Source organism: Paracoccus versutus, assembly GCF_000763885.1.
In the GTDB taxonomy this organism is placed as follows: domain Bacteria; phylum Pseudomonadota; class Alphaproteobacteria; order Rhodobacterales; family Rhodobacteraceae; genus Paracoccus; species Paracoccus versutus.
Map to the genome: position 1 here is coordinate 55012 of NZ_JRKO01000008.1, position 53743 is coordinate 108754.

58 protein-coding genes and 1 pseudogene (2 of these 59 running past the window's edge) are annotated in these 53743 nt (G+C 68.6%); 13 read left to right on the plus strand and 46 right to left on the minus strand.

From position 1 onward, the window contains the following. Both proC and IT40_RS04845 read right to left on the minus strand, forming a co-directional pair. On the minus strand, nt 1–506 hold the 5' portion of the coding sequence (gene proC / locus IT40_RS04840) for a pyrroline-5-carboxylate reductase (RefSeq protein WP_036751322.1). The gene continues 298 nt to the left of window position 1, outside the view; only the first 506 of its 804 coding nucleotides appear in the window; it begins with the start codon at nt 504–506; the stop codon falls past the left edge of the window. A 38-nt stretch (nt 507–544) separates the two neighbouring features. Continuing rightward, nucleotides 545–1045, minus strand: a complete 501-nt coding sequence (locus IT40_RS04845; RefSeq protein WP_036751324.1) for a type III secretion system chaperone family protein — start codon at nt 1043–1045, stop codon at nt 545–547. A gap of 224 nt (nt 1046–1269) precedes the next feature. On the opposite strand from IT40_RS04845, the gene cobD reads away from it, so the two are divergent. After that, nucleotides 1270–2247: a threonine-phosphate decarboxylase CobD gene (gene cobD, locus IT40_RS04850; protein ID WP_036751326.1), complete on the plus strand. Its 978-nt coding sequence runs from the start codon at nt 1270–1272 to the stop codon at nt 2245–2247. Here cobD and IT40_RS04855 read toward each other — a convergent pair. The 3 genes from IT40_RS04855 to IT40_RS04865 are packed head-to-tail and all read right to left on the minus strand — an operon-like array spanning nt 2231 to nt 4059. Then, entirely contained in the window at nt 2231–3274 is a 1044-nt protein-coding gene (locus tag IT40_RS04855; protein ID WP_036751329.1) for a 5-(carboxyamino)imidazole ribonucleotide synthase, read from the minus strand. The two genes, cobD and IT40_RS04855, sit on opposite strands and share 17 nt — an antisense overlap. Next, nucleotides 3267–3788: a 5-(carboxyamino)imidazole ribonucleotide mutase gene (purE, locus tag IT40_RS04860; protein WP_052095751.1), complete on the minus strand. Its 522-nt coding sequence runs from the start codon at nt 3786–3788 to the stop codon at nt 3267–3269. Before purE ends, IT40_RS04855 begins: the two co-directional genes overlap by 8 nt. A gap of 52 nt (nt 3789–3840) precedes the next feature. Next, a complete protein-coding gene (locus tag IT40_RS04865) occupies nt 3841–4059 on the minus strand; it encodes a YdcH family protein (protein WP_036751331.1) in 219 nt (72 codons plus the stop codon). Between the two features lie 163 nt (nt 4060–4222). On the opposite strand from IT40_RS04865, the gene IT40_RS04870 reads away from it, so the two are divergent. The 3 genes from IT40_RS04870 to IT40_RS04880 all read left to right on the plus strand — a co-directional run bounded on the left by IT40_RS04870 (nt 4223) and on the right by IT40_RS04880 (nt 5585). Next, nucleotides 4223–4813 carry a hypothetical protein gene (locus IT40_RS04870; RefSeq protein ID WP_036751333.1) on the plus strand — a complete coding sequence of 197 codons (591 nt, stop codon included), beginning with the start codon at nt 4223–4225 and terminating at the stop codon, nt 4811–4813. Between the two features lie 120 nt (nt 4814–4933). Then, complete coding sequence (locus tag IT40_RS04875; protein WP_036751335.1) at nt 4934–5344, plus strand: Hsp20 family protein; 411 nt, start codon at nt 4934–4936, stop codon at nt 5342–5344. 13 nt (nt 5345–5357) lie between these two features. Continuing rightward, nucleotides 5358–5585, plus strand: coding sequence for a DUF1150 family protein (locus tag IT40_RS04880; protein ID WP_036751337.1), 228 nt, complete (start codon nt 5358–5360; stop codon nt 5583–5585). A 128-nt stretch (nt 5586–5713) separates the two neighbouring features. On the opposite strand, the gene IT40_RS04885 is transcribed toward IT40_RS04880, so the two are convergent. Continuing rightward, on the minus strand, nt 5714–6532 hold the full coding sequence (locus tag IT40_RS04885; protein WP_036751339.1) for a bifunctional sulfate adenylyltransferase/adenylylsulfate kinase: 819 nt from the start codon (nt 6530–6532) through the stop codon (nt 5714–5716). Next, the gene (gene trxB / locus IT40_RS04890) at nt 6532–7548 is read right to left on the minus strand and encodes a thioredoxin-disulfide reductase (protein ID WP_052095752.1); all 1017 of its coding nucleotides are present in this window, start codon (nt 7546–7548) and stop codon (nt 6532–6534) included. The genes IT40_RS04885 and trxB overlap by 1 nt, the downstream gene beginning before the upstream one ends. Before the next feature lie 163 nt (nt 7549–7711). Here trxB and IT40_RS04895 point away from each other — a divergent pair, with 163 nt between their 5' ends. Beyond that, nucleotides 7712–8212 carry an Lrp/AsnC family transcriptional regulator gene (locus tag IT40_RS04895; protein WP_036751341.1) on the plus strand — a complete coding sequence of 167 codons (501 nt, stop codon included), beginning with the start codon at nt 7712–7714 and terminating at the stop codon, nt 8210–8212. Here the strand turns inward: IT40_RS04895 and IT40_RS04900 are convergent. Then, nucleotides 8209–8832: a recombinase family protein gene (locus IT40_RS04900; RefSeq protein WP_083538973.1), complete on the minus strand. Its 624-nt coding sequence runs from the start codon at nt 8830–8832 to the stop codon at nt 8209–8211. The two genes, IT40_RS04895 and IT40_RS04900, sit on opposite strands and share 4 nt — an antisense overlap. A 257-nt stretch (nt 8833–9089) precedes the next feature. On the opposite strand from IT40_RS04900, the gene IT40_RS04905 reads away from it, so the two are divergent. Further along, nucleotides 9090–9299 carry a hypothetical protein gene (locus IT40_RS04905; RefSeq protein WP_139293892.1) on the plus strand — a complete coding sequence of 70 codons (210 nt, stop codon included), beginning with the start codon at nt 9090–9092 and terminating at the stop codon, nt 9297–9299. A gap of 52 nt (nt 9300–9351) precedes the next feature. On the opposite strand, the gene pgeF is transcribed toward IT40_RS04905, so the two are convergent. The 3 genes from pgeF to lgt are packed head-to-tail and all read right to left on the minus strand — an operon-like array spanning nt 9352 to nt 12051. Further along, a complete protein-coding gene (gene pgeF, locus IT40_RS04910) occupies nt 9352–10116 on the minus strand; it encodes a peptidoglycan editing factor PgeF (protein ID WP_036751345.1) in 765 nt (254 codons plus the stop codon). Further along, nucleotides 10100–11164: a class I SAM-dependent methyltransferase gene (locus tag IT40_RS04915; protein ID WP_036751348.1), complete on the minus strand. Its 1065-nt coding sequence runs from the start codon at nt 11162–11164 to the stop codon at nt 10100–10102. Before IT40_RS04915 ends, pgeF begins: the two co-directional genes overlap by 17 nt. Next, on the minus strand, nt 11161–12051 hold the full coding sequence (lgt, locus tag IT40_RS04920) for a prolipoprotein diacylglyceryl transferase (RefSeq protein WP_036751350.1): 891 nt from the start codon (nt 12049–12051) through the stop codon (nt 11161–11163). Before lgt ends, IT40_RS04915 begins: the two co-directional genes overlap by 4 nt. Nucleotides 12052–12177: 126 nt before the next feature. On the opposite strand from lgt, the gene IT40_RS04925 reads away from it, so the two are divergent. Further along, complete coding sequence (locus IT40_RS04925; RefSeq protein ID WP_036751352.1) at nt 12178–12471, plus strand: accessory factor UbiK family protein; 294 nt, start codon at nt 12178–12180, stop codon at nt 12469–12471. On the opposite strand, the gene IT40_RS04930 is transcribed toward IT40_RS04925, so the two are convergent. Beyond that, nucleotides 12462–12767, minus strand: a complete 306-nt coding sequence (locus tag IT40_RS04930) for a DUF6476 family protein (protein ID WP_240540274.1) — start codon at nt 12765–12767, stop codon at nt 12462–12464. The two genes, IT40_RS04925 and IT40_RS04930, sit on opposite strands and share 10 nt — an antisense overlap. On the opposite strand from IT40_RS04930, the gene IT40_RS04935 reads away from it, so the two are divergent. From IT40_RS04935 to IT40_RS04945, 3 genes are all read left to right on the plus strand, one after another. Next, a complete protein-coding gene (locus tag IT40_RS04935) occupies nt 12766–13791 on the plus strand; it encodes an RluA family pseudouridine synthase (protein ID WP_084196871.1) in 1026 nt (341 codons plus the stop codon). The two genes, IT40_RS04930 and IT40_RS04935, sit on opposite strands and share 2 nt — an antisense overlap. 66 nt (nt 13792–13857) lie before the next feature. Further along, the gene (gene rpoH / locus IT40_RS04940; protein WP_036751355.1) at nt 13858–14763 is read left to right on the plus strand and encodes an RNA polymerase sigma factor RpoH; all 906 of its coding nucleotides are present in this window, start codon (nt 13858–13860) and stop codon (nt 14761–14763) included. A 354-nt stretch (nt 14764–15117) separates the two neighbouring features. Next, nucleotides 15118–16137, plus strand: a complete 1020-nt coding sequence (locus IT40_RS04945) for a hypothetical protein (protein WP_036751356.1) — start codon at nt 15118–15120, stop codon at nt 16135–16137. A 7-nt stretch (nt 16138–16144) separates the two neighbouring features. Here the strand turns inward: IT40_RS04945 and IT40_RS04950 are convergent, their stop codons facing one another. The 6 genes from IT40_RS04950 to IT40_RS04975 form a co-directional block, all read right to left on the minus strand. Next, nucleotides 16145–17236 carry an SPOR domain-containing protein gene (locus IT40_RS04950; protein WP_036751357.1) on the minus strand — a complete coding sequence of 364 codons (1092 nt, stop codon included), beginning with the start codon at nt 17234–17236 and terminating at the stop codon, nt 16145–16147. A gap of 69 nt (nt 17237–17305) precedes the next feature. Continuing rightward, nucleotides 17306–17941 carry a uracil phosphoribosyltransferase gene (gene upp, locus IT40_RS04955; protein ID WP_036751358.1) on the minus strand — a complete coding sequence of 212 codons (636 nt, stop codon included), beginning with the start codon at nt 17939–17941 and terminating at the stop codon, nt 17306–17308. After that, complete coding sequence (locus IT40_RS04960; RefSeq protein WP_036751359.1) at nt 17938–18906, minus strand: adenosine deaminase; 969 nt, start codon at nt 18904–18906, stop codon at nt 17938–17940. Before IT40_RS04960 ends, upp begins: the two co-directional genes overlap by 4 nt. Next, complete coding sequence (locus IT40_RS04965; protein ID WP_036751361.1) at nt 18903–20087, minus strand: phosphopentomutase; 1185 nt, start codon at nt 20085–20087, stop codon at nt 18903–18905. Before IT40_RS04965 ends, IT40_RS04960 begins: the two co-directional genes overlap by 4 nt. Then, nucleotides 20084–21373 (minus strand): thymidine phosphorylase, encoded by a 1290-nt coding sequence (locus IT40_RS04970; protein ID WP_036751363.1) that lies wholly within the window; start codon nt 21371–21373, stop codon nt 20084–20086. Before IT40_RS04970 ends, IT40_RS04965 begins: the two co-directional genes overlap by 4 nt. Next, entirely contained in the window at nt 21370–21765 is a 396-nt protein-coding gene (locus IT40_RS04975; RefSeq protein WP_036751365.1) for a cytidine deaminase, read from the minus strand. Before IT40_RS04975 ends, IT40_RS04970 begins: the two co-directional genes overlap by 4 nt. 173 nt (nt 21766–21938) lie before the next feature. Between IT40_RS04975 and IT40_RS04980 the strand changes: the two genes are divergently transcribed. Continuing rightward, on the plus strand, nt 21939–24218 hold the full coding sequence (locus IT40_RS04980; protein WP_036751367.1) for an NADP-dependent malic enzyme: 2280 nt from the start codon (nt 21939–21941) through the stop codon (nt 24216–24218). 243 nt (nt 24219–24461) lie between these two features. Then, entirely contained in the window at nt 24462–26366 is a 1905-nt protein-coding gene (locus tag IT40_RS04985; RefSeq protein ID WP_036751369.1) for a propionyl-CoA synthetase, read from the plus strand. A 146-nt stretch (nt 26367–26512) separates the two neighbouring features. Here the strand turns inward: IT40_RS04985 and aroA are convergent, their stop codons facing one another. The 26 genes and pseudogenes from aroA to IT40_RS05110 form a co-directional block, all read right to left on the minus strand. Beyond that, the gene (gene aroA / locus IT40_RS04990; RefSeq protein WP_036751442.1) at nt 26513–27844 is read right to left on the minus strand and encodes a 3-phosphoshikimate 1-carboxyvinyltransferase; all 1332 of its coding nucleotides are present in this window, start codon (nt 27842–27844) and stop codon (nt 26513–26515) included. Nucleotides 27845–27901: 57 nt separating this feature from the next. After that, nucleotides 27902–28603, minus strand: a complete 702-nt coding sequence (trmB, locus tag IT40_RS04995; RefSeq protein ID WP_036751371.1) for a tRNA (guanine(46)-N(7))-methyltransferase TrmB — start codon at nt 28601–28603, stop codon at nt 27902–27904. Between the two features lie 20 nt (nt 28604–28623). After that, a complete protein-coding gene (locus tag IT40_RS05000) occupies nt 28624–30300 on the minus strand; it encodes a ribonuclease J (RefSeq protein ID WP_036751373.1) in 1677 nt (558 codons plus the stop codon). After that, complete coding sequence (locus IT40_RS05005) at nt 30293–31072, minus strand: type III pantothenate kinase (protein ID WP_036751375.1); 780 nt, start codon at nt 31070–31072, stop codon at nt 30293–30295. Before IT40_RS05005 ends, IT40_RS05000 begins: the two co-directional genes overlap by 8 nt. A 5-nt stretch (nt 31073–31077) precedes the next feature. Beyond that, nucleotides 31078–31836: a biotin--[acetyl-CoA-carboxylase] ligase gene (locus IT40_RS05010; protein WP_036751377.1), complete on the minus strand. Its 759-nt coding sequence runs from the start codon at nt 31834–31836 to the stop codon at nt 31078–31080. Continuing rightward, nucleotides 31829–33328 (minus strand): NADH-quinone oxidoreductase subunit NuoN, encoded by a 1500-nt coding sequence (gene nuoN, locus IT40_RS05015; protein WP_036751379.1) that lies wholly within the window; start codon nt 33326–33328, stop codon nt 31829–31831. Before nuoN ends, IT40_RS05010 begins: the two co-directional genes overlap by 8 nt. 9 nt (nt 33329–33337) lie before the next feature. After that, on the minus strand, nt 33338–34879 hold the full coding sequence (locus tag IT40_RS05020) for an NADH-quinone oxidoreductase subunit M (protein WP_036751381.1): 1542 nt from the start codon (nt 34877–34879) through the stop codon (nt 33338–33340). A gap of 1 nt (nt 34880) precedes the next feature. Continuing rightward, nucleotides 34881–36980: an NADH-quinone oxidoreductase subunit L gene (gene nuoL / locus IT40_RS05025; protein ID WP_036751383.1), complete on the minus strand. Its 2100-nt coding sequence runs from the start codon at nt 36978–36980 to the stop codon at nt 34881–34883. Between the two features lie 6 nt (nt 36981–36986). Beyond that, entirely contained in the window at nt 36987–37292 is a 306-nt protein-coding gene (gene nuoK, locus IT40_RS05030) for an NADH-quinone oxidoreductase subunit NuoK (RefSeq protein WP_010392916.1), read from the minus strand. A gap of 99 nt (nt 37293–37391) precedes the next feature. Then, on the minus strand, nt 37392–37994 hold the full coding sequence (locus tag IT40_RS05035) for an NADH-quinone oxidoreductase subunit J (RefSeq protein WP_036751385.1): 603 nt from the start codon (nt 37992–37994) through the stop codon (nt 37392–37394). Further along, a complete protein-coding gene (locus tag IT40_RS05040; protein WP_036751387.1) occupies nt 37991–38395 on the minus strand; it encodes a carboxymuconolactone decarboxylase family protein in 405 nt (134 codons plus the stop codon). Before IT40_RS05040 ends, IT40_RS05035 begins: the two co-directional genes overlap by 4 nt. Further along, nucleotides 38392–38883 (minus strand): NADH-quinone oxidoreductase subunit NuoI, encoded by a 492-nt coding sequence (gene nuoI / locus IT40_RS05045; RefSeq protein ID WP_011748524.1) that lies wholly within the window; start codon nt 38881–38883, stop codon nt 38392–38394. Before nuoI ends, IT40_RS05040 begins: the two co-directional genes overlap by 4 nt. Further along, entirely contained in the window at nt 38883–39065 is a 183-nt protein-coding gene (locus IT40_RS05050) for a hypothetical protein (protein WP_036751389.1), read from the minus strand. The genes nuoI and IT40_RS05050 overlap by 1 nt, the downstream gene beginning before the upstream one ends. A 3-nt stretch (nt 39066–39068) precedes the next feature. After that, a complete protein-coding gene (gene nuoH / locus IT40_RS05055) occupies nt 39069–40106 on the minus strand; it encodes an NADH-quinone oxidoreductase subunit NuoH (protein ID WP_036751391.1) in 1038 nt (345 codons plus the stop codon). 18 nt (nt 40107–40124) lie between these two features. Continuing rightward, nucleotides 40125–40892, minus strand: coding sequence for a hypothetical protein (locus IT40_RS05060; RefSeq protein ID WP_036751444.1), 768 nt, complete (start codon nt 40890–40892; stop codon nt 40125–40127). 5 nt (nt 40893–40897) lie between these two features. Beyond that, a complete protein-coding gene (gene nuoG / locus IT40_RS05065) occupies nt 40898–42916 on the minus strand; it encodes an NADH-quinone oxidoreductase subunit NuoG (RefSeq protein WP_036751393.1) in 2019 nt (672 codons plus the stop codon). 130 nt (nt 42917–43046) lie between these two features. Continuing rightward, nucleotides 43047–43187, minus strand: coding sequence for a hypothetical protein (locus IT40_RS28375; protein WP_157034059.1), 141 nt, complete (start codon nt 43185–43187; stop codon nt 43047–43049). Nucleotides 43188–43195: 8 nt separating this feature from the next. Next, complete coding sequence (locus IT40_RS05070; RefSeq protein WP_036751395.1) at nt 43196–43594, minus strand: DUF5333 domain-containing protein; 399 nt, start codon at nt 43592–43594, stop codon at nt 43196–43198. Between the two features lie 171 nt (nt 43595–43765). Beyond that, a complete protein-coding gene (gene nuoF, locus IT40_RS05075; protein WP_036751396.1) occupies nt 43766–45061 on the minus strand; it encodes an NADH-quinone oxidoreductase subunit NuoF in 1296 nt (431 codons plus the stop codon). A gap of 4 nt (nt 45062–45065) precedes the next feature. Continuing rightward, complete coding sequence (locus tag IT40_RS05080) at nt 45066–45329, minus strand: DUF5337 domain-containing protein (RefSeq protein ID WP_036751398.1); 264 nt, start codon at nt 45327–45329, stop codon at nt 45066–45068. Continuing rightward, the gene (locus IT40_RS05085; protein WP_036751400.1) at nt 45329–45976 is read right to left on the minus strand and encodes a hypothetical protein; all 648 of its coding nucleotides are present in this window, start codon (nt 45974–45976) and stop codon (nt 45329–45331) included. Before IT40_RS05085 ends, IT40_RS05080 begins: the two co-directional genes overlap by 1 nt. A 45-nt stretch (nt 45977–46021) precedes the next feature. Beyond that, nucleotides 46022–46720 (minus strand): annotated as a pseudogene (nuoE, locus tag IT40_RS05090) (NADH-quinone oxidoreductase subunit NuoE); the annotation flags it as partial. Further along, complete coding sequence (locus IT40_RS05095; RefSeq protein WP_036751404.1) at nt 46720–47958, minus strand: NADH-quinone oxidoreductase subunit D; 1239 nt, start codon at nt 47956–47958, stop codon at nt 46720–46722. The gene IT40_RS05095 and the pseudogene nuoE, both read right to left, overlap by 1 nt. 52 nt (nt 47959–48010) lie before the next feature. Then, nucleotides 48011–48637: an NADH-quinone oxidoreductase subunit C gene (locus tag IT40_RS05100; protein WP_036751406.1), complete on the minus strand. Its 627-nt coding sequence runs from the start codon at nt 48635–48637 to the stop codon at nt 48011–48013. Nucleotides 48638–48640: 3 nt separating this feature from the next. Further along, the gene (locus IT40_RS05105) at nt 48641–49174 is read right to left on the minus strand and encodes a NuoB/complex I 20 kDa subunit family protein (RefSeq protein WP_024843170.1); all 534 of its coding nucleotides are present in this window, start codon (nt 49172–49174) and stop codon (nt 48641–48643) included. After that, nucleotides 49165–49530 (minus strand): NADH-quinone oxidoreductase subunit A, encoded by a 366-nt coding sequence (locus IT40_RS05110; protein ID WP_036751408.1) that lies wholly within the window; start codon nt 49528–49530, stop codon nt 49165–49167. The genes IT40_RS05105 and IT40_RS05110 overlap by 10 nt, the downstream gene beginning before the upstream one ends. Before the next feature lie 382 nt (nt 49531–49912). On the opposite strand from IT40_RS05110, the gene IT40_RS05115 reads away from it, so the two are divergent. Continuing rightward, nucleotides 49913–50263: a DUF488 domain-containing protein gene (locus tag IT40_RS05115; RefSeq protein ID WP_036751410.1), complete on the plus strand. Its 351-nt coding sequence runs from the start codon at nt 49913–49915 to the stop codon at nt 50261–50263. Here the strand turns inward: IT40_RS05115 and ggt are convergent. After that, the gene (ggt, locus tag IT40_RS05120; protein WP_208021260.1) at nt 50257–51996 is read right to left on the minus strand and encodes a gamma-glutamyltransferase; all 1740 of its coding nucleotides are present in this window, start codon (nt 51994–51996) and stop codon (nt 50257–50259) included. The two genes, IT40_RS05115 and ggt, sit on opposite strands and share 7 nt — an antisense overlap. Before the next feature lie 206 nt (nt 51997–52202). Further along, a protein-coding gene (gene topA, locus IT40_RS05125; protein WP_036751414.1) for a type I DNA topoisomerase crosses the window boundary here: on the minus strand, nt 52203–53743 show its 3' portion. 1015 nt of this gene lie beyond the right edge of the window; only the last 1541 of its 2556 coding nucleotides appear in the window; the start codon falls outside the window, past its right edge — the gene reads right to left on this strand; its stop codon occupies nt 52203–52205.

Genomic DNA, 53743 nt, shown 5'->3' on the forward strand with positions numbered 1-53743 from the left:
GAAAGCGCCGTCACCGCATCCATCTGATCCTCGCCCTCCAGCCGCACCACGCGGCCGACGGCGGACAGCAGCGCCTCGGCCAGGGCCATCTCGGCCTCGCCGGCCCTGGCGTTGCCGATGATGGCGGTGATGCCCTGGCCGATGGCCGCCGGCGTGTTCGGCATGGCGCGCACGATCGGCGCCGCCGGAAAGGCCGCCTCATAGGCGCCCAGCGTCACCCCCGCCGCGACCGAGATGACCAGCGTCCCCGCCCCGACCGACAGCCGCGGCAGCACATCCGCCATCATCTGCGGCTTGACGGCGATCACCAGCACGGCGGGCGCCTCGGGCAATTCTCCGTTGATCCAAATACCCAGACCCGACAGCTCCGCCCGCGGCTGGGGGTCCACCACATGCACCGCCCGCGCCGCCAGCCCGTTCTTCAGCCAGCCGTCCAGCAGCGCGCCGCCCATGCGGCCGCAGCCGACCAGCACCAGCCCGCGCGCATTCAGATCCGAGAAATCCATGTCCTGCCCCCTGACTTGGCCCGCGCAAAGGCGGGAATTCAGGCGCGACCGTAGGCCTCGGACATGGCGATGTCCATGGCGGCCTCGGGCGTGGCGTCGCCCCAGCAGGCCAGCTGGAAACAGGGATAGAAACGCTCGCAGGCCAGGATGGCATTGCCGATCATCTGGTCGATCTGCTCGGGGCTGGCGATGGCGTCGCCCGAAAGCACCAGCCCATAGCGCCAGACCATCAGCCTCTGCGGCCCCCAGAAGGTGAAGCCGCCGTCCCAGACCTGGTCGTTGGCCAGGTTCAGGACCTCGTAGAGCGCCGGCAGCTTCTCGGCCGGAGGGTCCATGTCGAAGGTGCAGATCAGCCGCAGCACCTCTTCGCGCGGCGACCAGGCCAGCGTGATGGAATAGGTGCGCCATTGGCCCTCGACCGCCATGGCGATCTGGTCCTCGGCCAGACGGTCGAAATCCCATTCGTGATGCGCCGCGACGGTTTCCACGATGTCGATGGGATGGATGTCATCGCTATGGATGAAGTCCAGCTGTGCCATGTCCTGTCCCCCTGCCTGTCTGAGAGCGGGGCAAGGTCGAAACCCCAACCCTTGGTGGCCCAGACTACACCCGGCGTAGTTTCCGGGATGCGCCTACAACATATCGTGTGCCGGTTCCACGAGGGTGTAAAGCGAAAATTCCGTTACCGGATCGCGACAGCCAGGCTCCGCCGCTTGACCGCCGGCTTTCGTGCAGGTTCAAGGGCGGCCAGGGAGGATTGCCCATGCGCGACCACGGCGGCGACATCGACAAGGCGGCCAGCCGCTTCGGCCGGGCGGACTGGATCGACCTGTCCACGGGAATCAACCGCCGGCCCTGGCCAAACCCGGCAAGTTCGGCGGGGCCGCTTTCGGCCCATGCCCTGACCGCGCTGCCGACGGCCGCCGATACCGCCCGGCTTTGCGCCGCGGCCGCCGTCCGATTCGGCTGCCCGCCAGAGCAGATCCTGCCGCTGGCCGGCGCCTCGGCGGCGATCCAGCTTTTGCCGCATGTGCTGCCGGGGCGGCGCGCGGCGGTGCTGTCGCCGACCTATAACGAACATGCCGCCAGCCTGCGCGCCGCCGGCTGGGAGGTGGCCGAGCCCGCCGACCCGGCCGCGCTGGCCGGCGCCGATCTGGCGGTGATCGTGAACCCGAACAACCCGGACGGGCGCGAATTCCTGCCCGCGCAGGTCGCCGCCATCGCCGCGACGATCGGGCAACTGGTGGTGGACGAAAGCTTTGCCGATCCCCGTCCCGACCTGTCGGTGGCGGGCTCGCGGCCCGATAACGTCACCGTGCTGCGCAGCTTCGGCAAGTTCTGGGGCCTTGCCGGGCTGCGCCTGGGCTTTGCCATCGCCGCGCCCGAGACGCTTGCCCGCTTGGCCGAGCGCGCCGGCCCCTGGTCGGTCAGCGGCCCGGCGCTGGAGATCGGCACCCAGGCGCTGGCCGATGCGCCATGGATCGACGACACCGTGGTCTGGCTGTCCGAGGCCGCGCTGCACCTGGACCAGATCGTCACCCCGCATTGGCCGCTGGTGGGCGGCACGCATCTGTTCCGGCTCTACGACACCCCCGACGCGCCGGCCGCATGCGACCTGCTGGCCCGCGCCGGCATCTGGAGCCGCATCTTTCCCTGGCATCCGCACTGGATCCGCCTGGGCATTCCCGGCAATCGCGAGGAATTCGACCGCCTGGCCGGTGCCTTTACGGCAGCCGGTTGACATGCCCCATCTTTCGGCCGGGGCGCGCCTCGCCCTTGCCGTAAAGATGAAGCTGCACGCGCGGCTGCTTCAGCAGTTCCGGGATGCGCAGCACGTCGTCGCCGATCAGGTTCTCCATCTCGACATCGGCGTAACGCTGGCCGTCGCCCAGCGGCAGGCCGGCCACGGCGCGGATATGCTGCTCGAACTGGTCCACGGCGCAGCCCGCCTGCGTCCAATGCCCCGAGTTATGCACCCGCGGCGCGATCTCGTTCACCACCAGCCCGTCGCGGGTCACGAACAGTTCGACCCCCATGACGCCGATATAGTCCAGCGCATTGACGATGCGGCCCGCGACCAGCACCGCATCGGTCAAGAGGCCGGCCGGAAGGCCGCAGGGCACGGTGGTGGTGCGCAGGATGCCGTCACGATGAACGTTCAGCCCCGGATCATAGGCCGCGACCTGCCCGTCGGCGCCGCGCGCGACGATGACGCTGATCTCGGCCGAGAAATCCACGAAGCCCTCCAGCACCGAGGGCGCGCCGGTCCAGTCCCGCTGCCCCGCATCGGAAAAGCGGATCTGCCCCTTGCCGTCATAGCCCAGCCGCCGGGTCTTGAGGATCGCGGGCGCACCCAGCGCCGCCAGCGCCTCGGGCAGGTCGGCCTCGGTCTCCACGCTGCGATAGGGGGCGGTGCGCAGGCCGATGCCGGCCAGGAAATCCTTTTCCGCCAGCCGGTCCTGCGACACGGCCAGCGCGCGGCGGTTCGGCCGGATCGGGCGCAGCGATTCCAGCAGGTCCAGCGCCGCCGTCGGCACGTTCTCGAATTCATAGGTGATGACGTCGACCGATTCGGCAAAGGCGCGCAACGCGGCCTCGTCCTCATAGGGCGCGGTGGTCAGACGATGCGCCACGTCACCCGCCGGCGCGGCGCCCGGCTCGTAGACATGGCAGCGATAGCCCAGCCGGCTGGCCGCGACCGAGAGCATGCGGCCCAGCTGGCCCCCGCCCAGGATGCCGATGGTGGCGCCGGGTTTCAGTTCACTCATCCTTCGGCTCCTCGGGGATGGAATCGGACAGCGCCTGGCGCCAGGCATCCAGCCGCGCGGCCAGATCGGGATCGGACACCGCCAGGATGCCGGCCGCCATCAGCCCGGCATTGGCGGCACCTGCCGCGCCGATGGCCATGGTGGCGACCGGATAGCCCCTGGGCATCTGCAGGATGGAATAAAGCGAATCGACGCCCGACAGCGCCCTGGTCTGCACCGGCACGCCGATCACCGGCACCCGCGTCTTGCTGGCCATCATCCCCGGCAAATGCGCGGCCCCGCCGGCGCCGGCGATGATGACCTTGAGCCCGCGCGCCACCGCGGTCTTGCCATAGTCCCACAGCCGGTCCGGCGTGCGATGGGCGGAAACGATCCGGGCCTCGTAGGCGATGCCCAATTCGTCCAGGATGGCGGCGGCCTCGCGCATGGTCGGCCAGTCGGACTGGCTGCCCATGATGATTCCGACAGGTTTCCCGGCGGGTGTTTCGGCGGGCTTTTCGGCGGCTTTTTCCATGGCTCGACCCCCTTTTGCGCCCCGCCCTACAGCGCCGGGCGGGATCATGCAATCAGGCGATGATATCGGGGGTCAGCTCGTCCTCGAGCCGGGCGATGCGGTCCTTCAGCGCCAGCTTCTGCTTTTTCAGCCGTTGCAGGGTCAGCGAATGGGTCAGGCTCTGGCTCGACAGCGCGGCGATCGCCTCGTCGAGATCCCGATGCTCGCGCCGCAGCACCTCCAGCTTGGCGCGGGTGATCTCTTCATGGGACATCTCATGTTGGGCGTTCATCTCGGGCCTCGGGCTGGATCGCCTTGGTTATAGCGCGGCCTCCGGGCGTTGTTAATGGTTTTGCGGGAACGCGTTAACGCGGACCGGCCGGTTCGGAAAAACGCTTGCCCCGAAGCGGCCTTCGGCCCGAAACTTGCAGCCGAACCCCATGCAGGAGAAGCCAATGCCCCGCACCGCCCCCCTCAGGCCCTGCGCCCTTGCGCTTGCGCTGCTGCTGGCCCCGCTTGCCCCGGCCCATGCGCAAGCCGAGGGCGAGCAGATGCAGCTTTGCGTCAACTCCTGCCTCTATCACTTCGGCCCCGCCTCGAACCCGCGCTATCACGCCTGCGTGGCCGAGCAATGCGAGCAGGCGGCACCCAGCCGCCAGCCCGCCCAGCCACCCAGCCAGGGCGCGGGCTGGCGCAACGGCACGGCCGATGGCGGCAGGACGCATTACGCCCGCGTGCAATCCGGGCGGTTGGCGCTGAGCTACATGTGCCAGCGCGGCAGCGAGGGGCTGGTCGCCGTCGAGGGCATGGCCGGCTCGCCCGGCTCGCTGGTGCTGCGCATCGACGGGCGGCGGATGGCGCAGCCCTTTGCCGCAAGCGGCGGCATGCGCGCGACCCAGGCGGCGCGCGGCTCGGCGATGCTCGCGGGGCTGCTGGGCGGCAGCGGGGTCGAGCTTGCGGACGACCGCGGCCGCGGCAGCCTGCCACTGGCAGGCTCGGGCCGGGCGATCCGGGCGGCGATGGCCGCCTGCGGCCTGCGGCCGTGACGCCGCGCGGCTGCGACGCGGCAAACCCTTGTTTCCGGCGGCCTCCGTCCACATATTGGTCTTGCCGGATCGCCGTTCCGGGGTCCGGCCGACAGTCGCTTTGATGCAAAGGGCTTGGGAATGACCAAGATCAGTCTGGCCGCTCATCCGTTCCTGCTGGGGTTCGATCAGTTGGAACGCCTGGCCGAACGGGCCGCCAAGGGCGCCGAGGGCTATCCGCCCTACAACATCGAACACCAGGGGCCGAACGGCTTTCGCATCACGCTGGCCGTGGCCGGCTTTTCCGAGGACGACCTGTCGATCACGCTCGAGGACCGCCAGCTGGTGGTTCGCGGCCGCCAGGCCGAGGCCGAGGAAGGCCGCGTCTTCCTGCACCGGGGCATCGCGGCCCGCGCCTTCCAGCGCAGCTTCGTGCTGGCGGACGGGGTCGAGGTGGTGTCGGCGGGGCTTGAAAACGGGCTTCTGAACATCGACCTGCGCCGCTCGGTGTCCGACAGCATCGTGCAGACCATACCGATCAGCCGCAAGTGAAAGGGGATCGCAAATGAACGAGAAATTCGATTTCGGCCCGGAAAGCGCGGGCAACATCGTCTACATCCGCCGCGTCGCGATGGACAGCCTGCCCGACGAGGTGCGCCGCCAGGTGCCCGGCGCCGATGCGCTTTACGCCGTGCATGGCGCGGATGGAGAGCGGCTGGCCCTGGTCAAGGATCGCAGCCTGGCCTTCCTGCTGGCCCGCCAGAACGAACTGACCCCGGTCAGCGTCCACTAAGCCGCAGGATGCCGATGCCGCCGCCGGGCAAGGCGGCGGCGATGGCGACATGCGCGCCGCCCGTGTGGCGGCCACCCACCCTTCCGATAGCATCAGGAAATGCCGATCCCGCCGCGCGGCAGGGGCCGTTATCGGCTGTGCGCCTGGCCGTCCCCGGCCTCGACCAGCTCCAGCCCGATCTCGTCCCGGTATTGCCGCAGCAGCGCCTGCGCGGCCGGATCGGCGGGCAGCAGCAGATGCGTCGCGCCATGGTTGCGCCGGACCAGCGCCTGCCACAGCGCCTCGCGCGGGCCGGCATGGCGCGGCTCGGCCCCGACCGTCAGCAATTCGGCGCCAAGCTCGCCGGCCAGCCGCGCCGCCGCGGCCGCATCGGCGGGATCGCAGGCCAGCACCCGCTCGCAGCCCTGCGCACGGAAACGCGCCCGCCAGGCGTTCGGCCCAGGATGGGCGTCGCCCGCACCTTCCAGCCCCGCGCCTTCCAGCCCCCCACCTTCCAGCCCCTCGACTTGCAGCCCCTTGACCGGCCCGCCCAGGCAGACCGGCCCGGCCGCGCCCGGCAGATCCGCGCCTTCGACCCCGTCCGGGCTCCATTTGTCCGTAACCGACAGGATGGCCATGACCGCGCCGCCGGGACTGCGCATGGCGATGTCCTCGCCCGGCTCGACCCTGGCCGCGAAATCCGCATCGACCTCCAGCACCAGCGGCATGGACCAGAGCGCGCCCGAGGCCAGCCGCATCCCCGCCAGCACCGAATCGTAATCCGCCTGGGTCAGAAAGCCCCGCAGCGGAAGGAAGCCGCCGCCGATCAGCAGGCCCAGGTCGGCCGATTGCCGGGGCGTCAGATCCCAGGCGGCCATGCGCGCCGCCTCGGCCCGCAGCTTCTGCCCGGCCTCGGGGCTGACCAGAAGCGCGCGGATCGGCTGGTGATGCGGCAAGGGCCCGGCCATCAGGCCGGGATCTCGGCCGCGTGCGGGTTCGGCTCGCCGGCCATGTCATGCTCGGCCAGGTAGCGCTCGGCGTCCAGCGCCGCCATGCAGCCCATGCCGGCGCTGGTCACCGCCTGGCGATAGACATGGTCGGTCAGGTCGCCGGCGGCAAAGACGCCGGGGATCGAGGTCCGGGTCGTGCCCGGCTCGACCTTGACATAGCCGCCGTGATGCAGCTCCAGCTGGTCCTTGACCAGTTCCGAGGCCGGCGCATGGCCGATGGCGATGAAGACGCCGTCCGCCGGCACCACCTGCTCGGTCCCCTGCCGGACATGGCGCACCCTGACGCCGGTCACGCCGGGCGGCTGGCTCTCGCCCTGCACCTCGACCAGCTCGTGATCCCACAGCACGCTGACCTTGGGATTGCGGAACAGCCGGTCCTGCAGGATCTTTTCGGCCCGCAGGCTGTCGCGGCGATGGACCAGCGTCACCTTGCTGGCGAAATTGGTCAGGAACAGCGCCTCCTCGACCGCGGTATTGCCGCCGCCCACCACCACGACCTCGCGGCCGCGATAGAAGAAGCCGTCGCAGGTCGCGCAGGCCGAGACGCCGAAGCCCTTGAACTTCTCTTCGCTGGGCAGGCCCAGCCAGCGCGCCTGTGCGCCCGTGGCCAGGATCACCGCATCCGCGGTGATGCGCGCGCCCGAATCAAGTTCCGCCACGAAGGGCCGCCGGTCCAGGTCCAGCCGCGTCACCGTATCGACGAAGACGCGCGCGCCCATGGCGCGGGCATGCGCCTCCATCCTGACCATCAGGTCGGGGCCCTGGATCTCGGTCTCGCCCGGCCAGTTCTCGACCTCGGTGGTGATGGTCAGCTGGCCGCCCGGCTGCATGCCCTGGATCAGCACCGGCGAAAGCATCGCGCGCGCGGCATAGACGGCGGCGGTATAGCCGGCCGGTCCCGAGCCCACGATCAGCACGCGGCTGTGGGCGGGCAGGCTGGCATCGGCGGCGATCTCGGCGGGAACATGGGACATGGCAGGAAACCTCTCGCTTGGCGCAGCCTTAGCTAATCACCGCCGGCCCCGCATGCAATCCATAAGGCCCCTTCGCGCATCGGTGGAAAGAATGTTGCGCAATCCGGCCCCGCGGGATAGTTTCCGGCATGTTTTTTGCCCGCAAGGCAAACCAGGGGATGCGATGACCGCCGCCAGACTTGACGAAATCGACCGCAAAATTCTGGCAGAGTTGCAGGCCGACGGCCGCATGACCAATGTCGAGCTGGCCCGCCGCGTCGGCATTTCCGCCCCGCCCTGCCTGCGCCGCGTCCGCGCGCTGGAGGAGATGGGCTATATCCGCGGCTACCATGCCGACATCGACGCGCGCGAGCTGGGCTTCGAGGTGCAGGTCTTTGCCATGGTCCGGCTGATGAGCCAGTCCGAGCGCGACCTTTCCGCCTTCGAGGCGCTGGCCTGCGAATGGCCGCTGGTCCGCGAATGCCACATGCTGAACGGCGAGATCGACTTCATCCTGAAATGCGTCTCGCCCGACCTGACCAGCTTCCAGCGCTTCCTGACCGAGAAGCTGACGGCGGCGCCGAACGTGGCCTCGGTCAAGACCTCGCTGGTGATCCGCTGCGCCAAGGACGAGCCGGGCGTGCCCTTCAGCATCGTCGAGGAACGCGCGGCGATGGTCGGCTAAGGCGGGGGCAACCGGCCGGGCACGAAAATTCCCCGCGGCGGCGCCGCTTCCTGCGCAGTTCGGTCGGTTCCCTGCACCTTGCGGAACTGGCGCTGCAAGGTGCGGGCGTGGATGCCGTATCGGGCCGCAATGCTCTTGATCGACTCGGTCTCGACGGCGCGGATCGCCTCGGCCACCTGCTGTTCGGACAGGATGGGCGGGCGGCCGACATGGCTGCCGCGGCGCTGTGCCTCGGCCATGCCGGCCTTGGTGCGCTCGCTGATCAGGGTGCGCTCGAACTCGGCCAGCGCGGCCATGATGTGAAAGACCAGCCGCCCGCCGGGCGAGGCGGTATTCACCTCTTCGGTCAGCGACTGGAAGTCGATGCCCCGCCGGCCCAGTTCGTCGACGATCTCGACCAGGCCGACCAGCGACCGGCCCAGCCGGTCAAGCCGCCAGACGACCAGCGTCTGCCCGGACCGCAACGAGGCCAGCATCCGCTTTAGCCCCGGCCGGGCCATGGCCGAACCGGACAGGCCATGGTCCTTGAATACCTTGACGCATCCCGCGCGTTTCAGCGCCGTCAGTTGAAGATCCAGCCGCTGGTCCTCGGTCGACACCCGTGCATAGCCAATTTTCATGCGAAATCCCCAGGTTCGGCCCGGTGCGATACGTTTCGCCCGCCGCATCGCCCGCCCCGAACGCATTGACAAAACGGAACCCTTTTGACACGGCACCTCGCAACCTGATTTACTCCAGCGAAAGCTGGATTTCTTACGGGGCTTCTCCCCTTTTGTCCATTATGTGCAAAGGGTTCCGTTTTGCCGCACCCGTCAGGGACGGATGCGAGGGGGGCGAGGAAAACGGCCGCTTCCATGGCGGCGAGGTCGTCTTTTATATGCTCGCCGGGGTTGCGGGCGGCCTGGCCGGCGCCGGGCTGGCGCTGGGGTTCAAGCTGTCGCTGGGCTGGATTTTTCTATCCTACTCGCTGGGCGGGGTGGCCTTTGTCATGGCCGCGGCGCTGGTGCTGTCCTTTGCCCGGTCGGTGCGCCGCTCGACCGCCATCGCCATGGCGCGCAACCGGCACGGATACCGCCCCGAGGAATGACGGCCGCAGCCGACGGCTTGGTGCAGCGCCCCGGGCAGCCCTGGCCAGCGCCCTACAACGCAATCGCCGAGATCAGCCGGCCGTAATCCGCCTGGTTCTGATGCGTGCTGCGGCGATAGGAAAAGAAGCGGTCCGGGTCGGAATAGGTGCAATGCCGCGTCCATTCCGCCTCGACCCCGGCCTCGCGCAGGCGCATCAGGCCGAACGAAGGCAGGTCGAACATCGGCCGCCCGTTGGGCCCGCCGGCGAAGAAGCGGTGATAGCCGGGTTCCTCGGCCAGGAACTCGTCCATGAAATCCTCGCCGACCTCATAGGCGCGCTGGCTGATCGTGGGGCCGATCACCGCGCGGATGCGGCTGGCGCCCAGGTCGTTCATCGCGCCGACCGCCGCCTCGATCACGCCGGAAAGCGCCCCGCGCCAGCCGGCATGGACGGCGCCGATCACCCCCGCCTCGGGGTCGGCCAGCAGGATTGGCTGGCAATCGGCGGTCAGCACCGCCAGCGCCACGCCGGGCTGGTCGGTGACGATGCCGTCGGCGCGCATCCCGGCGACGGCGGCCGGGTCGTCGCCGGCGCGCAGCACCGCGATCTCGGCGGAATGGACCTGATGCACGGTGGCAAGCCCGGCGGGCGGCACGCCCATCGCCGCGGCCACGCGGGCGCGGTTGATGCTGACGATCTCGGCCTGGTCGCTGGAGCCGTAGCCGCAGTTCAGCCCCGAAAACAGCCCCGAGGAGGCGCCGCCGCGCCGGGTGAAGAAGCCATGCCGCACCGAGGCGAGCAGCGGATGGGTCAGGATCTCAAGCGTCGTCTGCATCGTCGTCCAGGGGCTCGAATCCGGCGGGGACGGGCGCATGGCGAGCCCATAAGGCCAGCACCTTGAACAAGTGTCCCATTTCATCGGGTGCGGTCAAGCGATGAAGCGCGGCCATCGCACCCGCATCGCCCAGACGCGCCAGGCGCTGCGCGCGCGCCTCGATCCCCAGCCGCTTCAGCCAGTCGCCCTGCGTCGCCATGCGCGAGACGCGCGCCCCCGCCCCGCGCGCCGCCGCGGCCAGGGGGGCGAAATCGACATGCGCGGTCAGGTCGGCCTCGCCCGGATTGGCCAGCGGATCTTCGGGCCGGTGGCGGCGCAGGGCCTGGAAGGTGTCGCCCTGCCCGTCCCAGCCGCCATAGTCGACAAGGATGGCGCAGCCGCCATGCGCGGCGATCCGCCCGGCGACCTGCGCGACGATCGGCAGGGCCTCGGGGCAGGTTTCGCGGATCACGCCCTGGGGCGCGGCAGGCAGCGCGGCATCGGCCGCCGGGACCAGCCCCATCTCCAACCCGCCCTGGGCATTCAGCGCCACCACCCGCTCGGCCCAGCCCTGCACGCCGCGCTGGAACTGGCGGATCGGCAGGGCGTCGAAGAACTCGTTCGCGACCAGGAACAGCGGCGCCTGCGGCAGCTGCGACACATCGTCCAGGTGGGCGATGTCGCCCAGCCTGTCGCGCTGCACCCGGCGCAGGTGCGGCGAGACCTCGACCAGCGCCACCCGCGCCGCCTCGGCCATGCCGGGCACGATGCGGATGGCGCGCAGGATGTCGGCCATCAGCGTGCCGCGCCCCGGCCCGATTTCCGCCAAGGTAAAAGGCGCGGGACGGCCCTGGTCCAGCCAGGCCTGCGCCAGCGCCAGGCCGATCATCTCGCCGAAGATCTGGCTGATCTCGGGCGCGGTGGTGAAATCGCCGCCCGCGCCGAAGGGGTCGCGGGTGGCGTAATAGCCATGCTGGGGATGGAGCAGGCAAAGCCGCATGTATTCGTCCAGGGCCATGGGCCCCGACAGCCGGATCTGCGCGGCGATCAGGCGTCCGAGCGGCGTCATGCCGCGCCTTGCGGCACCGCCGGCCGGGCGCGGGCGCGCGCCAGGAAGGCCAGCCCGACCAGCACCATCGGCAGCGACAGCAGCTGGCCCATGGTCACGCCCCAGACCGCCCCGCCCAGCACATGGCCCAGCGGATTGTCGGGGGTGATGAATTGCGCATCGGCCTGGCGGAAGAACTCGACGACGAAACGCGACAGGCCATAGCCGGTCAGGAACAGCCCCAGCGCCTGCCCCGGCCGGCGCAGCCCCCCGGCCCGGACCAGCAGCAGAAGCAGGGCGGCCAGCAGCACGCCCTCCAGCCCGGCCTCGTAAAGCTGGCTCGGGTGGCGGGCGCAGGGGCCGGTGACGCCGGGGCAGTTCTGCGCCGCCTCGCCGGGAAAGACCACGCCCCAGGGCGCATCGGTCGGCCGGCCCCACAGCTCGGCATTGATGAAATTCGCCACCCGGCCCAGGCCCAGGCCGATCGGGGTCGCCACCGACAGCGCATCCGCCAGCCGCAGCGCCGGGATGCCGTGGCGCCGGCAATACCACCAGGAAGCCAGCACCACGCCCAGGAAGCCGCCGTGAAAGGACATGCCGCCCTGCCAGAGCACCGGGATCTGCCCCGGATTGGCCAGGTAATAGCCCGGCTCGTAGAACAGCACGAAGCCCAGCCGCCCGCCCAGGACCACGCCGACGATCACCCAGGTCAGCAATTCCTCGACCCGCTCGGGCGGCATGGGCGCCGCGTCGCCCCAAAGCCGCGGCCGCCGCATCAGCGCGACGATGATGCGCCAGCCGATCAGCAGCCCGGCCAGATAGGCCAGCGCATACCAGCGCAACGAGAATTCCATGCCGAAAAGATGGATGGTGAAGATCTCGGGCGAAATGTCGGGAAATGGGATCATGGGCTCCTCGTTTCGGCGCGGGCAGGCTACGCGGGGGCGGCCGGGTGTCAACCGGCGCTGTCAGGCAATTGAACAGCCGCGCCCCGAGCGCCATATAGGGGGTCTCGCTGAACCGAAAGGCCCGCCATGACCGCGAACAACCGCTTTCTCGACGATCTCTCGAAATTGATGACCAATGCCATGGGCGTGGCCCAGGGCGCCAAGGACGAGGCGCAGACCGCCTTCAACGGCTGGATCGACCGCTGGCTGGCCGAGCGCGATTTCGTCACCCGCGAGGAATTCGAGGCGGTGCGCGAAATGGCGATCAAGGCCCGGTCCGAGAATGCCGAGCTGCGCGCCCGCCTCGACGCGCTGGAGGGCAAGGGCGTGGCCTCGGTCAGTTCGACCGGCCCGCTCGGCACCGGCGAGGGTCAGGGCTGAACCGTTTCGCGCAGCCGGCCCTGCCTGTCGTAAAGCAGCACCTCGCCCGCCTCGGTCACCACCACCAGCCAGTCGCGGGCAAAGGTGACGGCGGCGGGCACCGCGCCCTCGGGCAGGGCGACCTGCTCGGGCAGTTCGGGCAGCGGCGGCTGCGACAGGCGCAGCCACAGCAGCGCCGCGATCACCAGCATGCCGATGCCCATCACCGCCGCCAGGGCCGTCACCAGGATGCGCAGCCAGCGCAGCATCGGCAACGCTTCCTCTGGTCCCGCATCCAGCCTATCATCCCGTGCCATGGCCGAAATCCTCATCACCATCCCCGAAGGACTGTCCGAGCGCCTTGATAAGGCGCTTGCCCTTGCCGCGCCAGAGCAGGCGGCGCTGTCGCGCTCGCGCCTGGCCCGGCTGATCGCCGAGGGTGCGGTCCGGGGGCCCTCGGGGCGGGTCACGGACGGCAAGGCGCGGGCCGAGACCGGCGACTACCTGGTCGAGATCGGCGCGCCCGAGCCCCTGGACGCGCAGCCCGAGCCGATCCCGCTGTCGATCGCCTACGAGGACGGCGACCTGATCGTGGTGGACAAGCCCGCCGGCATGGTGGTCCATCCCGCGCCCGGCGCGCCCAACGGCACGCTGGTCAATGCGCTGCTGGCCCATTGCGCGGGCAGCCTGTCGGGCATCGGCGGCGCGGCCCGGCCCGGCATCGTGCATCGCATCGACAAGGAAACCTCGGGCCTGCTGGTGGTGGCCAAGACCGACCGCGCGCACCAGGGGCTGGCGCGGCAATTCGCCGACCACACGGCGCGGCGGCGCTACCTGGCCGTCGCGCATGGCATGATCGACCCGGCCGATGCGCGGCTGCGCGGCCTGCCGGGCGTGGGGTTCGAGCCGGGCGGCGTGCTGCGCATCGCCACGCTGATCGGCCGCCATCCCGGCGACCGGCAGCGCCAGGCGGTCAGCTTCCAGAACGGGCGCCATGCCGTGACCCGCGCCCGCGTGATCGAGACCTTCGGCACGCCCCCCGCCGCCATGCTGGTCGAATGCCGGCTGGAGACGGGGCGGACGCATCAAATCCGCGTGCATATGGCCCATGCGGGATTGGGCCTGGTCGGCGACCCGGTCTATGGTGGCAACAGGCGGGCCTCGGTCCGGGCGCTGGGGGCGGATGCCGCCGCGGCCGTCGCCGCCTTTCCCCGCCAGGCCCTGCACGCGGCCGAGCTGGGCTTCGACCACCCGGTCAGCGGCCAGGCGCTGACCTTTGCCAGCCCGCTGCCGCCCGACATGGCCGGCTTGCTGGCGACCTTGCGCCGGGCACCGGGCTGACGGAACCCGGAGCGCACCGACAGCGTTCACAATTACCCGCCCAAGCGCGGGACAGGGAATTTTCAGATGGCGAACTACACCAACCTTCCGGCACCCAGCCCCGAACAGGGCCTGAACCGCTATTTGCAGGAGATCCGCAAGTTTCCCCTGCTGGAACCGGAAGAGGAATACATGCTGGCCAAGGCCTGGGTCGACCACCAGGACGCCGAGGCCGCGCAGAAGCTGGTGACGAGCCACCTGCGGCTCGCCGCCAAGATCGCCATGGGCTATCGCGGCTATGGCCTGCCGCAGGCCGAGGTCATCTCCGAGGCGAACGTGGGCCTGATGCAGGCGGTCAAGCGCTTCGACCCGGAAAAGGGCTTTCGCCTGGCCACCTATGCGATGTGGTGGATCCGCGCCTCGATCCAGGAATACATCCTGCGGTCCTGGTCGCTGGTCAAGATGGGCACCACCTCGGCGCAGAAGAAGCTGTTCTTCAACCTGCGCAAGGCCAAGTCGCGGCTGGGCGCGCTGGAGGAAGGCGACCTGCGCCCCGAAAACGTCGCCCAGATCGCCCATGACCTGAACGTGACCGAGCAGGAGGTCATCGACATGAACCGCCGGCTTTCGGGGGGCGATGCCTCGCTGAACGCCACGGTCGGGTCCGGCGACGGCGAATCGACCGCGCAATGGCAGGACTGGCTGGAGGACGAGGACGCCGACCAGGCCCAGGCCTTTGCCGAGGCCGACGAGCTTTCGGCACGGCGCGAGATGCTGCTTGCCGCCATGGACGTGCTGAACGACCGCGAAAAGGACATCCTGATGGAGCGCCGGCTGCGCGACGACCCGATGACGCTCGAGGATCTTTCGACGCGCTACGAGGTCTCGCGCGAGCGGATCCGCCAGATCGAGGTCCGCGCCTTCGAGAAGCTGCAGAACCGCATCCGCGAACTGGCCCGCGAGCGCGGCATGACCGTGCCCGAAACCGCCTGACCCGGCCTTGGCGCCGGCCGGCCCGCTCCCTTCCCCCGCAGCCGCTGGCGACCCCTTGCGCAAAGGCCGCGCAGGGGGTTCGGCGCCGTGCCCTCTCTTGCCGGCGCCCGCCTTCCCGGCCGAAGGCGCCCGAAGGCCGCGGGGCGGCGGGCAGGACGGGCCCGCGGACCCGTCCCGGCCGGGCGCGCGCGGCCTGGGGCTGGCCATGTCCGCGCAGGCCGGTCGGTTTTCCGGCGCGACGCCCCTTGCAAGCCGTGGCCCCGGCGGGGAAATTATCGTGACAGCGGGCAGAGTTGACCGCCGCCCGGCTTGGCTTATGGTCGGGACAGGACAGCAAGGGCCGATGGCGCGCAAATGACGGCGCTGAACCAATATCAAAGGCTGGAAGCCGCAGGAATCTGGCGCGAATCGCCCAGATCGCAGCTGCGCGACGTCATCGTTTCCTTCGGGGATGCGACCTTGGTGTTGACCGATCCGCGTTCCGAGGTGCCGCTGGCGCATTGGTCGCTGCCCGCCGTCACCCGGCTCAACCCCGGCAAGCTGCCGGCGCGCTATGCGCCGGGCGGCCTCGATGCCGGCGAAGAGCTGGAGATCGACGACGAGCTGATGATCTCGGCCATTTCCAAGGTGCATCAGGTGATCGAGGCCAGCAAGCCGCATCCCGGCCGGCTGCGCGGCGGGCTGATGCTGAGCGCCGCCGGGGCCATGGCGCTGCTGGCGGTGTTCTGGGTGCCGCCGGCGCTGGTGCGCCACGCCGCCGACATCGCCCCCCCGGCGCAGCGGGCCGAGATCGGGCGCATTGTGCTGGCCGAGATCGCCAAGACCACCGGCAGCCCCTGTTCGCGCCCCGCGGGCGACATGGTGCGCCAGAAGCTGGCGATGCGGCTGATCGGCCCGGATGCGCAGATCGTGGTGGTGCCGGCCAGCCTGCGCGGCGCCCTTCGCCTGCCCGGCCCGATCACCGTCATCGGCGAAGACCTGATCGCGGGCCAGGTGACGCCCGAGGTCGCGGCCGGCCATATCCTGGCCGCCCAGGCGGCGGCGGTCCGCGACGACCCGCTGCTGGCGGCGCTGCGCCATGCCGGGCCGCGCGCCACCTTTCACCTGCTGACCGCCGGGACGCTGCCGGCGAAATCGCTGTCGGGCTATGGCGAGAAACTGCTGGCCGGCCCCCTGCCCCGCCCCGAGGACGAGCCGCTGCTGGCCTATTTCACCCGCGCCGGCATCTCGAGCGAGCCCTATGCCCGCTCGCTGGATCCGACCGGAGAGGCGGTGCTGGGCCTGATCGAGGCCGATCCCTTTCGCACGGCCGAGCCGCGCCCCGTGCTTGCCGACCGCGAATGGATCGCGCTGCAGGAGATCTGCGACCAGTGACCCCCGGTCAGCGGGGAAAGGCATCGCGGAACCCGGCCTTGCGGATGGCGTCGAGCGCCCGGACGATGCTTTCCCGGTCCGGGAAGGGGCCGGCGACAAGGAACTGCACCTCGCGCCCGCCGGCCTGGTCCTTGCCGCGCAGCAACGGATAGCCCATCTGCGCGATGCGCGCGGCTGCGCGTTCGGCATTGCGCGGATCGGCGAAGGTGCCGACCTGGACATAGCGCGCCCCGGCGGGGATCATCCCGACCGCGGGCGGCGCGGCAGGGGATGCCGGCGCCTTGCCGCGCGACGCCTCGGGGGCCTTGGCCACGGGTGCGGATACGGGTGCAGGCTTGGCGGGAGCCGGCTTTTGCGCCGCCGGCCGGGCGGCAGGAGGCGGCACCGGCCGGGCGGTTTCGACGGCGGTTCCGGCGGCGGTTCCGGCGGCGGTTCCGGCGGCGGTTTCGCTGACAGGGGAGGCGGTCGGCCCGGCTCCCGCCGCACTGCTCACCGGGCGCATGAAGCTGAGCCGCGACAGTTCGGACTTCGGCATCCCCGCGCAATAGCCCTGCGTCGGATCGTCCAGCCCGGCCGCGCCCGGCCCGTCGTCATAGCCCAGCAACTCGCACAGCCGCCGGTTCGGATGCAGGGCGGCGCCCATGCCCTGGCGCAGCGCCGGCGCCGCCGCCAGCGCCGCCCGCAGCGCATCGGCCGGGGCGGGGGAATGCGGCTCGGGGCCCAGATCCGGCAGATGCTCCATCGGCCGGGGATCGCTGGCCAGTTCGCCGGGGCGCAGGTTGGTGACGACTTGCTGCGACAGCGCCTCTTCCAGCAGTTCGGCCCGGCTGCGCCCGGCCGCCGGGGCGAGTGCCCGCAGCTTCGGCTCGCCCTGGGCGCCGCGGGCGGAAAGCGTCGGCGGATAGCCGCAGATCGGCGTGCCGTCGCGCGCCAGCCGCGCGGCCCAGCCGCCCAGATCGTCGCGTAAAAAGACGCAGCCGCGGCTGTCGATATATTGCCGCGCCGGGAAATCCGCCGGCGGCTCTTCGGCCGGGCGCGGCGCTTGCGCCAGCGCAAGCCCCGGCAGCAGCGCCAGCATCAGCCACAGAATTGCCCGCATGGCCCCATCCTCGAATCACCCATGACCCGGTGATAGGCCGAAAGCCCTGAAGGCCCGGTTAACGCGGCCTCATTTCGTGCCGAACATGCGGTCGCCGGCATCGCCCAGGCCGGGCACGATATAGCCATGCTCGTCCAGTCGCTCGTCCAGCGCCGCGGTCACGATCGGCACGTCGGGATGGGCCTCGCGCATCCGCGCCACCCCTTCGGGCGAGGCGAGCAGGCACAGGAAGCGCAGGTTGCGCGCCCCCGCCGCCTTGAGCAGGTCGATGGCCGCGACCGAGGAATTGCCCGTCGCCAGCATCGGATCGACGACGATGGTCATGCGTGCGTCCAGCGCGCTGGGAACCTTGGAATAATACTGCACCGGCTGCAGCGTCTCGGGGTCGCGGTAAAGCCCGATGAAGCCCACGCGCGCGGCCGGAATCAGCTCAAGGATGCCGTCGAGCAGCCCATTGCCGGCCCGCAGGATCGAGATCAGCGCCAGTTTCTTGCCTTCCAGCGTCGGCGCCTGCATCTCGCAAAGCGGGGTCTCGATGCGGATGGTGGTCATCTCCAGCTCGCGCGTGACCTCATAGGCCAGAAGCAGGCTGATCTCGCGCAGCAGGCGGCGGAAACCGGCGGTCGAGGTGGTCCTGTCGCGCATGAGCGTCAGCTTGTGCTGCACCAGCGGGTGATCGACGACGGTCAGATGCGCTTGGGTCATGTCAGTTCCTTTCGCAGGCGGGTTCGGGTGGTCTGGTCGCAGAAAGCCGCGTCGACGGCCCAGAGGTTCATCTGGCGGAACTCGGCCTCGGCCCAACCAAAGGCATCGGCAAGCCGCTGATATTCCTGCGACAGCGTGGTGTGGAAGAACGGCGGATCGTCGGTCGAGACGGTGACGCGCACGCCCGCGTCGGCAAGCCGGGCGATGGGATGGGCGGCCCAGTCCCGCACCAGCCCCAGCGCGACGTTCGAGCCGGGGCAAACCTCCAGCGTGATCCCACGTTCGGCCAGGTCGCGCAGCAGCGCCGCGTCCTCGACGGCGCGGATGCCGTGGCCGATGCGGGTGACGCCCAGGGCCAGCGCATCGCGGATGGATTGCGGCCCCCGCCATTCGCCGGCATGGGCGGTCAGGCCCAGCCCGGCCTCGCGCGCGCAATCGAAGGCCCAGGCGAAATCGCCAAGCTCGCCCACGTCCTCGGCCCCGGCAATGCCGAGGCCCGCGACCCAGCCGCCCGAGGTCTCGGCGGCGCAGATCGCGGTCTTGCGGGCGCGCTCGGGGCCGAAATGGCGGATGCAGGTCAGCACGGCGCGGCTGGCGATGCCGTCGCGCTCGGCCTGGGCCGCGGCCTCCTCCATGGCGGCCAGGTAGTCGCGCCATGCGGCAAGATCCGCGCCGCCGCAGAACTCGGGCGAGACGAATAGCTCGACATAGATCGCGCCCTGCTCGACGCATTCCGCCAGCACCTCGGACAGCAGCCGCGCATAGTCCCGCGGCGTCGCCAGGACCGAGGTCGCGGCTTCATAGACGCGCAGGAAATCCCTGAAATCGCGATACGCATAGGCGCCGCGCTCGTCGAAGATGCCGGCGATGTCGCGGTGCTTTTCGGCCGCAAGCGCGCGGATGAAGCCGGGGGGCGCCGCGCCCTCCAGATGCAGGTGCAGCTCGATCTTCTTGAGCGACTTCACAGGAACGACCTCCCCGGCCCGACCGGCGGCAGGCGAAGGTGCGCGGCGACCGAGGCGGCGATGTCGGCGAAACCCACCTGGCCGATTTCGCGCACGCCACAACCCCAGCCCAGCACCGGCACGCGCTCGCGGGTGTGGTCGGTGCCGTGCCAGGTCGGGTCGTTGCCGTGGTCGGCGGTAAAGATCGCCAGATCCCCCGGCCGCAGCCGCGCCATCAGCGCACCGGCCACCCCGTCGAACCATTCCAGCGCCGCCGCATAGCCCGCCACGTCGCGGCGATGGCCATAAAGGCTGTCGAACTCGACGAAATTGGCGAAGGTCAGGCTGCCCGGTTCGGCCTGATCCGCCAAGGCCAGCAGATGGCCGGCCAGGTCGGCGTCCGACCGGCCCTTGTGCAGGGCCGAGATGCCGCGATGCGAGAAGATGTCGCCGATCTTGCCCACCGCATGGGTCGCCCGCCCCGCCTCCTGCGCCACGTCCAGCAGCGTCGGGCCCGGCGGGGCGATGGCATAGTCGCGGCGGTTCGGGGTGCGGGCGAAACTGCCCTCGGCGCCCAGGAAGGGCCGGGCGATGACCCGGCCCACGCGCATCGGATGGACCATAGCGGCCACATCCTGACAAAGCCGATAGAGCCGGTCGAGGCCGAAGGCGTCCTCATGCGCGGCAATCTGCAACACGCTGTCGGCCGAGGTATAGCAGATCGGCCAGCCGCTGCGCAGATGCTCGGCCCCCAGCCGGGCGATGATCTCGGTCCCCGAGGCATGTTCGTTGCCCAGGATGCCCCCGGTTCCCGCGGCCTGGGCGATGCGCTGGGCCAGATCGGCCGGAAAGGCCGGGCGGGCGTCGGGGAAATAATGCCAGTCCCAGGGCACCGGCACGCCCGCGATCTCCCAATGGCCCGAGGGGGTGTCCTTGCCGCGCGAAACCTCGGTCGCCGTACCCCACAGCCCCTGCGGCCGGGCGCCGAGGCCCGGTGCCGCCTCGCCGCTGGCCAGCCGGATCGCGGCGCCAAGGCCAAGCGCGTCCAGATGCGGCATGATGAGCGGCCGCGCCTGGGCGATATGGGCCAGCGTGTTCGCGCCGGTATCGGGCAGGCCGTCGTTGAAATAGGCGCCCGCGTCGGGCGCGCCGCCGATGCCGACCGAATCCATCACGATCAGGAAGGCGCGTCTGTCGGTCATGTTACCTCGCTGCGGATCAACGGCCCCGGCTCCGGGCCATCGCCCAGCAGATAGGCGGCCGCGACGGTGGCGGCCGCCGCATCGGCCGCCGCCTCCGAGGCGGCATGGACCAGCGCCAGCGGCCGCCCCTCGCCCGCCTCTTCGCCGATGCGCAGCATCTGCGCAAGCCCCACGCGCGGGTCGATCCGGTCGCGGGCATGCAGCCGCCCGCCGCCAAGCGCGACCACGGCATGACCCAGCGCCTCGGTGTCGATGGCGGCGACGCGGCCATGGCCGGGCACGGCGCGGATCACCGGCGCGGACGGCAGGTGGCGGTCGGGATGCTCCAGCAGGTCGGCCGGCCCGCCCTGGGCCGCGACCATGCGGGCGAAACGCTCGGCCGCGGCGCCGCTTTCCAGCGCCTGCAGGGCCCCCGTCAGCCCGACCAGCTCCAGGCAGGCCGAGGAGAGCGCCAGCGACAGGTCGCGCAGCGCACCCTGCCCGCCGGTCAGCACGGCGATGGCCTCGCGCAGTTCCAGCGCATTGCCGGCGGCGCGGGCCAGGGGCTGGTCCATGTCGGTGACATAGGCGCGGGTGCGGCAGCCGGCGCCGGTCGCGGTATCGACCAGCGCGCGCGCCAGGGCCAGCGCGGCATCGGGGCCGCGCAGAAAGGCGCCGCTGCCCTGCTTGACGTCCAGCACCAGCGCATCAAGTCCCGCCGCCAGCTTCTTGGACAGGATCGAGGCGGTGATCAGGTCGATCGAGCCCACCGTCGCGCTTTCGTCGCGGATCGCGTAAAGCCGCGCATCGGCCAGCGCAAGCTCGCGCCCCGCCGCGACGATGGCACAGCCGACCTGCCCGGTGACGCGGCGGAACTCGGCCTCGGGCAGCGCGGTGTGGAAACCGGGGATCGCCTCGAGCTTGTCCAGCGTGCCGCCGGTATGGCCCAGCCCGCGCCCCGAGATCATCGGCACATAGGCGCCGCAACAGGCCACCAGCGGCGCAAGGACCAGGCTGACCGTATCGCCGATGCCGCCGGTCGAATGCTTGTCCACCACCGGCCCCGGCAGATCCCAGCGCAACACGTCGCCGGAATCGCGCATGGCGCGGGTCAGCGCCACCCGGCCCGCCTCGTCCAGACCGCGCAGCAGCACCGCCATGGCAAAGGCCGCGGCCTGCGCGTCGCTGACCGAGCCGTCGGCCAGGCCGCGCGCGATCAGCGCGGCCCCCGCCGCGTCCAGCCCGCGCCCGTCGCGCACGGCGGCGATCACCGGACGCGGATCGGGGCGGGGATCGGCAGGGCTCATTCGGTGCCCGACATGTGGCTGATGCCGAAACGGCCGGGCAGCAGCTCGCCGATGGTCGTGGCCAGTTCGTCGCCGCGGGTCGTGGCCAGCAGCACCGGCGTCTCGGGGCGGCCGAACTCGGCCAGCTTCTGCCGGCAGCCGCCGCAGGGCGGCACCGGGCCTTGCGAGTCGGCGATGACGGCGACCTCGACGATCTCGGTCTCGCCCGCGGCGACCATGGCGGCGATGGCGCCGGCCTCGGCGCAGGTGCCCTCGGGATAGGCCACGTTCTCGACGTTGCAGCCGGCATAGATCCGCCCCGAGGCGCCGCGCACCGCCGCCCCGACCTTGAAGTTGGAATAGGGCGCATAGGCCCTTTCGCGCACCTCGCGCGCCGCATCCAGAAGCGCCATCGACCCCACCTTTCGCCTGCCCGTCCGACCGGATCAGGAGTTTGCGCGCGCGCCCCGCACGATGCAAGAGCGGCGCAAGAGCGGCGCATCCCCGCCCGCTTCCGCGATGCCCCCTGTTCCCCGGCAAAAAAATAGTTTAACGCTGAACCATCTTGAGAGGAGAGGGTCTGGCGATGGAAGAACGCAGGCAGGACAACGCCCGGCAGGCGGCACTGGATTATCACGAGTATCCGCGCCCCGGTAAGCTCGAGGTCCGGGCGACCAAGCCCCTTGCCAACGGCCGCGACCTGAGCCGCGCCTATTCGCCCGGCGTGGCAGAAGCCTGCCTGGAGATCAAGGCCGACCCCGCCACGGCCGCCCGCTATACCGCACGCGGCAACCTCGTCGCCGTGGTCTCGAACGGCACCGCCGTGCTGGGACTGGGCAATATCGGCGCGCTGGCCTCGAAGCCGGTGATGGAGGGCAAGGCGGTCCTGTTCAAGAAATTCGCCAATATCGACTGCTTCGACCTGGAGCTGAACGAGCCCGACCCCGAGAAGCTGGCCGAGATCGTCTGCGCGCTGGAGCCGACCTTCGGCGCGATCAACCTGGAAGACATCAAGGCCCCCGACTGCTTCATCGTCGAGAAGCTGTGCCGCGAGCGGATGAACATCCCGGTCTTCCACGACGACCAGCACGGCACCGCCATCGTCGTCGGCGCCGCCGCGACCAACGCCCTGCACATCGCCCACAAGCGTTTCGAGGACATCAAGGTGGTCTCGACCGGCGGCGGCGCGGCCGGCATCGCCTGCCTCAACATGCTGCTGAAGCTGGGCGTCAAGCGCGAGAACGTCTGGCTTTGCGACATCGCCGGCCTGGTCCATGAGGGCCGGACCGAAGAGATGACGCCGCAAAAGGCGGAATATGCGCAAAAGACCGACCTGCGCACGCTGGACCAGGTGATCGAGGGCGCAGACCTGTTCCTGGGCCTGTCCGGCCCCGGCGTGCTGAAGCCCGAGATGGTGGCCCGGATGGCCAAGCGGCCGATCATCTTCGCGCTGGCCAACCCCACGCCCGAAATCCTGCCCGAGGATGCCCGCACCGTCGCCCCCGACGCGATCATCGCCACCGGGCGCAGCGACTATCCGAACCAGGTCAACAACGTCCTGTGCTTTCCCTTCATCTTCCGCGGCGCGCTGGACGTGGGCGCGACCACGATCAACGACGAGATGCAGCTGGCCTGCATCGAGGGCATCGCCGCGCTGGCCCGCGCCACCACCAGCGCCGAGGCGGCGATGGCCTATCGCGGCGAGAAGCTGAGCTTCGGCGCGGATTACCTGATCCCCAAGCCCTTCGACCCGCGGCTGATCGGCGTCGTCTCGACCGCCGTCGCCCGCGCCGCGATGGAGACCGGCGTCGCCACCCGGCCGCTGGAGGACGTGGCCGCCTACAAGCGCAAGCTGGACGGCTCGGTCTTCCGCTCGGCGCTGATCATGCGCCCGGTCTTCGAGGCCGCCGCCACCGCCAAGCGCCGCATCGTCTTTGCCGAGGGCGAGGACGAGCGGGTGCTGCGCGCGGCAAACGCCATGCTCGAGGAAACCACCGACGCGCCGATCCTGATCGGTCGCCCCGAGGTGATCGAGATGCGCGCCGAGCGCGCCGGCCTGCCGATCCGCCCCGGCCGCGACTTCGAGATCGTGAACCCGGAAAACGACCCGCGCTATCGCGACTACTGGGGCACCTATCACGAGTTGATGGCCCGGCGCGGCGTGACGCCGGACATCGCCCGCGCCATCATGCGCACCAACACCACCGCCATCGGCGCCGTCATGGTGCATCGGGGCGAGGCCGACAGCCTGATCTGCGGCACCTTTGGCCAATACAGCTGGCACCTGAACTATATCACCCAGATCCTGGCCCGCGACGGGCTGCGCCCGCATGGTGCGCTGTCGCTGATGATCCTCGAGGACGGGCCGCTGTTCATCGCCGACACCCAGGTCAACCACGCCCCCACCCCCGAACAGGTGGCCGAGGCCGCCATCGGCGCCGCCCGCCATGTCCGCCGCTTCGGCGTGACGCCGAAGGTCGCGCTGTGCAGCCATTCGCAATTCGGCAACCTCGACACCGAGTCGGGGCGCAAGATGCGCGCCGCGCTGGCGATCCTCGAGGCGCGCGGCGTCGATTTCATCTTCGACGGCGAGATGCATGTCGATTCCGCGCTCGACCCCGCGATCCGCGAACGCCTGCTGCCGCGCTCGCGCATCGAGGGGGCGGCGAACGCGCTGGTGTTCTCGGGCACCGACTCGGCCTCGGGGGTGCGCAACGCGCTCAAGCTCAAGGCCAACGGGCTGGAGGTCGGGCCGATCCTGATGGGCATGGGCAACCGCGCCCATATCGTCACCCCCTCGATCACCACCCGCGGGCTGCTGAACATGAGCGCCATCGCCGGCACCCCGGTCGATCATTATCGCTAGGCGCAGGCGGGCGGGGGCGCGGTGATTCTGCCGCCGCCCCGCCCGGCCGGCCGGTTTTTGCAAAACGGCACGGGTTTTTCAGCGCGCAGCAAAGTCCCGCGCCCTTTGCAAACTATTTCACGCCGCGGCGCGGCATTCTGCAAAACTTTCCGTCGCACCCCGCGACTGTGGGCGATAACATCCTTGCGCCCTGGCCTCGGGCGCGCATAACTCCGGCCCATTCATCCGGGGAGGAGTTGGTTCATGGGATATCGTGAGATCTATTCCGCCTGGCAGGCAGATCCCGAGGGTTTCTGGATGCAGGCGGCCGGGGCGATCGACTGGGAGCGCGAGCCCTCGAAGGCGCTTTTCGACGACAAGGCCCCGATCTACGAATGGTTCTCGGACGGGATGGTCAACACCTGCTGGAACGCGGTGGACCGCCATGTCCTGGCCGGCCGCGGCGACCAGGTCGCCATCCAGCACGAAAGCCCGATCACGCTGTCGTCCAAGGGCATCACCTACAAGCAATTGCAGGATCGCGTCGCCTCGCTGGCCGGCGCGCTGCGCATGCGCGGCGTCGAAAAGGGCGACCGCGTCATCATCTACATGCCGATGATCCCCGAGGCGCTGGAGGCGATGCTGGCCTGCGCCCGGCTGGGCGCCATCCATTCCGTGGTCTTCGGCGGCTTTGCGGCGAACGAGCTGGCGGTGCGCATCGACGATTGCCAGCCCAAGGCGATCATCGCCGCCTCCTGCGGGCTCGAGCCGAACCGGGTCGTCCATTACAAGCCGCTGCTCGACGCCGCCATCGACATGGCCCAGCACAAGCCCGAGTTCTGCGTGATCTTCCAGCGCGAGCAGGAGGTGGCCAAGCTGGTCGAGGGCCGCGACTTCAACTGGCACGGCTTCCAATACGGCGTGAAGCCCGCCGAATGCGTCCCGGTCGAGGGCAACCACCCGGCCTATATCCTTTATACCTCGGGAACCACCGGCCAGCCCAAGGGCGTGGTGCGCCATACCGCCGGCCATCTGGTGGCGCTGCAATGGTCGATGACCAACATCTACAACATCGCCGCCGGCGACCGTTTCTGGGCCGCCTCGGACGTGGGCTGGGTCGTCGGCCACAGCTATATCTGCTACGGGCCGCTGATCGCCGGCGCGACCACCGTGGTCTTCGAGGGCAAGCCGGTCGGCACCCCGCATCCGGGCGTCTTCTGGCGCATCATCCAGAACCACCGCATCAAGAGCTTCTTTACCGCCCCCACCGCCCTGCGCGCCATCCGCCGCGAGGATCCCGAGGGCGAATGGATCCGCCGCTACAAGCTGCACGACCTGCAAGCCCTGTTCCTGGCCGGCGAGCGCGCCGACCCCGACACGGTGAAATGGGCGCAGGAACATCTGGGCGTGCCGGTGGTCGATCACTGGTGGCAGACCGAGACCGGCTGGGCCATCGCCGCCAATCCCATCGGCATCGAGACCCTGCCGACCAAGCTCGGCAGCCCCTCGGTGCCGATGCCCGGCTATGACGTGCAGGTGCTGGACGAGGCCGGCCACCCGGTGCCCGCGGGCACGCTGGGCGCCATCGCGGTCAAGCTGCCCCTGCCGCCCGGCACGCTGCCGGGGCTGTGGAATGCCGAAAGCCGCTTTCGCAAGTCCTATCTCGACCATTTCCCCGGCTATTACGAGACCGGCGACGCCGGCTATATCGACGAGGAGGGCTATCTCTACATCATGGCGCGCACCGACGACGTGATCAACGTCGCCGGCCACCGGCTGTCGACCGGCGCCATGGAAGAGGTGCTGGCCAGCCATCCCGCCGTCGCCGAATGCGCGGTGATCGGCGTGGCTGACAGCCTCAAGGGCCAGTCGCCCGTCGGCTTCCTGTGCCTCAAGGCCGGGGTCGCGACGCCGCATGAGCAGGTGGTGCGCGAGGTGGTCAAGCTGGTGCGCGACAAGATCGGCCCGGTCGCGGCCTTCAAGTCGGCTTGCGTGGTGGACCGGCTGCCCAAGACCCGTTCGGGCAAGATCCTGCGCGCCACCATGGCCAAGATCGCCGATGGCGAGCCCTTCAAGACCCCCGCCACCATCGACGACCCGGCGATCCTGGACGAGATCCGCGAGGCGCTGGCAGGGATCGGCTATCCCGAAGCCGCCAAGGCGGGCTAGACCCCGCCCGGCGGCACTGTCGCATGGGTATTTGTGCAACGGAGAAAGACCACAGGCGGCGCCCCATCCGGCGCCGCCTGTGCTTCTTTCGTGCATAAGCATCCTCGGGGGTCCGGGGGCAGACAGCCCCCGGCTTCTGCGCGGTTTCAGTCGATCCGCGCACCGAGGCCGCGCATCAGCGGCAGGAAATCCGGGAAGGAGGTGGCGATCGGGCCGCCGTCGTCCACCGTGATCGGCTGCTCGGAGGCAAGGCCCGCGACCAGGAAGGACATGGCGATGCGGTGGTCGAGATGCGTGGCGCAGGTGGCGCCGCCCGTCAGCCCGCCCTTGCCATGGACGGTCATGGTGTCCGGGGTGGTCTCGACAGCCGCGCCATTGGCGACAAGGCCGGTGGCCATGGCCTCGATCCGGTCGCTTTCCTTGACGCGCAATTCGTGGACGCCCTGCATGACGGTCGTGCCCTCGGCAAAGCAGGCGATGACCGAGAGGATCGGGAATTCGTCGATCATGCTGGCGGCGCGTTCGGGCGGCACGGTCACGCCCTTCAGCGGGCCATGGCGGACGACAAGGTCGGCGACCGGCTCGCCGCCCTCTTCGCGCTGGTTCTGGAAGCTGATGTCGGCGCCCATTTCCAGCAAGGTGACATAGAGCCCGTCGCGGGTCGGGTTGCGGCTGACGCCGGGGACGCGGATCTGCGAGCCGGGCACGATCAGCGCCGCCGCCACCGGAAAGGCGGCGCTGGACGGGTCGCGCGGCACCGCCACCGGCTGCGGCTTCAGTTCCGGCCGGCCTTGCAGGGTGATGACATGGCCTTCATCCGTCGTCTCGCTGCGGATGCTGGCGCCGAAGCCCGCGAGCATGCGCTCGGTATGGTCGCGGGTCGGTTCGGATTCGACCACCACCGTCTCGCCCGGCGCATTCAGGCCGGCCAGCAGCACCGCCGACTTGATCTGGGCGCTGGCGACCGGGGTCTTGTAGCGCACCGGCACCGGATCGGCCGCGCCCCTGATGGTCAGGGGCAGGCGCTTGCCTTCGCGGGCCGTCACCTGAGCGCCGAACAGCTCCAGCGGGTCGGTGACGCGGCCCATCGGCCGGCGCGACAGGCTGGCGTCGCCGGTAAAGGTGGCGGTGATCGGCGTCGTGGCCATGGCGCCCATGATCAGCCGCACGCCGGTGCCGGAATTGCCGCAATCGATCACGCCCTCGGGCTCGGCGAAGCCGCCGACGCCGACGCCCCTCACCCGCCATTCCCCCTCGCCCAGGCGTTCGACCTGCGCGCCGAAGGCCCGCATCGCCGAGGCCGTGTCCAGCACGTCCTGGCCCTCCAGCAGCCCGGTGATATGGGTCTCGCCCACCGCCAGCGCGCCCAGGATCAGCGCGCGGTGGCTGATCGACTTGTCGCCCGGCACCTTGGCCTCGCCGGCCAGGGGGCCCGAGCGGCGGGCGGTCATCGGCAGCGGTTCGGCGGAATGTGACATGAAGGCCCCCTGGTGCGTGTCGCGCAAGGTGATAGCGGTCACGGGCGGGGGTTGCAATCAGCCCTTGCGGCGGAAAGTGACGTAATGCGGCGCCCGCCCCTCGCGCAGGGCCTTTTGCTCATAGCGGGTGCTGGGCCAGTCGTCCCAGGGCTCAAACCCCTCGGCGATCAGTTCGAAATCGGCCTGCGGCACCTCTTCCAGCGTCTGGCGAACGTAATCGGGGATGTCGGTCGCGACGCGGAACTCGGCGCCCGACCGCATGACGCGGGCCAGCGGGATCAGATGCTCGGGCGTGACGAAGCGGCGGCGGTGGTGGCGCGCCTTGGGCCAGGGGTCGGGATAGTTCAGGAAAGCGCGCGAGATCGAGGCATCGGGCAGCACGTCCATCAGGTCGCGCGCATCGCCGGGGTGCACGCTGACATTGCTGACGCCCGCCGCGCGGATCTTGCCCAGGAGCATGGCGACGCCGTTGATGAAGGGCTCGCAGCCGATGATGCCGATTTCGGGATAGCGGGCGGCCATGTGGACCATGTGCTCGCCGCCGCCGAAGCCGACCTCCAGCCAGACCGGGCGGTCGTCGCCGAAGATCGCCGCCGGGTCGATGGGCTTGCGCTCGGGGTTGTCCTGGACGGTGATGCCGCGCGGGCGCAGGCTGCCCAGATCCTCGGACAGGTAGCCCTTTTGCGACTGGCGCAGGGTCTTGCCGTGGCGGCGGCCATAGAAATTGCGGCGCGGCGGGGTCGGGTCGAATTCGCTCATGCTTGGTCCAGCCGGTCCGGTCACTCGGCGGCGAGGCGCGAGATCACCACCGTCACCTCGGGCTTCTTGCCGATCTCCTCCATCGAGACCTGGCGGGTGATCTTGCGAATCGCCTCTTCCAGGCGGTCGTCGTCCATCACCGTGCGGTCGTCGGCGCGTTCCAGGAACTCGGCCAGCTCGCTTTCGATATTGCGGGCCAGCGGCACGCCGGCGCGGCCCAGTTCCGGCAGGCCGGACAGTTCCACCCAGGCGTCGGGCAGGGGCGTGTCGTCCTCGTCGATGATGACCGAGACCATGGCATGGCCGTTCAGCGCCATGCGGATGCGATCGCGCACCACACCGTCCATGGCGCCGATCAGCACCGTGCCGTCCAGGTAAAGCCGGCCGGTGTCGATCTGGTCCACCACCCGCGGCACCGGGCCGGTCAGGTCCAGCATGGTGCCGTTGGTCGCCACCGCCGCGGGAATGCCGCGCGCCTGCGCCAGCTTGGCATGTTCGCGCAGGTGCATATGCTCGCCATGCATCGGGATGACGATCTGCGGCTTCAACAGGTCGTGGACCGCCTCGATGTCCGGGCGGTTGGCATGGCCCGAGACGTGATAGGTGCCGTCGTCCCCGTCATAGAGGTCCACGCCCATTTCCGACAGCGCGTTCATGATGCGGATCACCCCGCGCTCGTTTCCGGGGATGGTGCGCGAGCTGAAGAGGAAGCTGTCCCCCTCTTTCAGCTCGATCCCCAGGTAGCGGCCGCGCGACAGCTGGGCGCTGGCGGCGCGGCGTTCGCCCTGGCTGCCGGTCACGATCAGCATCACCTTGTCGCGCGGCAGTTCCGAGGCCTCCTCGGGGCCGATCACCGGCGGGAAATTGGTCAGGATGCCGGTCTCGACCCCGACCGCCACCATGCGGCGCATGGCGCGGCCGAGCAGGCAGATCTTGCGGCCGGCGGCAAGGCCGGCCTCGGCCAGGGTCTTGAGGCGGGCGATGTTGCTGGCGAAGGTCGTCGCCACCACCATCTGCCGCTGCGCCATGACGAAATCCAATAGCGGATTGGCCAGCACCGCCTCGGACCGGCCGGGATGGGGGGAAAAGACATTGGTGGAATCGCAGGTCAGAACCTTGACCCCCTGCCCTTCGCCCGCGATGTCGTGCCACAGGATCGGGTCGAAGGGCTCGCCCACCACCGGGGTGCCGTCCAGCTTGAAATCGCCGGTATGCACGATGCGGCCCGCCGGCGTGTCGATGATCAGCGCCGAGCTTTCCGGGATCGAATGGCTGACCGGCACGAACTGCACCCGGAAGGGACCGGCCGTCACCACCGCGGGGCGCGGGGCGTGGATATGCAGCTGGTCGACGGGCTGGCCGGCCTCTTCCAGCTTCAGCCGCGCCAGCGCGCCGGTGAAGCGGCGGCAATGCACCGGCTTTTGCAGCTTGGGCCACAGCAGGCCAAGCGCGCCGACGTGATCCTCGTGCCCGTGGGTGATGAAGATGGCGTCGATGCGGTCACGGTTCTGCTCCAGCCAGGCGACATCGGCCATGATCAGGTCGATGCCCGGCGCAGAATCCATGTCGCCGAAGGTCACGCCCAGGTCGACGACGATCAGCCGCTCGCGCCCCGGCTGGCCGTAGCCGTAGACATAGGCGTTCATGCCGATTTCGCCCGCGCCGCCCAGCGGCAGATAGATCAGGCGCTCAGCCATTGCCCATCTCCTTGTTGTAATCATGGATCAGGCGCAGGCCGTGCATGGTCAAATCGTCCTCGATCGCGTCGAACAAATCAAATCCCTGGTCGAACAGCGGTGCAAGCCCGCCCGTTGCTATAACCTTCATCGGCCGCCCGCGTTCCTCGCGGATCTTGTCCACCACGCCCTGCACCAGGCCGATATAGCCCCAGTAGATGCCGGACTGGATGCAGGCCACCGTATTGGTGCCGATCACCTTGGGCGGCATGGTCACATCGACATGCGGCAGGCTGGCCGCGCCCATGTGCAGCGCCTCGAGCGACAGGTTCACCCCCGGCGCGATGACGCCGCCCACATAGGCGCCGTCGGTATCCACCACGTCGAAGGTCGTCGCGGTGCCGAAATCGACCACGATCAGGTCCGGCCCGTGCCGCTCATAGGCGCCCCAGGTGTTCACCAGCCGGTCGGGGCCGACCACGGTGCCGAAATCCACCCGCGGCGCCACCGGCAGCAGGCAGTCCGGCTTGCCCACCACCAGCGGACGGGTGTCGAAATAGCGGTTGCACAGCACGCGCAGGTTGAACACCACCCGCGGCGCGGTCGAGCTGATGATGCAGGCGTCGATGTTCAGTTCCAGCTTCTGCAGGGAAATCAGCGTGGACAGCCAGACGAAATATTCGTCCGCCGTGCGCCGGTGGTCGGTCGAGATGCGCCAGAGGCCGACGAATTTCTCGCCGTCCCAGACGGAAAAGACCGTGTTGGTGTTGCCGGTGTCGATGCAAAGCAGCATGGCGATCAGCCTCCGAAATAGACTTCGGCGGCGGGGATGACCTGCCGCCCCGCCGGACCGCGCAGGACCAGCGCGCCGCTGTCGTCGATGCCCTCGAAGATGCCGCGGCTTTCGGTCGCGCCGGTGCGGGCGATGATCGGCTCGCCCAGCCGGGCGGCGCGGGCCAGCCAGGCGTTGCGGATCGGGGCGAAGCCATAGGCGTCCAGCTGCGCCTGCCAGCGCGCGAAGGCCGGGGCCAGCAGGTCCAGGAATTCCTCGGGATCGACGGCGTGGCCGGTCTCGCCCTGCACGGAAACCGGCGGGGTCGCGCCGGGTTCGACCGCGCCGGCATCGGGCGCCGCCGCCAGGTTGACGCCGATGCCCACGGCCACCGCCTGCACCCCCGGACCCGAGCCCGAGCTTTCCAGCAGGATGCCCGCCACCTTGCCGCCGTTCAGCAGCACGTCGTTGGGCCATTTAATCGCCAGCCGCGCGGCCGGCCCGCAGGCCAGGCCAAGCGCATCGTAAAGCGCCAGCGCCGCGACGAAGGACAGCTGCGCCGCCGCCATCGGCCCGCCCTGCGGGCGCAGGACCAGCGTGCCGGCGAAATTCCCCGCCGGCATGACCCATTCGCGCCCGCGACGGCCACGGCCCGCGAATTGCTCGCGGGCCAGCACCCAGGCGGGACCGGAAAGGCCGGGCTCCAGCTTCAGCGCCTCGGCATTGGTGCTGTCGGTACGGGCCAGCACATGGCGAGCCACGCCCTCGGGCCAGGCGTCACTCACCTTGCGCGGGCTCGGCTTGCAGGGTCTCGGCGGGCTGTTCGACAGCGGCGACCGGGCCGACCAGGGTCTCGGCGGCACGGCCGGCGGCGGCATCGACGCCGAACATGCTGATCGCGCCCACCAGCATGGCCAGGGCCGGCAGCATCAGCGCCAGGTATTGCACCGCGCCCATGCGCGAACTCATCCCCTCGGATTCGCCGCCGAAATACATGTAATAGACGATGCGCAGGTAATAGAAGGCGCCGATGACCGAGGCGATGACGCCCAGCACCGCGAGCCAGCCCATGCCGGCATCGACCGCCGCCGTCAGCACGCCGAACTTGGCAAAGAAGCCCAGCGTCGGCGGCACGCCCGCCAGGCTGAACATCAGCACCAGCATGGCCAGCGCCTTGACCGGATCGGTCCAGGCGAAACGGTTCAGCGAAGCGAGGTCGGTGACCGGCACGCCGTCGCGCTCCATCGACAGGATGAAGGCGAAGGTGCCGATGTTCATCACCGCATAGATGGTCATGTAAAGCAGCATGGTCTGCACGCCGATGGCGGTGCCGGCGGCCAGGCCGACCAGGGCAAAGCCCATATGCGCGATCGAGGAATAGGCCATCAGCCGCTTGATGTTGGTCTGGCCGATCCCGGCGATCGAGCCCAGGAACATCGACATCACCGCCAGCGCCGCGACGATCTGGCTCCAGTCGCCGATGACATGGCCGAAGGCGTCGAAGACCAGCCGCGCGATCAGCGCCATGGCCGCAACCTTGGGCGCGGTGGCGAAGAAGGCCGTCACCGGCGTGGGCGAACCCTCGTAGACGTCGGGCGTCCACATGTGGAAGGGCACGGCCGAGACCTTGAAGCTCAGGCCGACCAGCATGAACACCAGCCCGAACAGCACGCCCAGGGACAGATGCCCGCCCTGGATGGTCGAGACGATGCCCTCGAACCCGGTGGTGCCGGCAAAGCCGTAGACCAGCGAGGCGCCATAGAGCAGCAGGCCCGAGGAAAGCGAGCCGAGGACGAAATACTTCAGCCCCGCCTCGGACGAGCGCACCGAGTCGCGGCGCATGGCGGCGACGACGTAAAGCGCCAGCGATTGCAGCTCCAGCCCCATGTAGAGCGTCAAGAGGTCGCCGGCCGAGACCATGAACATCATGCCCAGCACCGCCAGCGCCACGATGATCGGGAACTCGAAGCGCAGCATGTTGCGGCGCTGCATGTAATCGGCGCTCATCGCCAGCACGACGGCGGCGGCAACCAGCGTCACCACCTTGGCAAAGCGCGAGAAGCCGTCGTCGATGAACATGCCGTGGAAGGCGGTGCCGTCGGCATGGCTGCCCAGGCCCACCATCGCCGCGACAAGCAGGAAGGCCGCGACCGTGACCCAAAGCAGCGTCCGGGCCAGCCTGTCCTTGCCGAGATAGGCCCCCGCCATCAGGGCGGCAAGGGCGTATCCGGCCAGCACCACCTCGGGCAGAATGGTCGAGAAATCGAGCGAGGTCATGTCCGTCCCCTAGTGGCTGGCTTGGGCCGTGGCGACGGGTGCCGCCGGCTGGCTCTGGTTGTAGTCTTGGACGAGCGCTGCGACTGCCGGGCCGGTCACGTCGGTGACGAACCGCGGATAGACGCCCAGGATCAGCGTCATCGCGATCAGCGGAATGAACACCCAGCGCTCGCGCGGGGTCATGTCGGTGATCGACTTGAGGCTTTCCTTGATCAGCTGGCCCAGCGTCACCCGGCGATAAAGCCAAAGCGCGTAGGCCGCCGACAGGATCACCCCCGAGGTCGCGACCAGCGCCACCCAGGTGTCGACGCGGAAGACGCCCATCAGCGTCAGGAACTCGCCCACGAAACCCGAGGTGCCGGGCAGGCCCACGTTCGCCATGGTGAAGAACATGAACACCGCCGCATAGGCCGGCATCCGGTTCACCAGCCCGCCATAGGCGTCGATTTCCCGCGTGTGCATGCGGTCGTAGATCACGCCGACGCACAGGAACAGCGCGCCCGAGATGAAGCCGTGCGACAGCATCTGGAAGATCGCGCCGTCGACGCCGATCTGGTTCGCGGCAAAGACGCCCATGGTCACGTAGCCCATGTGGGCGACCGAGGAATAGGCGATGACCTTCTTCATGTCCGACTGCGCCAGCGCCACCAGCGAGGTGTAGACGATGGCGATGGCCGACAGCCAGAAGACATAGGGCTGGGCCACGCCGCTGGCGACCGGGAACATCGGCAGGCTGAAGCGCAGGAAGCCGTAGCCGCCCATCTTCAGCAGCACCGCGGCCAGCAGGACCGAGCCGGCGGTCGGCGCCTGCACGTGCGCGTCGGGCAGCCAGGTATGGACCGGCCACATCGGCATCTTGACCGCGAAGCTGGCAAAGAAGGCCAGGAACAGCAGCATCTGCATGCCGCCGACCACGGTCATGCCCAGCAGGCGGAAGTTGTCCGACGGGAAGTCGAAGGTCAGCAGCGTCGGGATGTCGGTGGTGCCCGCCATGCGATACATGGCGATCATCGCGACCAGCATCAGCACCGAGCCGAGGAAGGTGTAGAGGAAGAACTTGAAGGACGCATAGATGCGGTCCTTGCCGCCCCAGATGCCGATGATCAGGAACATCGGGATCAGCCCCGCCTCGAAGAACAGGTAGAACAGCACCAGGTCGAGCGCGGTAAAGACGCCGATCATCAGCCCTTCAAGGACCAGGAAGGCGATCATGTATTCCTTGACCTTGTCCTCGACCTGCCAGGTCGAAAGGATGGTCAGCGGCATCATGAAGGTGGTCAGCAGCACGAACAGCACCGAGATCCCGTCCACGCCCATCTTGTAGCGCAGGCCCATGATCCAGGCGTGATCCTCGACGAACTGGAAGCCGGTGTTCGCCGGGTCGAAGCGGAACAGCACGAAAAGCGAGATCACGAAGGTCGCCGTCGTGGTCAGCAGCGCCAGCCACTTGGCGTTGCGCGCCGCGGCCTCGTCCTGGCCGCGCAGGAACAGCGCCATGATGATGGCGGCGACGATCGGCAGGAAGGTGATGATGGAAAGAAGGTTCGTCATGTCAGTGCGCGCCCCGCATCATCACCCAGATCAGCAAGCCCACGATGCCCAGAACCATCGCGAAGGCGTAGTGGAACAGATAGCCCGATTGCACCCGGACCGCCGCGCGGGTCAGCCGCGGGATCAACCCCATGGCCACCCCGTTGATGGTGCCGTCGATGACGGCGCCGTCGCCGCCCTTCCACAGCACGCGGCCAAGCCATTTCGCCGGCCGGACGAAGATGAAGTCGTAGATCTCGTCGAAGTACCATTTGTTGAGCAGGAACTGATACAGCGCCGGCTGCTGCGCCGCCAGCCGCTTGGGCAGCGACGGGTTGGCGATATAGAAGGTCCAGGCGGTGATCAGCCCCAGAACCATGGCGATGAAGGGCGAGACCTTGACCCAGGCCGGCGCATGATGCGCCTCGTCCATGATGTGGTTGTCGGGATGCATGTAGATCGCACCGCCGACCGGCGCGGCAACCTCGGCATGGGCGGCCTCGGCGGCGGGCTCGCCCTCGGCGGCCGTATCGGCAGCGGGGGCCTCGGTAGTCGCGTGTTCCGCGGCCTCCTCGCCCTCGGCGGCCTCATGCTGCGCGCCGGCGATGTGGAAATATTCCGTGACCTTGTGGTGGTCGCCGAAGAAGGGACCATACCAGACCATGCCGGCAAAGACCGCGCCCACGGCCAGCACGCCCAGCGGGATGGTCATGACCGGCGGGCTTTCATGCGCATGGTCATGGGCATGATGGTCGCCGCGCGGCTTGCCATAGAAGGTCAGGAAAATCAGCCGCCAGCTGTAGAAGCTGGTGAAGCAGGCCGCGATGACCAGCAGCCAGAAGGCATAGCCGCTGCCCGCATAGGCGCTTTCGATGATCGCGTCCTTGGACAGGAAGCCGGCGAAGCCCAGATGGGTCAGCGGGATGCCGACGCCGGTGATGGCGAAGGTGCCGATCATCATCGCCCAGAAGGTCAAGGGAATCTTCTTCCGCAGCGCGCCATAGTTCCGCATGTCCTGTTCATGGTGCATGGCATGGATCACCGAGCCGGCGCCCAGGAACAGCATGGCCTTGAAGAAGGCGTGGGTCAGCAGGTGGAACATGGCCGCCGAATAGACGCCGACGCCCGCCGCCACGAACATGTAGCCCAGCTGCGAGCAGGTCGAATAGGCGATGACGCGCTTGATGTCGTTCTGCACCAGGCCCACGGTCGCGGCGAAGAAGGCGGTGGTGGCGCCGATGATGACGATGAAGTTCTTGGCGTCCGGCGCGAATTCGTAAAGCGGCGACATGCGGCAGACCAGGAACACGCCCGCCGTGACCATGGTCGCGGCATGGATCAGCGCCGAAACCGGGGTCGGGCCTTCCATCGCGTCCGGCAGCCAGGTGTGCAGCAGAAGCTGCGCCGACTTGCCCATGGCGCCGACGAACAGCAGGAAGCCCAGCAGGTTCGCCGCGTTCCAGTCGCGCCACAGGAAATGCATGTCGGTCTGCGCAAGCTGGGGCACCTGGCGGAAGATCTCGTCGAACTGGACCGAGCCGGTCAGCCAGTAAAGGCCGAAGATGCCCAGCAGGAAGCCGAAGTCGCCGACGCGGTTGACGATGAACGCCTTCATCGCCGCGGCATTGGCGCTGGCCTTCTTGTAGTAGAAGCCGATCAGCAGGTAGGAGGCGACGCCCACGCCCTCCCAGCCGAAGAACATCTGCAGCAGGTTGTCCGCCGTCACCAGCATCAGCATGGCGAAGGTGAAGAACGAGAGATAGGCGAAGAAGCGCGCCTTGTAATGCTCGTCATGCGTCCAGTTGTCGTCATGGGCCATGTAGCCCAGCGAATACATGTGGACGAGCGCCGAGACCGTCGTCACCACGATCAGCATGATCGCGGTCAGCCGGTCCATGCGGATGGCCCATTCGGCATGGAAGTCGCCGGTCACGACCCAGTCCAGCACCGGGATGTGCCGCGGCACGCCGTCGAAGGACAAGAACAGATACCAGCTGATCAGGCAGCTGAGGAACAGCACGCCCGTGGTCAGGTATTGCGCGGCCTTCTCGCCGATCGCGCGCCAGCCCAGCCCGGCGATCAGCGACGCGATGAGCGGCGCGAAGAGGACGAATTTTTCCATGCTCGCTTATCCCTTCATCACGTTGACGTCTTCCACCGCGATGGTGCCGCGGTTGCGGAAGAAGACCACCAGGATCGCCAGGCCGATGGCGGCCTCGGCGGCGGCGACGGTCAGCACGAACATGGTGAAGACCTGCCCGGCCAGGTCGCCCAGATGGGTCGAGAAGGCGACGAAGTTGATGTTCACCGCCAGGAGCATCAGCTCGATCGACATCAGGATGACGATGACGTTCTTTCGGTTCACGAAGATCCCGAAAATGCCGGTGACGAACAATATCGCCCCCACAACAAGATAATGAGTCAATCCGATCATCGTCCTGGTCCCTCCGGGTCGTTCACCCGTTGAAATATCCGTTTGCTACTGGGACCGCAGTAGCGATCCCGATGGCTGTCGCGGCCCAGCTTGCCGCGTTCAAAGCCCCTGCCCCGGCTTGACGTCCTTCAGCTCCATCGTCTTGGCCGGGTCGCGCCACATCTGCTCCAGCACGTTCTGGCGCTTGACGTCCTTGCGGTGGCGCATGGTCAGCACGATCGCCCCGATCATCGCCACCAGCAGCACCAGCCCGGCCAGCTGGAACATCAGCACATAGCGGTCATACAGCACCAGGCCCAGGCCGAAGGTGTTCTCGACCGCCGAGTCCACCGGCGCGGCGCGCAGGCTTTCCGCCTGGTCCGAGGGCGTCCAGCCCGAAAAGGCGATGCCCAGCTGCGCCAGCAGCACGACGCCGATCACCAGCGCCAGCGGCAGGTAGCGCGCAAGCTCGCCCTTCAGCTCGGCGAAATCCACGTCCAGCATCATGACGACGAACAGGAACAGCACCGCCACCGCGCCGACATAGACCACGACCAGCAGCATGGCGACGAATTCCGCACCCTGCAGCACGAACAGCCCCGCCGCGGACAGGAAGGCCAGGATCAGCCACAGCACCGAATGCACCGGGTTGCGTCCGATCACGACCATGAAGCCCGCGACGCAGGCGCTGATCGCGAACAGGTAGAAAGCGAAGGTCATCATTCCTCGTCCTCCTCGGCATAGACGCTCTGGGCGATTTCCAGCGCCTTCTGCATCGCGGGCAGCCCGCCGAACATGCTCATCTGAAAGATCGTCTCGGCGATCTCGCGTTTGGTGGCGCCGGCCGCCAGCGCCTGGCGCACAGTCATGCGCAGCTGCGGCTCGGCCAGCGCGCCCTGGACGGTGATCGCGCCGATGGTGAGAAGCAGGCGCGTCTTGGCGTCCAGCCCCTCGCGGTTGAAGGTCTTGCCGAACCACATTTCCAGCATGTCGGCGGGAATCGTCGGCACCAGCTTTTCCATGGCGCGCATGTCGAAATGCTCGAGCGCCGGGTTGAAGGCGCGCGCCATCTCCTGCCCCGAGGCCATCATCTGTGCGAAAAGCTTGGTGAAGGCATCGGTCATCGGTAGGGCGCATCCAGCTGCAGGTTGCGGGCGATCTCGGCCTCCCAGCGTTCGCCGTTCGCAAGCAGCTTCTGCTTGTCGTAGAACAGTTCCTCGCGGGTTTCGGTCGCGTATTCGAAGTTCGGCCCCTCGACGATGGCATCGACCGGGCAGGCTTCCTGGCAGAAGCCGCAATAGATGCACTTGGTCATGTCGATGTCGTAGCGCGTGGTGCGGCGCGAGCCGTCCTCGCGCGGTTCGGCGTCGATGGTGATGGCCTGGGCCGGGCAGACCGCCTCGCACAGCTTGCAGGCGATGCAGCGTTCCTCGCCGTTGGGATAGCGGCGCAGCGCGTGTTCGCCGCGGAAGCGCGGCGACAGCGGGCCCTTTTCGTGGGGATAGTTCAGCGTCGGCTTGGGCGAGACGAAATAGCGCATCCCCAGGCCGAAGCCCTTGATGAAATCCCACATCAGGAAATACTTGGTGGCACGGGCGAAATCGAAGGCCATCAGAACTGCTCCCCTTCCCGCGGCGCCGCGAAACGGTCGAACGCGGCGACATAGTCGCGGATGCGGGCGCTGTCCCGCGCTTGTTCCGCACTGTCCAGATTGTTGGCGAGGAAATGCGCCAGCTCCACCTTGTCGGTCTCACTGGCTTTGGCAAATGCCTCGGCTAGCTTGTTGGAATACATGGCTTATCCTCCGACCGTGAAGCGGGCCCAGAAGCTGCCCAGCACTTCGTAGCGCGCCAGGATCGCCACCAGCACCACCCAGCCCAAGGACAGGGGCAGGAACACCTTCCAGCCGATCCGCATCAGCTGGTCGTAGCGATAGCGGGGCACGATCGCCTTGACCATGGCGAACATGTAGAACCAGAACCACATCTTGATGACCATCCACCACCAGCCGTCGGCGATGAACGGCACGGGCGACAGCCAGCCGCCGAAGAACAGCAGCGACAAGAGCGCGCACATCAGATACATGGCGATGTATTCGCCCGCCATGAACAGCAGGTAGGGCGTGGACGAATATTCGGTCATGAAGCCCGCGACCAGTTCGGATTCGGCCTCGACCAGGTCGAAGGGCGGGCGGTTGCACTCGGCCAGGGCCGAGACGAAGAACAGCACCACCATCGGCAGGTGCGGCAGCCAGTACCAGTTCAGCAGGCCGTAGTCGCCGCGCTGCGCCTCGACGATGGCGGTCAGGTTCATCGAGCCGGTCGAGATGATGACGCCGATGATGATCAAGCCCAGCGACACCTCGTAGGAGATCATCTGCGCCGCCGAACGCAGCGAGGCGAGGAACGGGTATTTCGAGTTCGAAGCCCAGCCGCCCATGATGACGCCGTAGACTTCCAGCGAGGAGGCGGCAAAGATGAACAGGATGCCCACGTTGATGTTCGCCATCACCCAGCCCTCGTCGAAGGGGATGACGACGAAGGCGAACAGCGCCAGCATCATCGACAGGAAGGGCGCCAGGAAATAGACGAACTTGTCGGCGCCGGCCGGGACGACGATTTCCTTGACGATATATTTCAGCGCGTCGGCAAAGGTCTGCAACAGGCCCCAGGGACCGACCACGTTCGGGCCGCGGCGCATCTGCACCGCCGCCCAGATCTTGCGGTCGCCATAGACCATGAAGATCAGCGAGCCCATGACGAAGGCGATGACCGCCAGACCCTGCAAGAGCAGGCTGAGTGCGAAACCGTAGGGCGAGGCCCAGAATTCAGCCATGATCTTTCGTCCCTCTCATCACGCCGCGGGAATGCCGCGTGCCTTGCATTCCTGCAAGGTCTGTTTCGTTGTCATCACCGTCAGGCCCATCGGTTTTCTTTCGGAAAGCGTGAAGACCGAGCCGACGACCATCTTCCCGCCCCGCTTGTCGCGAAGCGTGCGGATGTGGCGGGCATAGGGCGCCCCTTTCGCATCGGCCCAGCTGGCCAGCGCGCATGTGGCATAGGCGAAGGCGGTGTCGGCGTCCACCCCGCCGCGCAGGTTTGCCGTCACTTCCACCAGGCTGTCCGTGCCCTTGCGCGAACCGGCCAGCGAGGCGACCTGCGCCCCCTGGAAATCCCGCGGATCGGCCTCGAAACTGGTGGGCAGGTTCAGCCGCAGCGGCCGCGTGCGCGCCGCGAATTCGGCCAGCGCCTTTTCCTGGGCCGTGGGCTCGCGCTTGCGCACCGGCGCCATGTCCGGCAGGCCCGACAGGTCCAGGTCCAGATTCGCGTTCAGCGCCATCAGGTCTGCCTCGGTCACGGCAAAGGCGTCGCGGCCCTCGGGGCTGTCCAGCGCCATTTCGCTGACCGAGCCGTCGGGCTCCAGGATCAGGATCTCGCCCGACTTGGTCGAGATCCGGCCCCTGGTCAGCACCTTCTTGTCCGGGGCGCCTGCGTCGCTTTGCAGCACCGCGACGCCCAGCTCGGCCGGCTTGGGCTGCGGGCGCGCGTCCTTGGTCGCGCCGCAGCCGGCCAGCAGCGCCAGGGCGCCGGTCGCGGCCAGCAGGGCAAGACGGACCCGCATCGCGCTCACTCCGCCGCCAGCGCCGGGGCCTTGCGGGCCGCGGCCATGGCCGAAAGCTCGCCCATCAGCGGCGACGAGCGGGCGATGGGGTTGGTCAGGTAGAAATCCTTGACCGCATAGCGGAAGCTCGCCTGCCCCAGGTCAAAGCGGTCGAGCGGCTGCCATTCGTTCTGCGGCACCTGGTCGATCTGCGCCAGATGCGGCACGGCCTCGACCAGCTTGCGGCGCAGCCCGGCCAGGCTGTCCCAGGGCTGGGTCTTGCCCAGTTCGGCCGAAAGCGCGCGCAGGATCGCCCAGTTCTCTTTGCCCTCGCCCGGCGCGAAATTGGCCCGCATGGCCAGCTGCGGCCGGCCTTCGGTGTTCACGAACAGCCCGCTTTCCTCGGTATAGCAGGCGCCGGGCAGGATGATGTCGGCGCGATGCGCGCCGCGGTCGCCATGGCTGCCCTGATAGATCACCAGCGGCCCGGCAGCGATGTCCACCTCGTCCGCGCCGAGGTTGTAGATCACCTCGGCCCCTTCGATGGCGGCCAGCAGCCCGCCCTCGGTCACGGCGCCGACGTCCATCGCGCCGACGCGGCCGGCGGCGGTGTGCAGCACCAGAAGCTTGCTGTCGCCGCGCTCGCAGATGCGCATGGCATGGGCCAGCACCGCCTCGCCATCCGCCTCGCGCAGGGCGCCCTGGCCGACGATGACGATACCGGGCGTGCCGTCCTTGTTCCACAGGTCCTCGTCCGCCAGCTTGGCCAGCGCGGCGCGGTCGTTGCCGAAATGGTGGTAGTCATAGGTCAGGTCCGCCGGCTCGCCGATCAGCGCCACCTGCGCGCCATGCGCCCAGGCCTTGCGGATGCGGGCGTTCAGCACCGGCGCCTCGTCGCGCGGGTTGGTCCCGATCAGCAGGATGCGCTTGGCATGGTCGATGTCCTCGATCCGCGCCGTGCCGACATAGGCCGAGCGGTTGCCGATGGGCAGCCGGGCGCCGTCGGTGCGGCATTCGACGCGACCGCCCAGCCCCTCGACCAGCTGCTTGAGGCTGAAGGCGGCTTCGGCCGGGACCAGGTCGCCGACCAGCCCCGCCACTTTCTTGCCCTTCATCGCCTGGGCGGCGGCCTCCAGCGCCTCAGGCCAGCTGGCCGGGCGCAGGCGCCCGTTCTCGCGGATATAGGGCCGGTCGAGGCGCTGGCGGCGCAGCCCGTCCCAGACGAAGCGGGTCTTGTCGCTGATCCACTCCTCGTTCACGCCGTCATGGTTGCGCGGCAGGATGCGCATGACCTCGCGGCCCTTGGTGTCGACGCGGATGCTGGACCCCAGCGCATCCATCACGTCGATGGATTCGGTCTTGGTCAGCTCCCACGGCCGGGCGGTGAAGGCATAGGGCTTGGAGACCAGCGCGCCGACCGGGCACAGGTCGATGATATTGCCCTGCATGTTCGATTCCAGCGTCTGGTTCAGATAGCTGGTGATCTCGCTGTCCTCGCCGCGGCCGGTCTGGCCCATCTGGGTGATCCCGGCGACCTCGGTGGTGAAGCGCACACAGCGGGTGCAGGAGATGCAGCGCGTCATATGCGTCTCGACCAGCGGGCCGAGGTTCAGATCCTCGGAGGCGCGCTTCGGCTCGCGGTAGCGGCTGAAATCCACGCCATAGGCCATGGCCTGGTCCTGCAGGTCGCATTCGCCGCCCTGGTCGCAGATCGGGCAGTCCAGGGGATGGTTGATGAGCAGGAACTCCATCACCCCCTCGCGGGCCTTCTTGACCATGGGGCTGTTGGTGCGGATTTCCGAGGGCGCGCCCTCGGGGCCGGGGCGCAAGTCCTTGACCTGCATGGCGCAGGAGGCGGCGGGCTTGGGCGGGCCGCCCACCACCTCGACCAGGCACATGCGACAGTTGCCGGCGATCGACAGCCGCTCGTGATAGCAGAAACGCGGCACCTCGATCCCGGCCAGTTCGCAGGCCTGGATCAGGGTCATGTTGGGATCGACCTCGATAATCACGTCGTCGATCTTGATCTTGCGAAGATCCGCCATCTTGTCTTCCCTTATCCCTCGCGCCCGGAAACCGCGCCGGAACGATCTCCGGCAGGTTTTGCGCGATGTAAATGCTGGCCGAAGGCTGGCCCGGTTTGCTGTGGCCCTGTCGATCCCATCCGTCCCGGCGTCATGGCTGCGCCTCCTGCACGGGAACGGTCGCGCGGGCGCCATCCTGCCCCGGATGCGGCGCGCGCTCGGCGGCAAAGCCGTCGGCGGCGATCATCGCCGCCGCTGCCGCCGCCATCAGGGCGATGCCGATCCGGTTCATCCACGTCTTCATTTCGCCACCAAAAGGCTGCCGATTACGGTATTGCGCGCGATCTCCTGCCGGCCGACGCGGCAAAAGCTCTCGGGGTCTTCTGCCTTGGCGCCCTGGCGGGCCAGATAGTCCTCGGCCACGGCATAGATGCGCGCCTTGTCCGCCTTGCTGTCCAGGAAGGCGTCGATCTGCGCGCGGGAATAGCCCTTGGTCTCGGCATAGCGCTTGAGCTTGCGCGCCTCGCCATAGGCGTAAAGGATGCGGCCGTCGATGCTGGGGCAGGTGCGGCGGATGCGGTCGGCGATGCGCGCGGCGACCAGCCGGTCGTTGATGTATTTCTCCTGGGCCAGCGGCTCCAGCGCGGCTGCGGGTGTGGCAAGCGTCGCGGCGATCAGAACGGCGGGGATCAGCTTCATGGCAATAGCCTCCTTGTCATGGCCTTTTGCCATAACATGCGGCCGCCCCGAAGGTTCGGCACCAAGCCGTGAGGGCGCCGTGATCCGGCCCCACCGGCGCGCGCGCAGGCGCGGGCTTTCCCCCTGGGGGGTCCGCCATGCCGGGATGAGGGGGCCGGTCGCCATCGTCGCCTACTCCGCCGCCATCGCGCCCATGCGGCCGCTGCGCTTGGCCTTGATCCGGTCCTCGATCTCTTCGCGGAAATTGCGGATCAGGCCCTGGATCGGCCAGGCGGCCGCATCGCCGAGCGCGCAGATGGTGTGGCCCTCGACCTGCTTGGAGACGTCGAAGAGCATGTCGATCTCTTCGATCTCGGCGTCGCCGCGCACCAAGCGCTCCATCACCCGCATCATCCAGCCGGTGCCCTCGCGGCAGGGGGTGCATTGGCCGCAGCTTTCGTGCTTGAAGAACTTGGACAGCCGCCAGATCGCCTTCACCACATCGGTGGACTGGTCCATGACGATCATGCAGGCCGTGCCGAAGGACGAGCGCAGCTCGCGCATGCCGTCATAATCCATGATGGCGTTTTCGCATTGCTCGGCCGTCAGCACCGGGCAGGAGGCGCCGCCGGGGATCACCGCCTTGAGGTTCTTCCAGCCGCCGCGGATGCCGCCGCCATGCTTCTCGATCAGCTCGCGCATGGGGATCGACATGGCCTCTTCGACCACGCAGGGGGTGTTGACATGGCCGGTCAGGCCGAAAAGCTTCACGCCCGCGTTGTTCGGGCGGCCGAAGCTTGCGAACCATTCCGGGCCGCGGCGCAGGATGGTGGGCACCACGGCGATGGATTCGACGTTGTTCACCGTGGTCGGGCAGCCATAGAGGCCCGCGCCGGCCGGGAAGGGCGGCTTCATGCGCGGCATGCCCTTCTTGCCTTCCAGCGATTCCAGCAGCGCGGTTTCCTCGCCGCAGATATAGGCGCCGGCGCCGTGATGCAGGTAGAGGTCGAAATCCCAGCCCGACTGGGCCGCATTCCGGCCCAGAAGGCCCGCGTCATAGCATTCGTCGATGGCGGCTTGCAGCGCCTCGCGCTCGCGGATGAACTCGCCGCGGATATAGATATAGGCGGCGTGCGCGCCCATGGCGAAGCTGGCGATCAGCGCGCCCTCGATCAGCGTATGCGGATCGTGGCGCATGATCTCGCGGTCCTTGCAGGTCGCGGGCTCGGATTCGTCGGCGTTGATGACCAGATAGGAGGGCCGGCCGTCCGATTCCTTGGGCATGAAGGACCATTTCATGCCGGTGGGGAAGCCCGCGCCGCCCCGCCCGCGCAGGCCCGAGGCCTTCATCTCGTCGACGATCTTGTCGCGGCCGCGCTGGATGATCGCGGCGGTGCCGTCCCAATGGCCGCGCTTGCGGGCGCCGGCCAGGCTGCGGTCGCCCATGCCGTAGAGGTTCGTAAAGATCCGGTCCTGATCGTTCAGCATCGTCTTATCCTTGTCCCTGCGAGGACGCCTTGCGCCGCCGCCAGATCCGAAAGGTCACCAAAAGCGACCAGATCAAGGCCCCCATCGCCGCAAGATCGGCGAGAAAGGCATATTTCGCGGGCCAGTCCTGCTGGCCCCCCAGCCATTGCACCCCCAGCCACAGCGCCATGGTGACGGCGATCACCACCGCCACCAGACGCATCTGCCGGGCATCCGCCGCGGCGGCCCTATCCGCCTGCGACGCCGCATGTCCTGCCGGGCGGGCCATCACGCGGCCCCGCCCTTGTCGATGCGGCGGGAATGGCCGGTCTCGCCCCCCGCCGCCAGCAATTTCGCCTGGCCGACCCAGTCGTCGGCCTCGATCCGCCCGCCCATCCGGCCCAGCCGCTGCGCGAAATCGGCGACGGTGGCGGCATCCCAGGCGGCGATCTGGTCATAGCGCGTCACGCCCTGCGCGTTCAGCCAGTCCGAGATCTTGGGGCCGATCCCCTTGATCCGCTGCAGGTCGTCGGCGCCCGGCACGGGCTTGGCGGCGGCTGCGGGCACGGCTGCGGGCGCGACTACGGACGGCGGCTCCGAAGAGGGCATGGTCCCGGCGACGATGGGCATCTGCGTGCCCGAGGTGAAGGGCTCGGGCCCCAGCGAGCCGCTGACCAGCAGCGTCTCGGGCTGGCGGTCCACCGCGGCGCGCTGCCAGTCGGTGCCGGTCAGGCCGGGACCGTCCTCGAACAGTTCGGGCCGCTCGTGGCAGACCAGCCAGACCATCAGCGCCCCGAACAGCACGAAGGTCACGACGCCCAGGAACAGCCCGGCCAGCCAGTGCAGGTCGCCGATGCCGGCGGTGAACAGCAGCACCACCACCCCGGCGATTGCCGCCGAGATCCAGCAGTTCCTGTTGCACTCTGCCCGTTCCATCGCGACCAGCCCGCCCCCTTTCGATCAGACGCCGTTCTGCGCCGCCAGCCAAGGCGTCGTGATCGGCACCTCGGTCCCGTCGATGCGCTTGATCGTGTCGCCCAGCCGCAGCGCCCGCGCGACGCTGGCGTTATGCGCCTCGCCGCCCTTGAGATCGGCCAGCGCGGTCGGGCCGCCCAGGGCCTCGGCCGAGAAGCGGCCGTTCTGCGGACCCGGCACCGGCACCTCGCCCGCCGAGAAGCGGTCGATCAGCGCCGACAGTTTCTCGGCCGTCAGGTCCTCGTAGAAATCCTTGCCGATCTGGGCCATGGGCGCATTGGTGCAGGCGCCCAGGCATTCGACCTCTTCCCAGGAAAAGCGGCCGTCGGCCGACAGCGCATGCGGCTCGGCCGCGATCTTTTCCTTGCAGACCCGGATCAGGTCCTCGGCGCCGCAGATCATGCAGGTGGTGGTGCCGCAGATCTGGATATGCGCGACCGAACCCACCGGCTGGAGCTGGAACATGAAATAGAAGGTCGCGACCTCGAGCGCGCGGATATAGGGCATCCCGAGCAGGTCGGCGCAATATTCGATGGCCGGACGGCTCAGCCAGCCTTCCTGTTCCTGGGCGCGCCACAGGACCGGGATGATCGCCGATTGCTGGCGGCCTTCCGGGTATTTGGTCATCTGGGCGCGGGCCCAGTCCAGGTTGGCGGGCGTGAACTCGAACGAGTCCGGCTGGATGGGGGACAGACGGCGCAGCATCAGCGGTCAACCTCTCCGAAAACGATGTCGAGCGTGGCGATGATCGCCGGGACGTCGGCCAGCATGTGGCCGCGCGACATCCAGTCGATCGACTGGAGATGCGTGAAGCCGGGCGCACGCAGCTTGGCGCGCCAGGGCTTGTTGGTGCCGTCGGCGACGATGTAGACGCCGAACTCGCCCTTGGGCGCCTCGACGGCGGCATAGACCTCGCCGGCCGGGACCCGGAAGCCCTCGGTGTAAAGCTTGAAGTGATGGATCAGGCTTTCCATGTCGCGCTTCATCTCGGCGCGCCTGGGGGGCGTCAGCTTGCCGCGGGCCAGCACGTCCCCCGCGGGCTCGGCGCGCAGCTTGCGGACCGCCTGCTGCATGATCTTGCAGGATTCGCGCATCTCGGCCATGCGGCACAGATAGCGGTCGTAGCAATCGCCGTTCTTGCCGACCGGGATCTGGAAGTCGAATTCGTCATAGCATTCATATGGCTGCGACCGCCGCAGATCCCAGGCCAGGCCCGAGCCGCGCACCATGACGCCGCTATAGCCCCAGTCCAGCGCGTCGTCCTCGGTCACGATGCCGATGTCGACCAGGCGCTGCTTGAAGATGCGGTTTTCCGTCAGCAGCGTGTCGAGGTCGTCGACCAGCCTGGGGAAGCGCTCGCACCATTCCTCGATGTCGTCCAGAAGGTCGGGCGGCAGATCCTGATGCACGCCGCCGGGCCGGAAATAGGCCGCGTGCAGCCGCGCCCCGCAGGCGCGCTCGTAGAAGATCATCAGCTCTTCCCGCGCCTCGAAGCCCCAGAGCGGCGGGGTCAGCGCGCCCACGTCCATGGCGCCGGTGGTGATGCCCATCAGGTGGTTCAGGATGCGGCCGATTTCCGAGTAGAGCACCCGGATCAAGCTGGCGCGGCGCGGAATCGTGGTGCCGGTCAGCCGCTCGATCGCCAGGCACCAGGCATGTTCCTGGTTCATCGGCGCCACATAGTCCAGCCGGTCCAGATAGGGCAGGTTCTGCAGATAGGTGCGGCTCTCCATCAGCTTCTCGGTGCCGCGGTGAAGCAGGCCGATATGCGGGTCGGCGCGCTCGACGATCTCGCCGTCCAGCTCCAGCACCATGCGCAGCACGCCGTGGGCGGCCGGGTGCTGGGGGCCGAAATTGATGTTGAAGTTGCGGATGCTCTGCTCGCCGGTCAGGGCGTCCATCGAGCCGTCGTCATAGCTGTTCTTGCGGATGTCGCCGTCCATGGTCAGCCCTCAAATCCGATGCGTGGCGCGCAGGCAGGTTGCGCGGCTGCGGTCACTTCTTCGCCTCCGGCGCCTTCTCGTCGCCCGGAAGCACGTATTTCGCGCCCTCCCAGGGGGACAGGAAGTCGAACTGGCGGTATTCCTGAACCAGGTTCACCGGCTCGTAGACCACCCGCTTCTCGATGTCGCTCCAGCGCACCTCGGTATAGCCGGTCGTCGGGAAGTCCTTGCGCAGCGGATGGCCGCGGAAGCCGTAGTCGGTCAGGATGCGGCGCAGGTCGGCATGGCCCGAGAACAGGATGCCGAACAGGTCGAAGACCTCGCGCTCATACCAGTTGGCGCCGGGAAAGACGCCGGTCAGGCTGGGCACCAGCTCGTCCTCGCGCACCTGGACCTTCACCCGGATGCGCTGGTTCTGATACATCGACAGCAGGTGATAGACCACGTCGAAGCGCGCCGGCCGCGCCGGGTTGTCCACCGCGGTGATGTCGATCAGCGTGGAAAAGCGGCAGTTCGGATCGTTGCGCAGGAACTCGATCAGGCCGATCACGCCCGAGAGCGTCGCGTTCACCGTCAGCTCGCCAAAGGCGACCTGGGTCGAGATCACGTCGTTCTCGCGGCGCAGCGCGATATGCTCGGCCAGTTCCAGCAGGGCGGCGTCAGAGAGGGCTTCGGACATGGCTCACCTCACCAGCGTGCCGGTGCGCCGGATGCGGCGCTGGAGTTGCAGGATGCCGTAGAGCAGCGCCTCGGCGGTCGGGGGGCAGCCGGGAACGTAGATGTCCACCGGCACGATGCGGTCGCAGCCGCGCACCACCGAATAGGAATAGTGATAGTAGCCGCCGCCGTTGGCGCAGCTGCCCATCGAGATGACATAGCGCGGCTCGGGCATCTGGTCATAGACCTTGCGCAGCGCCGGCGCCATCTTGTTGGTCAGGGTGCCCGCGACGATCATCAGGTCCGACTGCCGCGGGCTGGCGCGCGGCGCGGTGCCGAAGCGTTCCAGGTCATAGCGCGGCATCGAGGTCTGCATCATCTCGACCGCGCAGCAGGCCAGGCCGAAGGTCATCCAGTGCAGGCTGCCGTTGCGCGCCCAGTTGATGATGTCCTCGGTCGTGGTCAGCAGGAAGCCCTTGTCCTGCAGCTCGCGGTTCAACTCGGCCGTGGCGACGTCACGGTCGGCGCCTGCGGTGTTCAGGCCGGTCATCACGCCCATTCCAGCGCCCCCTTCTTCCATTCATAGGCAAAACCCACGGTCAGGACGCCCAGGAACAGCATCATGCCCCAGAAGGCCACGTCCGAGAGGCTGGCAAAGCTGACCGCCCAGGGGAACAGGAAAGCGACTTCCAGGTCGAAGATGATGAACAGGATCGACACCAGGTAGAAGCGCACGTCGAACTTCATCCGCGCGTCGTCGAAAGCGTTGAAGCCGCATTCATAGGCGCTGACCTTCTCCGGGTCCGGGTTGCGCACGGCGATGACCGCGGCCGCCAGAATCAGCACGATGGCAAGCGCCGAGGCCATTCCCAGAAAAACCAGGATCGGCAGGTATTCTTGCAGCAGGTATTCCACTGGGTTGGGCTCCCTTTCGCTCGCAGGAACCCGACTGGCGTCCCGCGATGGGTTTGGCTAAGGTCCGTTTATCCCCGGTCGCGGATATGGTCAACGGTGCCACCCAGCGTCAGGCCGGCTTTGCGGCACCTGCAACGCGACAAAACCGCGCGCCCCCGGCGCCGGATCACAGGGTATTTTAGTCGGTTTTTCCTGCCGATGCGAGCCCGAACCCCCTCGGCCCCGCCCGCAGGGCCGACTCGCGCCGGCAACCCCGCACCCACCCGCACCCGCGACCGGCCCGGTCCGGGCCCTGCGGCCCGCCGCACCGTCGCCGAAAACCCGGCCAGGCACAGGGAACCCGGCGGGCCATCGGGGAATTTCCCTTGGAAAGAGGCTTGCCATGACCGACATCTTCCTTCGCCGCGCCTATGACCCGCCCCCCTCGCAGGACGAGGGGCGCAAGGTGCTGGTGGACCGCATCTGGCCGCGCGGGATCAGCCGCGAGACGCTGGGGGCCGATCTGTGGCTGAAGGACATCGCCCCTTCGGACGACCTTCGCCACTGGTTCGACCACGACCCGAAGAAATGGCCCGAGTTCCGCCGCCGCTATGCCGCGGAACTGGACGCCAATCCCGAACCCCTGCGCGAGCTGCGCCAGCTGATCCGCAAGGGCCCGGTGACGCTGCTCTACGGCGCCAGGGACACCGAGCACAACAACGCCGTCGCCCTGCGCGACTACCTGGCTCAGTAGCCCAGCGTCGCCGCATCCGGCCGGCGCGGGTCCGAGGCGCCGTAAAGCGTGCCCGTCCGCGGGTCGCGCAGGATCGACTGGGTCGAGCCCATCGCCTCCTTGACCGCGACGCTGTGGCCCTTGCCCTGCAGGATGCGGATGGTGTCGAGGCTGATCCCCTCCTCCAGCCGCAGCTCGTCGGGCAGCCATTGGTGATGGACGCGCGGCGCGGTCGAGGCCTCGGCCACGTTCATGCCGTGGTCGATCATGTTCATGACCACCTGCAGGACCGTGGTGATGATCCGCGCCCCGCCGGGCGAGCCGGTGACAAGCCAGACCTTGCCGTCCTTCAGCACCATGGTCGGCGTCATCGACGACAACGGCCGCTTGCCCGGCTCGACCGCGTTGGCGTCGCCGCCGACCAGGCCGAAGGCGTTGGGCACGCCGGGCTTGGCCGAGAAATCGTCCATCTCGTTGTTCATCAGCACGCCCGTGCCCCCCGCCACCAGCCCCGAGCCATAGTTCAGGTTGATGGTATAGGTGTTCGAGACCGCATTGCCCTGCTTGTCCACCACCGAAAAATGCGTGGTCTGGTCGGATTCGTAGGGCGCGAGGTCCGCCGGCTTGATCATCACCGAAGGCGTGGCGAAATCGGCGCTGATCCTGCGCCGCATCTCGACCGCATAATCCTTGCTGGTCAGCGCCGCGACCGGCACGTCGACGAAATCCGGGTCGCCCAGGTATTCCGAGCGGTCGGCATAGGCCAGCTTCATCGCCTCGGCCATCAGGTGGATGGTCTCGCCCGAGTTCTGCCCCAGCGCGCCGATCGGATAGCCCTCGAGCGCGTTCAGGATCTGGATCAGATGCACCCCACCCGAGGATGGCGGCGGCATCGAGACCACCTCATGGCCGCGATAGCTGCCCCGCACCGGCTCGCGCTCCACGGGCTTGTAGGCGGCCATGTCCTCGACCGTGATCAGCCCCCCGGCCTCCTGCACGGCGCGGGCGATGGCCCCGGCCACCTCGCCTCTGTAGAAACCGTCCGGCCCCTCGGCGGCGATCTTCTTCAGCGTCGCCGCCAGGTCGGCCTGCACCAGCCGGTCGCCGGGCCGATAGGCCCCGCCGCCCTCCTTGAAGAAGATGGCGGCGCTCGAGGGGAACTTCTCCAGATGATCGCGCTCGGCCGCGATGCTGTCGGCAAGCTCGGGGGTGACGGTGATGCCCTCCTCGGCCAGCCGGATCGCCGGGGCGATCACCTCGGCCCAGCCCATGCTGCCGTATCGGTCCAGCGCCAGCTTCATCCCCGCCACCGTCCCCGGCACGCCCGAGGCCGCGCCGCTGTAAAGCGACTTCTCGCTGTCGGCCTCGCCCGCCGCGTCCAGGAACATGTCGCGCGAGGCACCCTGCGGCGCCATCTCGCGATAGTCGATGGCATGGGTCTGACCGGTTTCGGCGTCATGGACCAGCATGAAGCCGCCCCCGCCGATATTGCCGGCGCGCGGCAGGGTGACGGCCAGCGCGAATGCCACGGCCACGCCCGCATCGACCGCATTGCCGCCCCTGGCCATGATGTCGCGGCCGATCTCGGCCGCCAGCCGCTCCTGCGCCGAGACCATGCCGCTTTCCGCCCAGACCGGATGGATCCGGTCCATGGCATCGAAGATCGCAGCCTCCTGCGCCGCGACGGGCAGCCCGAGAGAGCCCGCCAGCACGATAGCCGCCGCGCGGCCCATTCCGACGATTCGATCCTTCATGGCGCCCTCCGCTCAACCCTTGCGGGTCGAGCCTAGCAGCAGAACGGCGCGGATCAAAAAGCGAAAACCGCGGCGCTGCGCCAGCGTCCCGCTCGCGTCATGGGTATTTGAAGAACAGAGAAGACCCGAGCAGCGCCCGATTTCCAGCGCAATCGCCGCTTCTTCGTTCCTCAAATACCCATGACGCAACCGCGCAGCCGGGCGTCTTAGCCGGCCTTCTTCGCCTTGGCCGCAGCCGGCTTCCTGGCAGCGGTCTTCTTTTCGGCGGGCTTTTTCGCGGCAGCCTTCTTCGCCGGCTTCTTGCCGGATTTCGCGGCCTTCTCGGCAATCAGCTCCAGCGCGCGCTCCAGCGTGACCGCGCCGGGCTCCAGGTCGCGGGGCAGCGTCGCATTGACCTTGCCCCATTTGACATAGGGGCCATAGCGGCCGCTCATCACCTGCACCGGCCCGCCCTCGGGGTGCTCGCCCAGTTCCGCCAGCGGCGCGGCGGCAGCCGCCCTGCCCCGCACCTGCTTCGAGGCCAGCACCTCGACCGCGCGGTTCATGCCGATGGTGAAGACCTCGTCCACCTCCGGCAGGTTGGCGTATTTCGCGCCATGCTTCACATAGGGGCCATAGCGGCCGATCCCGGCCTCGACCGGCACGCCGTCTTCGGGATGCGGGCCGATCTCGCGCGGCAGGGCCAGCAGCGCCAGCGCCCGTTCCAGATCGACCGAGGCCAGGTCCCAGCCCTTGGGGATCGAGGCGCGCGGCGGCTTCGGCTGTTCGGCCGTGGCCTCGCCGCGCTGGACGTAAGGCCCGAAGCGGCCGTTCTTCAAGCTGATCTGGTCGCCGTTGTCCACGCCGAGCACGGTGTCGCCCACCACCTCGGCATCCGGCGAGCTGATCGGACGGGTAAAGCGGCAATCAGGATAGTTCGTGCAACCGATGAAGGCCCCGCCCGAACGCGCCGTCTTCAGATGCAGCCGCCCCTTGTGGCAGAGCGGGCATTCGCGCGGGTCCGAGCCGTCGGGACGCGGCGGGTAGAGATGCGGCGCCAGCGCCTCGTCGATCGCCTCCAGCACCTCGGTGATGCGCAGCTCGGACGTGCCCTCCAACGCGGCGGTGAAATCCCGCCAGAAGCGGCGCAGCACCTCGCGATAGGCGCGCTCGCCCGAGGAGATGTCGTCGAGCTCCCCTTCCAGGTTGGCGGTGAAGTCGTAGCTGACATAGCGCGGGAAGTATTTCTGCAGGAAGATCGTGACCAGCCGGCCCTTGTCCTCGGGGATCAGGCGGTTCTGCTCCTTGCGGACATAGTCGCGGTCCTGGATCGTGCCGATGATCGAGGCATAGGTCGAGGGACGGCCGATCCCCAGCTCTTCCATGCGCTTGACCAGCGTGGCCTCGGTATAGCGCGGGGGGGCCTGGGTGAAATGCTGCTCGGGCGTGACCGCGCGCTTCTCGGCCGCCTCGCCCTCGTGAATCAGCGGCAGGCGGCGGCTGTCCTCGTCCTCCTCGTCGTCGCGGCCCTGGTCATAGACCCGCAGGAAGCCGTCGAACAGCATCACCTGGCCGTTGGCGCGCAGCCCGACCTGGCCGTCGGCCGAGGCGATCTCGACCGTGGTGCGCTCCATGCGCGCCGATTCCATCTGGCTGGCGAGCGTCCGCTTCCAGATCAGGTCGTAAAGCGCCTTCTGGTCCTTGTCCGAAACCGGCAGCCTGTCGGGCGACAGCATCATGTCGGTCGGCCGGATGCATTCATGCGCCT

What these genes read in the sequence shown, in the direction of transcription:
- IT40_RS04845 (WP_036751324.1), bottom strand. Translation starts at nt 1,045, where the DNA reads ATGGCACAGCTGGACTTCATCCATAGCGATGACATCCATCCCATCGAC.
- cobD (WP_036751326.1), top strand. Translation starts at nt 1,270, where the DNA reads ATGCGCGACCACGGCGGCGACATCGACAAGGCGGCCAGCCGCTTCGGC.
- IT40_RS04855 (WP_036751329.1), bottom strand. Translation starts at nt 3,274, where the DNA reads ATGAGTGAACTGAAACCCGGCGCCACCATCGGCATCCTGGGCGGGGGC.
- purE (WP_052095751.1), bottom strand. Translation starts at nt 3,788, where the DNA reads ATGGAAAAAGCCGCCGAAAAGCCCGCCGAAACACCCGCCGGGAAACCT.
- IT40_RS04865 (WP_036751331.1), bottom strand. Translation starts at nt 4,059, where the DNA reads ATGAACGCCCAACATGAGATGTCCCATGAAGAGATCACCCGCGCCAAG.
- IT40_RS04870 (WP_036751333.1), top strand. Translation starts at nt 4,223, where the DNA reads ATGCCCCGCACCGCCCCCCTCAGGCCCTGCGCCCTTGCGCTTGCGCTG.
- IT40_RS04875 (WP_036751335.1), top strand. Translation starts at nt 4,934, where the DNA reads ATGACCAAGATCAGTCTGGCCGCTCATCCGTTCCTGCTGGGGTTCGAT.
- IT40_RS04880 (WP_036751337.1), top strand. Translation starts at nt 5,358, where the DNA reads ATGAACGAGAAATTCGATTTCGGCCCGGAAAGCGCGGGCAACATCGTC.
- IT40_RS04885 (WP_036751339.1), bottom strand. Translation starts at nt 6,532, where the DNA reads ATGGCCGGGCCCTTGCCGCATCACCAGCCGATCCGCGCGCTTCTGGTC.
- trxB (WP_052095752.1), bottom strand. Translation starts at nt 7,548, where the DNA reads ATGTCCCATGTTCCCGCCGAGATCGCCGCCGATGCCAGCCTGCCCGCC.
- IT40_RS04895 (WP_036751341.1), top strand. Translation starts at nt 7,712, where the DNA reads ATGACCGCCGCCAGACTTGACGAAATCGACCGCAAAATTCTGGCAGAG.
- IT40_RS04900 (WP_083538973.1), bottom strand. Translation starts at nt 8,832, where the DNA reads ATGAAAATTGGCTATGCACGGGTGTCGACCGAGGACCAGCGGCTGGAT.
- IT40_RS04905 (WP_139293892.1), top strand. Translation starts at nt 9,090, where the DNA reads ATGCTCGCCGGGGTTGCGGGCGGCCTGGCCGGCGCCGGGCTGGCGCTG.
- pgeF (WP_036751345.1), bottom strand. Translation starts at nt 10,116, where the DNA reads ATGCAGACGACGCTTGAGATCCTGACCCATCCGCTGCTCGCCTCGGTG.
- IT40_RS04915 (WP_036751348.1), bottom strand. Translation starts at nt 11,164, where the DNA reads ATGACGCCGCTCGGACGCCTGATCGCCGCGCAGATCCGGCTGTCGGGG.
- lgt (WP_036751350.1), bottom strand. Translation starts at nt 12,051, where the DNA reads ATGATCCCATTTCCCGACATTTCGCCCGAGATCTTCACCATCCATCTT.
- IT40_RS04925 (WP_036751352.1), top strand. Translation starts at nt 12,178, where the DNA reads ATGACCGCGAACAACCGCTTTCTCGACGATCTCTCGAAATTGATGACC.
- IT40_RS04935 (WP_084196871.1), top strand. Translation starts at nt 12,766, where the DNA reads ATGGCCGAAATCCTCATCACCATCCCCGAAGGACTGTCCGAGCGCCTT.
- IT40_RS04930 (WP_240540274.1), bottom strand. Translation starts at nt 12,767, where the DNA reads ATGGCACGGGATGATAGGCTGGATGCGGGACCAGAGGAAGCGTTGCCG.
- rpoH (WP_036751355.1), top strand. Translation starts at nt 13,858, where the DNA reads ATGGCGAACTACACCAACCTTCCGGCACCCAGCCCCGAACAGGGCCTG.
- IT40_RS04945 (WP_036751356.1), top strand. Translation starts at nt 15,118, where the DNA reads ATGACGGCGCTGAACCAATATCAAAGGCTGGAAGCCGCAGGAATCTGG.
- IT40_RS04950 (WP_036751357.1), bottom strand. Translation starts at nt 17,236, where the DNA reads ATGCGGGCAATTCTGTGGCTGATGCTGGCGCTGCTGCCGGGGCTTGCG.
- upp (WP_036751358.1), bottom strand. Translation starts at nt 17,941, where the DNA reads ATGACCCAAGCGCATCTGACCGTCGTCGATCACCCGCTGGTGCAGCAC.
- IT40_RS04965 (WP_036751361.1), bottom strand. Translation starts at nt 20,087, where the DNA reads ATGACCGACAGACGCGCCTTCCTGATCGTGATGGATTCGGTCGGCATC.
- IT40_RS04970 (WP_036751363.1), bottom strand. Translation starts at nt 21,373, where the DNA reads ATGAGCCCTGCCGATCCCCGCCCCGATCCGCGTCCGGTGATCGCCGCC.
- IT40_RS04975 (WP_036751365.1), bottom strand. Translation starts at nt 21,765, where the DNA reads ATGGCGCTTCTGGATGCGGCGCGCGAGGTGCGCGAAAGGGCCTATGCG.
- IT40_RS04980 (WP_036751367.1), top strand. Translation starts at nt 21,939, where the DNA reads ATGGAAGAACGCAGGCAGGACAACGCCCGGCAGGCGGCACTGGATTAT.
- IT40_RS04985 (WP_036751369.1), top strand. Translation starts at nt 24,462, where the DNA reads ATGGGATATCGTGAGATCTATTCCGCCTGGCAGGCAGATCCCGAGGGT.
- aroA (WP_036751442.1), bottom strand. Translation starts at nt 27,844, where the DNA reads ATGTCACATTCCGCCGAACCGCTGCCGATGACCGCCCGCCGCTCGGGC.
- trmB (WP_036751371.1), bottom strand. Translation starts at nt 28,603, where the DNA reads ATGAGCGAATTCGACCCGACCCCGCCGCGCCGCAATTTCTATGGCCGC.
- IT40_RS05000 (WP_036751373.1), bottom strand. Translation starts at nt 30,300, where the DNA reads ATGGCTGAGCGCCTGATCTATCTGCCGCTGGGCGGCGCGGGCGAAATC.
- IT40_RS05005 (WP_036751375.1), bottom strand. Translation starts at nt 31,072, where the DNA reads ATGCTGCTTTGCATCGACACCGGCAACACCAACACGGTCTTTTCCGTC.
- nuoN (WP_036751379.1), bottom strand. Translation starts at nt 33,328, where the DNA reads ATGACCTCGCTCGATTTCTCGACCATTCTGCCCGAGGTGGTGCTGGCC.
- IT40_RS05020 (WP_036751381.1), bottom strand. Translation starts at nt 34,879, where the DNA reads ATGACGAACCTTCTTTCCATCATCACCTTCCTGCCGATCGTCGCCGCC.
- nuoL (WP_036751383.1), bottom strand. Translation starts at nt 36,980, where the DNA reads ATGGAAAAATTCGTCCTCTTCGCGCCGCTCATCGCGTCGCTGATCGCC.
- nuoK (WP_010392916.1), bottom strand. Translation starts at nt 37,292, where the DNA reads ATGATCGGATTGACTCATTATCTTGTTGTGGGGGCGATATTGTTCGTC.
- IT40_RS05035 (WP_036751385.1), bottom strand. Translation starts at nt 37,994, where the DNA reads ATGATGACCTTCGCTTTCTACCTGTTCGCGATCAGCGCCTGCGTCGCG.
- IT40_RS05040 (WP_036751387.1), bottom strand. Translation starts at nt 38,395, where the DNA reads ATGACCGATGCCTTCACCAAGCTTTTCGCACAGATGATGGCCTCGGGG.
- nuoI (WP_011748524.1), bottom strand. Translation starts at nt 38,883, where the DNA reads ATGGCCTTCGATTTCGCCCGTGCCACCAAGTATTTCCTGATGTGGGAT.
- IT40_RS05050 (WP_036751389.1), bottom strand. Translation starts at nt 39,065, where the DNA reads ATGTATTCCAACAAGCTAGCCGAGGCATTTGCCAAAGCCAGTGAGACC.
- nuoH (WP_036751391.1), bottom strand. Translation starts at nt 40,106, where the DNA reads ATGGCTGAATTCTGGGCCTCGCCCTACGGTTTCGCACTCAGCCTGCTC.
- IT40_RS05060 (WP_036751444.1), bottom strand. Translation starts at nt 40,892, where the DNA reads ATGCGGGTCCGTCTTGCCCTGCTGGCCGCGACCGGCGCCCTGGCGCTG.
- nuoG (WP_036751393.1), bottom strand. Translation starts at nt 42,916, where the DNA reads ATGGCGGATCTTCGCAAGATCAAGATCGACGACGTGATTATCGAGGTC.
- IT40_RS28375 (WP_157034059.1), bottom strand. Translation starts at nt 43,187, where the DNA reads ATGAACCGGATCGGCATCGCCCTGATGGCGGCGGCAGCGGCGGCGATG.
- IT40_RS05070 (WP_036751395.1), bottom strand. Translation starts at nt 43,594, where the DNA reads ATGAAGCTGATCCCCGCCGTTCTGATCGCCGCGACGCTTGCCACACCC.
- nuoF (WP_036751396.1), bottom strand. Translation starts at nt 45,061, where the DNA reads ATGCTGAACGATCAGGACCGGATCTTTACGAACCTCTACGGCATGGGC.
- IT40_RS05080 (WP_036751398.1), bottom strand. Translation starts at nt 45,329, where the DNA reads ATGGCCCGCCCGGCAGGACATGCGGCGTCGCAGGCGGATAGGGCCGCC.
- IT40_RS05085 (WP_036751400.1), bottom strand. Translation starts at nt 45,976, where the DNA reads ATGGAACGGGCAGAGTGCAACAGGAACTGCTGGATCTCGGCGGCAATC.
- IT40_RS05095 (WP_036751404.1), bottom strand. Translation starts at nt 47,958, where the DNA reads ATGGACGGCGACATCCGCAAGAACAGCTATGACGACGGCTCGATGGAC.
- IT40_RS05100 (WP_036751406.1), bottom strand. Translation starts at nt 48,637, where the DNA reads ATGTCCGAAGCCCTCTCTGACGCCGCCCTGCTGGAACTGGCCGAGCAT.
- IT40_RS05105 (WP_024843170.1), bottom strand. Translation starts at nt 49,174, where the DNA reads ATGGGCGTGATGACCGGCCTGAACACCGCAGGCGCCGACCGTGACGTC.
- IT40_RS05115 (WP_036751410.1), top strand. Translation starts at nt 49,913, where the DNA reads ATGACCGACATCTTCCTTCGCCGCGCCTATGACCCGCCCCCCTCGCAG.
- ggt (WP_208021260.1), bottom strand. Translation starts at nt 51,996, where the DNA reads ATGAAGGATCGAATCGTCGGAATGGGCCGCGCGGCGGCTATCGTGCTG.